This is a genomic window from Castellaniella denitrificans (genome assembly GCF_042653765.1).
Classification (GTDB): Bacteria; Pseudomonadota; Gammaproteobacteria; order Burkholderiales; family Burkholderiaceae_B; genus Castellaniella; species Castellaniella denitrificans.
The window spans coordinates 1-50,382 of record NZ_JBHSEZ010000007.1 but is presented as its reverse complement, the minus strand read 5'-3'; the positions used below and the strand labels follow the sequence as shown (position 1 = coordinate 50,382).

The window sequence follows — 50,382 nt, the reverse complement described above, 5'->3', positions numbered from 1 at the left end:
GGGGGGGGGGGCGTGCTGGCAACGCCGGCGCTCCGTCCGTCCTGATCGCATTCGGCAAGGACAATGCCGACATCCTCGCCGCCTGCGGGCTGGCTGGCGCGTTCGTGCGCCTTGGTGGGGGTGCGGCATGACCGAAGCCGTCAAGCGCGTGCTCGACCCCTGCTGCGGTAGCCGCATGTTTTGGTTCGACCGCCAGCATCCCGACGTGGTGTATGGCGACCGCCGCCACGAAACCCTTACTGTCACCGACCGTTCGCATGGCCGGGCCGACGGCCAGCGCACCCTCCACATCGAGCCGGACGTGTTGCTCGACTTTCGTGACTTGCCGTACCCGGATGGCTCCTTCAGCCTCGTGGTGTTCGACCCGCCGCACCTGGTTCGCGCTGGCCCGAAAAGCTGGCTGGCTGCCAAGTACGGGAAGCTGGGGCCGGAGTGGCGTGACGACTTGCGCGCCGGATTCGCCGAGTGCTTCCGGGTGCTCGCCGACAACGGAACGCTGATTTTCAAGTGGAACGAAACCCAGGTGAAGGTGGGCGACATCCTCGCCCTGACCGAGGTTGCGCCGCTGTTCGGCCATCCGACGGGCCGCAAGGGCCTGACGCACTGGATCGTCTTTATGAAGCCCCTTTCTGCTGGCGCAGAAGGCAGCGGGGGGGGGGCTTGATGATTGTCCATGTCATCAGCGTGTCCGGCGGAAAGGACAGCGCGGCAACCCTGCTGATCGCCTTGGAGCGGTTCGGGAGGCATCGCGTCATCCCCATTTTCTGCGACACCGGAAACGAGCACGAAGAGGTCTATGCCTACCTCGATTACCTCGAATCCGCCCTCGACATCAAGATCGTTCGCCTGCGCGCCAGCTTCGACGCAGAGATTGACGCCAAGCGCATATTCGTGGCCCGCGACCAGCGCACGCGCCGCGAATATGACACCGCGCCGGTGTTCGACGCCGCCGGGAACCCAGTGCCGAAGCGCGACGGGCGCGGGAACATCATCATGCGCAAGGTTCGCCGCAACGGCCAGGAAGTCATCGAGCCGGTGCAGAAGACCCGCAAGGTAGGTGGCGGCCGCCGCGTCCGCTGGACGAACAAGGCCAAGCGCCGGGCAATGGCCGCCATGCGCCCGACCGGCAATCCCTTCCTTGACCTGTGCATCTGGAAGGGGCGCTTCCCCAGCCGCATGGCCCAGTTCTGCACGGAAGAGCTGAAGCGCAACATGGCCGTGGCTTTCCAGCTTGACCTCGCCGATTCCGGCAAGACTGTGGTGAGCTGGCAGGGCGTGCGCCGCGATGAAAGCCTGAATCGGCGCAACGCCAAGCTGTTCGAGCGCATCGGCCCCGGCATGTACGCCTACCGGCCCATCGTGGAATGGACGGCGGCGCAGGTGTTCGAGTTCTGCGGCTCGCGCAACCTTCGTCCCAACCCCCTCTATCTGCAAGGCATGGGTCGTGTCGGTTGTATGCCCTGCATCAACGCGAACAAGGAAGAGGTGCGCCAGATCGCAGCCCGCTTCCCGGAGCACATCGAACGCATCGCGGAGTGGGAACGCATCGTCGGGGATTGCAGCAAGCGTGGCTTCAGCACCCTCATGGCAGATGCCCACGATGCCAAAGACCTCCGGAAGATTTTCGCTGACCTGAACATCTGGGCACGCGTCGAATGGTCACGCACGTCGCGCGGTGGGCGTCAGCTTGACATGCTGGCCGACCTCATCGAGCCGACGGCCTGCGCGTCCGCGTATGGCCTATGTGACCAGTGGCAGGCCCCTGGACAACAACAAGAAGCGAGGGCCGCCTGATGGCTGCGATTGACTGGTTCCGCCTGTGGCACGACATGCCCAACGACCCGAAATGGCGCACCGTTGCGCGCGCTTCGGGGCAGCCTATTTCCCTCGTCCTGTCGGTTGCCCTGCACCTGATGGTAGATGCGTCACGCAATGTCACGCGCGGTCACGTCACTGTCACGGCTGAAGATGTGGCAAGCGCGCTCGACGTGACGGACGATGCCATCGAGGCGATTTTCAAGGCCATGCAGGGCCGGGTGATGGATGGTGATCGCCTGACCGGCTGGGAAAAGCGCCAACCCAAGCGGGAGGACGCGGGCAATCCTGAAACTGGTGCGAAGTCCGCTGCTGAGAGGAAACGCGAGCAGCGCGAGCGCGAAAAGCAGGCCCAAGAGGCCGATGGGAAGGGCGCAGATAGTGCCGGTCACGAAGCGTCACGCGATGTCACGCTAGATACAGATAAAGATACAGATAAAGAGAAGAAAAACCAAAAGACAGAAGGCGCTGCCGCGCCTGCGTCTCCCGTCTCTGGGCCTGACGGCCAAGGGCTGCCTGCTGCCGAATCCGACAAGGCTGAAGGCGCTGACCCTGCTACTGCGCCTGCACCCGCTACGGAAGCTGGCAAGGGCGGCGACAAGTTGCCGAAGGCGATGGGCGTGCGCGAGCTGGTTGCCGAGGGCGTGGAGCGCAAGCACGCCGAGGACTGGCTGAAGGTGCGCACCGCGAAGCGCGCCCCCTTGACGCAAACCGCCTGGGATGACGTGAAGGCCGAGGCCGCCAAGGCTGGCATCACCCCCGCCGACGCCGTGCGCGTGTCCGCGACGAACTCGTGGCAAGGCTTCCGGGCGACCTGGTACGCCAAGCAGGGCCAAGAGGGTAGCGCCGCGCGCGGCCCGGCGGCGACCGGCACCCACGGCGGCTACGAGAACCGCAACTACGGCCAAGGAGGCGCACTGTGACTGCCACGACCGCTAAACCCGTCCATTCCGGCTTCCATACCCCGCCGCTGACCCGCGACGACACCTGCGCGACGCACGGCCCGTTCGAGGCGCGCTGCTTCCTGGGCAATGCCTGGACGGCCTGCCCGACCTGCGCAGCCGAAGAGAAGGCCCGCGAGCAGGCCGAGGCTGACGCCAAGGTGCGCGCCGATGCGGTGGCCCGCTGGCAGCGCAAGATCGGCGAGGCCGGCATCCCCGAGCGGTTCCGCGAGCGCCGCCTTGCCACCTACGCGGCGAAACTGCCCGGCCAGAAGCGCGCGCTGGACTTCGCCACTACCTACGCCGCCCAGTTCGGCGAGATCCGCAAGACGGGCCGCTCCGCGCTGTTCATCGGCCTGCCCGGCACCGGCAAGACGCACCTGGCCGTCGGCATCGGCCTGGAAGTCATGGAGCACCACGGCGCCGCCGTGCTCTTCACCACGGTCATGCGCGCGGTGCGCCGCGTCAAGGACACCTGGGGGCGCGACAGCCGGGAGAGTGAGAGCGAAGCCATTGCCGCGCTGGTGTTCCCCGACCTGCTGATCCTCGATGAGGTGGGCGTGCAGTTCGGCTCCGACACCGAAAAATTGCTGCTGTTCGACATCCTGAACGAACGGTACGAGCGCCGGCGTCCGACGATTCTCATGTCGAACCTGGCCCTGGATGACGCCGAAGAGGGCGGGCGCGTGGTGCCGGGCATCAAGTCCTACCTGGGCGAGCGGGTGTTCGACCGCCTGCGCGAGGACGGCGGCCAGTCCGTCGTCTTCGACTGGCCCAGCCACCGGAAGGGGGGCGACCATGCCTAAGCCCGGCGAGCAGCACCACAAGGCCCGGCTGTCCGACGCCAAGGTGCGCGAAATGCGCGCCATGTACCACGGCTGGCAGGCTGGCGCCGCGCGCACCGCAAGGGCTACGGCGTGTTGGGCCGCATCTTCGGATGCAGCCCCTGGACGGCGCGCGACATCGTGACCTACCGCACGCGGATTGGAGCCTGACCATGAGCGACGTGGTTCTGGTGAAGACCCTCAACGGCGCGCTGGCGCCGGCGGACGCGGAGGCCGCCGCCTTCGTCGAAAAGCTGAAGGCCGGCCAGGGCGTGCGCGCAACTGTGCGCAAGGCGCGCAACGTCAAGTTCCACCGCAAGGCGTTCGCCCTGTTCAAGCTGGCCTTCGAGGTCTGGGAGCCGGTCACGCCCCTGGAATACAAGGGTCTGCCCGTCGCCAAGGACTTCGAGCGGTTCCGCAAGGACATGACCATCCTGGCCGGGTTCTACAAGCCGGTCTACAACGTGCGCGGCGAGCTGCGGCTGGAAGCCGAAAGCCTGTCCTTTTCCAGCATGGACGATGAGCAGTTCGAGCAGGTGTTCCGCGCCGTGCTCACCGTGGTCTGGGATCGCGTGCTGAAGGCTGCCGGCTATGCCAGCGAGGAAGAGGTAGAGCGCGTTGTCAATGAGCTGATGAGGTTCGACCAATGAAGCGCGCCGCGACCGCCGCCGAGAAGCGCCATATGGGCCGCGTCGCCGCCTTGGGCTGCATCCTCTGCGATCACCTTGGCCTGGGCGCCACGCCGGCGCAGGTGCATCACATCCGCGAGGGGCAGGGTGCCAGCCAGCGTGCCAGTAACTTCCTGACCGTGCCCCTGTGCCCGGAGCACCACCAGGGCAACACCGGCCTGCACGGGCTGGGCACCAGCGCCTTCGAGCGCACCTACCGACTGTCCGAGCTGGACTTGCTCGCCATGACCATCGAACGACTGGGGGACGGATGCCGGTAAATGCCGACGACACCGTGAAGTGCATCGACTGCGGCCACTACCGGATGAAGGATGCCGGGCAGATGGGCCGCCTGGGCTTCGGCCTCTGCGCCATGAGCCCCAGCACGTCGTCCTTCCCGTCGTCGGTGTATCCCCGCCAGTGCGCGCAGTTCCGCCTGGCCGACGAGAAGACCCTGGGCGCGCGCCGCGCGTGGCTGGAAAAACGCGGGGAGGCTTCCTGATGGCCGCGAATACCTTGCGCTGGACGGAAGAGCAGCTTGCCGCACACCAGAAGCGCACGGCGGAACCCGCCCGCGCCGGAGTGACCGAAGGCGGGCAGGCCGTCGCGCTCCCCGTGTCCACGGGCGCCCTGCGCGAGCCCGACATGAACAAGACCGAGGCCGAGTACGCCCAGATGCTGGAAGCCCGCCGCGTGAGCGGGGAAATCCTGTGGTGGGCCTACGAAGCCATGACCCTGAAGCTGGCGGACAACACGCGCTACACGCCGGACTTCCTGGTGATGCTGGCCGACGGGGCCTTGGAGGTGCATGAAACGAAGGGCGGATTCATCCGCGAAGACGGGTGGCTGAAATTGAAGGTGGCCGCCGGCATGTTCCCGTTCCGGTTCTTCCTCTGCCAAAAGCAGGCGAAGAAGGCGGGCGGCGGCTGGACTATCAGGAGGGTGTAACGATGGCAACAGAGAAGAAAACCATGTCCCTGACCACGCGCCAAGAGCAGGCGGCGGCGGTCAAGACCATCGGTGCCCGGATGCGCGCGGCGCGGGAACTGTGCAACCTGTCCCAGAGTGCGGCAGCGCGTCGTCTTGGGTATGCGAACCCCTCGAAGCTGTCGAAGGTGGAGCTGGCGACGGATACCAACAGCGTGCCCCTGTGGCTCATCGTGCGCGCAGCGCGCGTGTATGAGGTGTCCGTGGACTTCCTCTTCGGCGCTACCGACGACTGGGAGGTGGGCGCCCGGATGACCCAAGAGCGGGAAGTGTCCGCCTGGATGTTCGACACCTTCGACAAGCTGCGCCAGCGGGACATGGAAACCCTCAAGCGTCTGCATGACCGGGTGCAGACCCTGACCGATGCCGTGGCCGTCATGCTGGCCGCGTCCGAGGATGCCAGCGTCGCCCTGGCCCGGTTCGCCGAGCTCAACCCCGCGTTCGAGGAAATGCGCGCCGGCTCCCGGCTGGTGTCCGCCGTGGAGCGCGCCAGCGATTCCGCCAAGGCGGCGAAGACCAAGATGGAGCGGTTCCGCATGGAGTGTGCCGTCGCCGCCCCGCAGACCCATCAATTGAGCCTGGCGCTCTGACCTTGAAGAAGACGAGATCCGTATGGCTGCACCCCCGAAGCTCTCCCCGCAGAAGTGGACTGCTGTTCGCGCCAAGTGGGAGAACGACCCCCGCGACGGCTACACCTGGCTGGTGGCCGAAATGGAACTGCCCGTCTCCGCGCCTGCCGTGCGCAAGCGCGCGACCGCCGACGGCTGGCTGAAGAAGTCCCCGCTGCACCTGCCGGGCGAGAAACCTACGCCCGAAACCATCGAAACCAAAGCAAAGACCGGCAAGAGCGGGAAGCCGAAGGCAAAGGTTTCTGGCCGCATGGTTTCCGAGAAGGGCGAAACCATCGCCGGAGAAACCATCGAAACCTTGCCGGCTACGACCATGCAGGCCGTGGAGCGCGACCCGGACGAGTTCGGAGTGTTCGCCGACCTGACCGACCAGCAAGAAATCTTCGTGCGCGAATACCTTGTGGATTGGAACGCATCGGCAGCGGCAATCAGGGCCGGATACAGCCCCAAGAGCGCGATGACGCAGGGCTGGCAGCTTCTGCAAAATCCGAAGGTGAGCCAGGCCATCGTCACCCTCGCCACGGCCCGCGCCCGCCGGCTGGGAATCGACGGCGACGAACTCATGCGCCTGTGGGCCGCCATCGTCACGTTCGACGCGAACGAAATCTCCCAGCTTCGCCGGGTCTGTTGCCCGTACTGCTGGGGCGAGGGCCATGCCCGGCAATACACCCCGTCCGGCCTGGAAGAGGCCAAGAAGAAGCACGACCGGGAGCGCGCCCGCCGGAAGAAGGCGGACAGTGCCGACGACATCGGCGAGTTCCCTGACTACACCGACGCTTGGTATGACAAGCGCAAGGCCCCGCACGAGGACTGCCCGGAGTGCCACGGCCACGGCATCGAGGAAGTGTTCTTCAACGACACCCGCAACCTGTCGCCGGCGGCGCGCCTCGTCTATTGCGGCGTCAAGGTGGGCAAGGAGGGCATCGAGGTATTGATGCTGTCCAAAGAGAAGGCGATGGACAACCTGGCGCGCGCGCTGGGCCTGTTCAAGGAGAAGGATGTCGAGGTCAATATCAACATGGTGTCGGGCGAAGACCTCTACCGCATCTACGAGGACAAGATGCACCAGGCGCGCACGCGGCAGGCGGCGGTGCTGTCCGAGCGCGGCCTGATCGAGGATGCCACGCCGGCGGGCGGCGGTGAGGACGGGCAGCCGCTGCAAGAGCCGGAATCCACGGGCAGCTAGGCGCATCATGGCGGCCAAGAAGAGGAACCGGAACCTGCTGGAAGACCCGCGCTACGCGGAGTTCGTGGAGCGGTATCACGCCGACCCGCTGCGCTTCGCCGTGGAGGTGACGGGCTTCATGCCCAGCGCCGACCAGATGGATTTGTTCCAGGCCATCACGCCGGAGAATGCCAAGGTGTCCGTGGTGTCCGGCACCGGCACCGGCAAGACGGCCAGCTTCGCGCGCATCGCGCTCTGGCACTTGCTCTGCTTCCCTGTGGCGGTCTATGACGGCAAGGTGGAGGTGGGCAGCAACACCTACATCGGCGCGCCGTTCATCCAGCAGGTTGCCGACGGCATCTGGAAGGAAATGCAGGATGCCCGCATCGCCATCGCCAACGGGCCGCACGCCTGGCTGAACGACTTTTTCACCATCACGAAGACCCGCGTGCATGTGAATGGGTTCGCCGAGCAGTGGTTCATCACCCAGATCGCAATGAAGAAGGGCGAGGCCATCGGGGTAGCGGGTAAGCACCGCTACTGGCAGCTCATCATCATCGACGAAGCAGCCGGCGTGTCCGACGACCACTTCGACGTGATCGACGGCACCCAGACCCAGGGCGGGAACCGCACGCTCATGGCGTCGCAGGGGGCGCGCAACGCTGGGCGCTTCTACGATTCGCACCACACGCTGAAGCGCGAGAACGGGGGAAGCTGGCACGCGCTGCGCTTCAATTCCGAGCTGTCGCCCTTCGTCACGACCCAATGGCTGCGCGAGCGGGCGAACGAGAGCGGCGGGCGCAGTTCCGTCGAATACCAGATCCGCGTGCTGGGCCTGTTCGCCCAAAGCAGCAGCAATGTCCTTCTGACCCGCGCCGACATCGAGGCCGCCTTCGAGCCGCGCAAGCTGATCGCCGACGACGAACCCTTCGGCCTGGTGGTGCTGTCCGACGTGGCCTTGGGCGAGTACCGCGACGATTCGGTTGCCATCGTCGCCAAGATCATCGGCGACACCGACCACGGGCCGGACGCGCGCCGCGTGGAATACATCGAAATCCCCATCGCGGCCAACGACAAGAACGAAATCGACCTGGCCGGCGACCTGGTGAATCTGGTGGGCAAGCTGTCCAACGCCACGCTGTACGTGGATGCTGGCGGCGTCGGCGCGACCGTGTGCAAGCTGATCGAGCGTTCCGGCGCCACGGTGGTTCGGGTGAATTGGGGCATCCCTTGCTTCAAGAACGAATACAAGAGCCGGTTCTACAACCTGCGCGCGTGCGCGATGGTGCGCTTCCGTGATGCCGTCCGGCAGGGCCGCGTGGTGCTGCCGCAGGGCATTTCCAAGAAGCTGCGCGAGAAGATCATCGACCAGGGCTCCCGGCTGCCGTACCACTTCAGCGAGGCCGGCGGCCTGCGCTACGTGATGATGTCCAAGGAGGACATGCGGCGCGAGGGCATCAAGTCCCCTGACTTGATCGACGCCATGAGCTTTGCATACCTCGAAGGCGCTACCTACATGGTGAGCGACAGCGCCGGGGAATTGACCAACAGCCTGACCGACGAGGTATCGAAGAAGGCCGCCGAAATGTTCGCCGACGTGTAGGAGAAACCCGATGATGAAGGACGCAATTACCCGCATCTTTGCCGTGGCCGTCACTGGCCTGGCCGTGTCTATGGCCGTCGTGAGCGCATGGCAGCGCGCCGGCGCGGAGGTGGATAGATGGCTGCTGGCCGGGCTGTCGTCCGTGATCGTGCTGGCCGTGCATCTGCTTCCCGCGCTGCTAGGCCGCTTCTCCCGGCTGGTGGTCTGGCCGGTCTGGTGCCTTTGCTTCCTGGCCGCGCTCTGGGGGCATATCTGGTTCTTCGCCAATGCCAGCCACGGCGCCGCCGAGGGCCGGGCCGCGTCATCCGCCAAGGCCAGCGCCATGCAGGAGCAGCGCGCCGCCATCGAGGCCGAGCTTTCCCAGAACAAGGCCCGCTCCGCCGCGACCGTGGCGGGCATCCTCGCCGGCACGAAAGACCCCCAGCGCCGCGTCGCGCTGGAAATCGAGCTGGCCCAGGGCAAGAGGGCGAACGACCTGCGCGCCCGGCTGACCGCGCTGACCGACCAGGAAGCCGCCGGGGCCGAGGTGGATCCCGTGGTGGCGCGCGTGACCGCCGTGACCGGCCTGCCCATCGAGGCTTTGAATACGTGGTCTGGTGTGGTGATCGCCATGCTGCTTGAGGTGCTGGGCTCCCTGCTGTGGGTGGCGGCGCTGGCCGGGCAGACCGTCGCGCGGCACGGCCAGCCGGACGACGCCGACATGGTGGAACGGCTCTACGCGGCGCTGGAAAACAGCGAAATCAGCCCGACCGCCGAGGACGTTTGCAAGTTCATCGGCGGCTGCAACCACGATACCGCCCACCGCCTGCTGCGCGGCCTTGAGGTGAGGATGAAGACCAGGTAGCCCGCAAGAACGGGAAAAAGCGACCCTGCCCGGCGACGCCCGCGACCTACCATCAGGCGAGTGAAGAAAGGGGGCTCCCCATGCAAACCAACGTCATCACCTACAACCTGAAAGAGCGGGGCCGGCAGTATCGCGGCAAGGAGCGGCATTTCAACATCCGCGCCATCGTCGCCGCCATCAACGGCCCGTCCTGCCAAGAGCGCATGCGCAACCGCGACATGCAGGGCTACTACGGCCATTGGCCGCGCATCAAGTTCGGCCTGAACCCTGCCGAGGGCGGACTGGAAGGCGGCAAGCCGTCCATCGTCGAACCGGCCCTCGTGACCACGCTACTGCGCGCGCACGACGACGGCACCATCGAGCATCAGGCCGAGTTCCTTGATACCGATTCCGGCCAAGTGGCCGCGAAGCTGTACGCCAGCCGCACCGGCGGCTTTTCGTCCGCCATCGACCAGACCCGGCCCGAGTTCTTCGGCTTCGACTACGTGCTGGAACCGAACTACAGCACGAACCGGGGCTACACCTTGGACGACGTGCGCGACATGACGCTGGACGACATCGAGGCCGCCATCTACGACGAGCAGTTGCGCGGCATGGCCCATCTGCTGGACGCCGCGAATAGCGAGCGCGAGCGGGCCTGCGAGGTGATCGAGCGGTTGAGCGCCGAGAACGAGCAGCTTCTGTCCATGCTGGCCGCCAAGGGCATCGACGCGGGTGTGGCGCTGGACGCCGCCGGGATTGCCCCGCTGGTGCTGGCCGGTGGCGTGAGCGAGCGCATGGCGCGCGACATGGCCGCCTTCCATAGCGCCGGCGCGCTGCCGCGTTTCGTGGAGCCGAAGCAGGAAGAGCCGCCCGCCGACCCGCTGTATGGCCGGCTCATCGGCAAGTTCACCCGCTGATAGGCCGCGCCCATGCTCCAACCCGTCAAGGAAGCCTTCGGCCTGTTCATGGGCCGTTTCTACGCGACCCTCGTCCCGACCACGAAGCCGCTGGAAAGCTACGTCACGCGCGGGGTGGCAAAGAGCATCGCCTGGGCGCCGTCCCGCATGATCGACGCTGCCGAGGACATGCTTTCCCTCTGGATGCGCAGCGACATCCACGACGCTCCCACGCGCCCGCCTGACATGCCCGCCATCCTCGTTGCGCTGGCGAAGGACTACACCCCGACGGGGCGCGACTACACCCGCCAGGTGGCCGACCGGGAAATGGTCATCATCCCCACCGACCCGAAGGAGCGCATGTTCGGCCTGCGCGCCGTGGCTGGCGACATCCGGGCGCAGATCGTCATCTTCGCCACGGACGAACCAACCGCGCATTCGCTGGCCGCGCAATTCGGCCTGTTCCTCGATGCCACACCGAACCGCCGATTCACGGCGCGCTACGCCTTCGCCAGCCAGCCGATGGACTGGCCCGTGCAGGTGGAGCTTCCCGACGTGCCAGCCATGAACATCCCGACCGAGGCCAAGAACCTGACGGTACTCGCCATCGACATCACCCTGCGCGCGGAAATCCCGCTCTTCGACGCTCCCAAGGCTGGCGAACCGAACGACGGCAAGGGCACGCCGGGCGACGCTGCGGATCCTGCCGGCTACCCCGTGGTGCAGCAAATCGGCATCACCAGCCGCGAAGCCGGGCCGAACGGCGGCGCGACCGACATCCGACCCTACGGCGTGTCCGCGCCTGACGCCGGCGGCGAAGGGGGCGGGGCATGATCCAGATTCAGGCGACCTTCACCGGCTACGGCGGCCAGCCGTGCAGCCTGTTTTCAGCCTACGACACCGACGCCCGCGTGCTGGTGGTGAGCGCCGAGGCCGGATACCGCGCCGACCGCCGCGAGGGTTGCACCATCCTGACCAACGTGCCGGACATTACCCGCGACAAGCTCTTCACCGATGCCGACCTGCTGCCTGCCATCGCCGCCTTCCAGTCCCTGAAGAACGGCGTGGCGGCGGACGGAAAGGCCCCGCGCCTGGTGTTCGGCGACCGGGCAAACCGGGCGAACCCCAGCAATGCCATCGAGCAGGACGGCATCGAAACCAGCGGCCCCAAGTACCGCATCAACGCCAGCGTGACGTGCGCGCAGGTGGCCGCGCTGGCGACCTGCCTGTACGCCTTGCGCTCCGACACGGTGGAAAGCACCGTCCGCATGGCTGAATCCTTCCGGCACCTGGCCGGGGGCGGCATCCTGACCATCTGAAAGGCCCGGCCATGCTCGACCAAGACACCCGCGCCGCCAAGTCCTTCTACCGCGAAGTCCGCAAGTTCGCGGAGAGCGTCAAGCCCTGGGACACTACGGCCATCTACTACGAGACGAAGCCGGACGAAGCCCTCGACCTGACGCTGGTTTCCCAGCGCGTCTATGGCCGCCGCGACGAATACCTGACGGTCATGGCCGCCGCCGGCCTGGACAGCATCGACCAGCCGCTTCCCCAGAAGCGCATCGTGCTCCCGAACGAGGGCCAGCTCATCGCCATCAAGCGCCGCGTCGGGTTTGAATCCATCGCCGACCTGCGCGAAGCTGGTGCGCCGTCCTGGGCGGGGGCGTAGGCATGGCGACCAAGAAGCCCACGGGCCGATCCAGTGGTGGTTCCAGCCCCAGCGGCTGGCTGCCCAAGCTGCGCGGCTCCGCGACCGACCAGAAGGCCCGCGCCGCCGAAGATGCCGCCCAGCGCCGCGCCGCCGGCGAATCTCCCAAGTCCGTCATCCTCAACGCCAAGGACGTGCAGGGCGAGTACGACGCCCACCGGATGCTGATGACGACGATGGGCGGGAATGTGCGCCCCCTGACGCATGACGACCTGGCGCAGTTCCGCCACAACGTCCGTGTCGCCCAGGGCCGCTACAAGGGCGGCATCCGCGCCCGGCAGGTGCTTGACCTGTCCCTGCCCGATGACCGCGCGCGCGCCAATGCGGAGATTCGCACCGCCGTCCCGGTGGCCGCCTACGGGAGCAAGGTGCGGTTTATGACCAACGCCGGGCCGAACTCCGACGTGTCGCACCACCACGTCATCGTCGATTTTCTGTCCTACGCCTCCGCCGCCTCCGGTGCGCGCGGGGATGGTAAGAAGTCGGCGGCGTGGATGCGCAAGGAACCGCTGCGCATCGAGTGCGACTGCGGGCGCTGGCGCTACTGGTTCCGATACATCGCCACCATCGGCAAGTTCAACGCCGGGCGCGACGAGACGGGCTACCCGAAGGTGCGCAACCCGAACCTGCACGGCGTCGCCTGCAAGCACATTCTGCGCGTCATGGCCGAGGTGGAATCCTCACCTTCCATCCAGAACTTCCTCGCCCGGCTGATCGACAAGGCCCGCGCCCAGGACAACAACCGCGTGAGCGTGCAGATGTCCCAGGAAGAGGCCGAAAAGCTGGCCGGGAAACCTGCCGCCCGCATCCGCGACGTGGAAGCCACCATGCGCCAGCGCCAGCGCGCACGGGAGCGCGCCGCGCTTGTCCGAGCCGCCAAGAAAGCAGCGCCCCCACCGCCGAAGAGGAAGGCGACCGCAACCCGCCGCGCCGTGCAGTCGTCGGCAAAGACCCTGGCCGCCCAGTTCGGCATGACGCCCGATCAGGTGATGAAGCTGCTGGCCCAGGCCCAACAGAATCAGAAGGGATAGAGCGATGCTCAACAACGTGCCCGAAGCAATCAACCGCATGGCCCGCAATGTCGTGGTCAATCACCCCAACGCCTTCAACATCCAGCTTTTCCGCAAGAGCGTCACGCGCTCCGGCGCCGGCGAGGAAACGGTGGATGGCAACCCGACGCTGGGCGGCCTGGCCGTGCTCAACACCGGCGACGAAGAGCAGTTCGAGTACGCCTACGTCGGCAACGGCTACGCCTTGCCGGCGGATCCCTTCGGGGCGTCGCCGATGATGGACAGGAAGGACGCGAACACGGGTGGCATCGACGAGTTCCGCTTCCTCATCGAACCGGAAGGCCCGTCGGGCAGCGCGGAGTGGTTCGACGTGCGCACCAACGACGTGATCTACGTGCTGCTGGGCGACGGCCCGAACCCGGCGCGCATCGCCTTCGAGGTCGTCGGCTACGAAACCACGTCCAACATCCCGCCATACACCACCCGGTATGTGACCAACCGCCGCGACGACCTGCACCTGCCCGCCGGGCCGGTGGAAGACATTGAAGACGGGGCGCCGGATGAACCCTGAACAGCTCCACATCATCCCGCTGGGCGACTTTCGGGAGCACGAGGTTAGCGATTCGTTCTGGTGTCGCCCGACATCCGACGAGGACGAGCCGGGCCTGTTCGTGCATCACGCGATGGACGGGCGCGAGCAATTCGAGAGCGGCGAAAGGCTCCCGTCGTAGCCCCCCCTTGGACGGGGTAGTAGAAAACCGGAAAAACCGCCTTTGGCGTGATTTTGCGGCCCGGAGAATGACCAGCAGTCGGCTACCAGTCGGCATTTCCTGTGTTTGAACTTCTCCGAAAGGACACGAAACCATGACCAAGCGCATCCAACAGGATTACTTCAAGCGCGAGACTGCCGAAGTATCCAATTTCATCACCTCCCTGAAGGACAATGCCGCCCCGAGCGGCACCTTCGATTCCGCCGCAGCCGCCGACTTCATGGCGACCGCGACGAGCCAAAGTTCGGGCGTCAAGATCCCCGAAACCCTGCAAGCCGTCCTCGACGACTGCAAGGATGAAGGCGAGAAGGAGCGCGTCACTCGCGCCATCCTCGACGGCGTGAAAATCTACGAAGAGCAGCACGGCATGACCGTCCCCGCTGACGTGGCCGAGCAGGCTCTGCACCTGGCCTACGCCACCACCAGCGAAGCCAAGCGCAAGTACGGCGCCGCGCTGGATTCGGCCTCGTCCGTCCATCACGACCAGGGTTCCATCCAGCCGAACCGCGCCGTGGTGTCCATCCTGACCACCTTCGCCGAAGCCATCCCGTTCGCGCACTACCTGCCGGCGGACATCGGCTCCAACGAAGCCAAGCTCGCCATCGTGAGCCACCAGGCCGGCAACACCTTCGGCGCCTACGCCCAGAACGACCTGCTGGACGGCACGCACTCCGGCGGCGCCTACGTCGGCGCGTCCCGCGTCCATACCACCACCCCGGCGACCGCTGACGGCACCGTGGGCGGCAAGCTGACCGTCGGTCAAGCCACCAGCGACACCTGCGACCAGGGCGCTACCGGCGTCAAGCTGCTGCGTGGCCGCTCGCAGGTGTATGTCAATGGCGTGCTTGCCGCCCAAGAGCCGATCAACAGCTCCGGCGCCGGCAACTCGCCGGTCAATGGCAGCATCACCATCGCGGGCACCACCTACGTGATCGGCGGCACCATCAACACCGACACCGGCGTGTATGCGCTGACCACGACCCCGAAGATGCCCGACACCATCCCCGTGACGGTGGAAGGCTTCATCGACTTCGAGCGTGACCCGAGCGTTACCCCCTCGATCATCACGTCCGTCAGCACCTTCCCGCTGTACGCGGCCCCGTGGCGCGTCATCACCCGTCAGAGCATCGACGGCCGCACCCAGATGGCGAACGAACTGAACCTGGATCCGTACAGCGAAAGCATCATCGCCATCCAGAACCAGTTTGCCAACGAGCGCCACTACAACGTGCTGGCGAAGGCCCGCCGTCTGGCCGCGAACAACCAGTCCACCTACAACTTCGACTGGGCGAACCGTTCGACGCAGCTCAAGCGCAACGACATCTGGCACGACTTCGGCGCGGCTCTCGCCAATGCGTCGCAGCAGATGGCCGTCGATACCATGAACCACGGTATCACCCACCTGTATGTCGGCAAGGACATCGCTTCGCAGTTCCTGACGCTCGCCAACGACATCTTCGAGCCGTCCGGTATCGCCGTCCGCCCCGGCATCTTCCGCGTGGGCCGCCTGTTCGGCCAGTACGAGGTGTACTACACCCCGAAGGAAGTGGCCGAAACCGCCAACAGCGGCAACATCCTCTGCGTGGGCCGTGCTACCGACGTGGCGCGCAACCCCATCGTCCTGGGCGATGCCGTTCCCCCGACCGTCAAGCCCCTGCTGGCCGGCGATGACCTGCGCGAAGGCGCCGGCTTCTACGCCCGCAACTTCACGGCGGTCAATCCGCACGGCCCGTCTTCGCTGGGCTGCGCCACCATCAACGTGACCAACCTGCGCTAATCGCCCAGGCCGGAAAGGAGCACCAACATGACCAAGATCGTCAAGCTGGGCGCTCCTTCCCTCACGGGGAAGGACGCCAACCAACTGGTGGCCGAGGCTTTCGCCGACGCCAAGTACCCGCTCACCATCACGGTGAAGAACCACATGCCGCGCGACGTGGTTTTCCCCGAGGTGCCGGGCCTGTTCCTGAAGCACGTCGCCAACGACAAGGAAAGCGCGAAGACCGTCAAGGTTGCCTCGCACGACCTGTTCCAGCGCGTGGCTTCGAGCATCGAGCAGATCGCCGAGCTCAACCGCTACAAGCTGGCCGTGACCATTTCCGACGGCGCTATCCCGGCTGAAACCGATGGCGATGCCAGCGGTGAAGGTGCCGGCGGCACGGGTTCGGGCGAAGGCACGGGCGCCGGCGGCGAGGGCGGCGAAACCATCGTCAAGAAGCCGTCCGAAGGTCTGTCCTACGACCAACTCAAGGACGCACTGAAGGCCAAGGGCATCGAGTTCCAGGCCAATGCCAAGAAGGCCGACCTGGCCGCGCTGCTGGACGCCGCTCCTGTCGCCCCCGAGGGTGACAAGACCGCCGACCCTGTTGCGCCGACCGGCGATGCCAGCGGTGAAGGTGCCGGCGCTGCCGGTCAAGAAAACGGCGCTGCCGACGGCCAACAAGCCACCGGCGCGTAATAGAAGGGAGAGGCCATGAGTACCGCTTTCGTGCGACAACTCGGTGCGGAATCCGGCGTTCAGCTCAACCCGCTGCGCGACAACTCCGAGATTCCCGCCGGTGATAACTCCGACCAGGTGTTCGGGATCATGATGCGGGCCACTCGTGGCCGTATCGACAAGCCGTTCGCCGTGGATCGCGGCAACGTGTTCAAGAAGCTGGGCAACGGCGAGCAGGTGCGCTTGTCCGCGCTCAACGAGGCGTGGGTGCATGTCGTGGAAGCCCTGAACAAGGGCGCTTACCAGGCCATCATCCAGCGTCTTTCCACGACCTCCGCCGCCATCAAGTGGCTGGTGGTGGCCGTCGAAATGACCGCCGGCGACCCGGCAGCCGAGCCGCCCGTGGCTCCGGCCCCGACGGGCGACTTCACCTACACGGTGATGACCGAGGACGCCTTCGAGGAACTGGAAACCCCGTTCCTGTTCGCCGTCAAGCACCTGGAATGCCACAACGACGGCATCCAGATCGAGTTCCGTGCCGAATCCGTGCAGGACGCTGGCCTGGATGTCGCCAACGACAAGCTCACGCTGCGCCTGCGCGACAAGGACGACAACCTGCTGTACGAGTTCTACGGCTCGCTGAAGTCCGATTCCAAGGACGACTACGGCAACTCGAACTACCTGCCGGACGTGGCCCAGGGCCAGACCGATGCCGTCGAATTGCAGACCGGCGTGCTGGGCGCTGCCGCCGTCATCGCCGCCGGCTCCGAAGCCTACGGCTACGACACCAACGGGCGCCAGCAATGGGCGAAGTCCGGCGTGCAGGTGTGCTTCTCCGAAGGCGGCACGGCCTACACCACGCAGGACTACATGGGCGCGCGTGAAAAGCTGCAATACACGCAGTTCGATTACGCCTATATCTCGTCCGGCGGCACGCAGGCCCCGGCGCTGCTGGCCCAGCTCGCGCAACTGGCGTTCGACACGAACCGCCAGCTCCGCTTCGACATCCCCGGCAACCTGTCGGTGGAAGCGGCCATCGCGTTCGTCAATCAGCTCAACATGGGCGCCAGCCAGACCGCGCACCTGATGCACGCCTTCTGGGCTCCGCTGAAGTCCGACGACCCGACGGGCGTGAATCCCAACGGCTACTTCGGCACGGCGACGCTGAACATCGCCTACGCCTGCGGTCGTAACGCCCAGGTGAATGCCAAGGGCTTCGCGCCGAAGAACTACCCGATTGCGGGCCGCGAATGGGCCATCCAGCGCGTGAAGATTACGCAGACCGTCAAGCTGCGCGACCAGGACTTGAACGCGCTCGCGCGCGCCAAGATCAACCCGGTGGTGTACGAAACCTACACCGGCGGCGGGCGCTACGTCTTCCGCGATTCGCTGACCTGCGCGCTGGTCGAATCCAGCCTCAAGAAGCTGATCGCGGTGGCCGACATGAGCACCAGCATCGACGAGGCCGTGACGCGCGCTGCGAAGGACAACCTGCAACTGCCGATGGATATGTCGGTGAAGAAGACCAAGGACTTCCTGCAAACCCTCTTCGAGGGTGCGGAGGCGTCCAAGTGGATCGTGCCTTCCAGCGAGCCGGAAATGGGCGGCAAGGCGTTCGTGTATGACGTGCGGCCCAATGAAATGCGGCCCTACGAAGACATGGATGTGACCTACGCCCTGCGCTACGACGGCACGAACCGCCGCACCTTCGTAACGCAGACCTTGAGCAAGTAACCGCCACCCGCAAACCGTATAGAGGAAAGGAAGCAAAACCATGAACGTGACTGAAATGCTGCGTGGCGCGCTCAAGCGCCCGGATCCCGCTGCCAAGAAGACGCTGGACAGCGCCGACGACAAGGAGCCGAAGCTGTCCGGCGCCGACGACTACACCATCGCCGACATTTCCGTGTCGGCTGTGGCCGCCGTCCAGCAATGGGCAGAAACCGACGACCTGGACGATGGCGAAAGCTACGCCGACCGCCTGATGGCTCTCTTCGTGGGTATCGCCGATGCCAACAAGGACGGCGACATCACCGAAGACGAGCAGGGCGTCCTGCAAGTGGCGCTCAACACCGCCTGGGACTACCTCGTGAAGTGCGGCGTGTCCGAAGAGGACGCCGGCGCGCTGCTGAACGACTGGGACGGCGAGGCCGCCGACCGCGTGCGCGACCTGGTGGCATCCGTGCTGCCCGATGGCGAAGACGGCGCCGGCGATGACATCGACGCCTTCGTGTTCTCCGACGACGACCAAGAGCCTGCGCTGGACGCTGCCTACCGCAAGAAGGTGGTCATCCGTGGCGGGAAGAAGGTGCGCATCAACAAGCGTATCTCCGGCCACGTCCGCCTGTCTGCCAAGCAGAAGGTGGCGATCCGCAAGGCGCGCATGAAGAGCCATTCCGCCGGGGCGATGATGCGCCGCATGAAGTCCATGCGCATCCGCCAGCGCGCGGGCCTGAAGTAAGAAGTTCTCCTTGCCATGATGGGGCCTTGGGCGCTGCTGCGAGAGCGGTAGCGCCATTTTTATTCTATGCCGAACGTACCTATTCCTGGTTCCGTGCCCAGCCTTACCGCTCCGTCCCTTGGGTCTGTGTGGGATGGGCTTTCGCCGCACCTGATCGCTAGCTTCTATGAGGTTGCGAAGACGGGCGAGGATTCTTGGGGGCAAATCACCGACAAGACTGATCCCATTGTCGTCAGGGGGCCGCTGGTCGAATCCAACCTCGAAGCCGTGCTGAACTGGCAGAGCCCGTTCGAGCAGGCCGGGCCGGAATCGAAGGCCCCGGCGCTGTTCGCCATGCTTCAGTCCGGCGCGCTTCAGCCCATCGTCGATTCCCTGAACCCGTTCGCTAACAAGAAAACCTCCGCATCGGATCCTCAATCACAACAGCAGGCGGAGACGTTCCTCAAGCAGTTCGAGGGGCGTACTGGCATCACGAAGCTGAACAGCACGCAGGTGTTCAACGGAATGCCGCCGGTGAAGATTACGGTCACAGTCTTGTTCCGGGCCTGGCGCGATGCCGCAAGCGAGGTCGAAGCTCCGTTCAACAAGTTGATGGAGTGGGCCTTGCCCATCGAACTTGCCAAGGACGGTTCCTTGCTATCGCGTGCCGCTGAAACAGTGAGGGGGACGATGGGCTATGTCGAAGCCTTGCTTCCGTCGAAGTCGCCCACGCGGATTGCCATGAAATACAAGGGCCGCCTTTATTCCCCGCTGGTCATCGAATCCATCGGTATGCCGATGAGCTCTCCCGTGGATGCAAACGGCAAGTACGTCGAACTTCTCGTGCCGATGACCCTATGCACGCTTACCGCTCTTGACCGCGCCGACTGGGCGAAGGTCATCAAATAGGAGCCACAATGATCTACTTCCCACCACTTCGCACGCGCCGCCTGACGCTGCAACTGCGCGAACTGTCCATCGGCGATTCGCTGGCCCTGGCCGCCATGCCCGGCCACATGGAAGAAGCCAGCACCACGGCCTTCCTGCGCGCTGCCGTCGATGCGTCGAAGGGTGGCGTCGATGACCCGGCCCGCTGGACGGTGCAGGAGCGCATCCTGGCCGTCTGCCACTACCTTTCCGCCACGACCGAGGACGGCCCCGACTTCTCGCTGGGCGCGGGGCGCTACTCGGACTACCTGCAAGGCGAAGCCGACATCCAGACTTCGGTGCAGGCCGTCGAGGTGGGCGAGGTCGGCGGCGACACCTGGCACGTCCGACACCTCACCGGCGCGATGGCTGAATCCATCGAGCGCATGGTAGGCGAGGTCGAGGGCCTTTCTGGCCGTCTGCACTGGTTGTTCGGCGCGATGGCTGCGCAACTACTGCGCACCGGCGAGGAAGCGCCGGAGGCCGCCGACGGCGAGGGCGCATTCGACGAATACCTGCTGTCGCGCGTGCGCGTGCTGAAGGGCTACCCGGACAGCGACTTCACGCGGCTGATGGGCTTGTACCTGGAAGGCCGCGACAAGCTGCACCACTTCTTCAAGCTGGAATTTACCGAGGACGGCATCGTGGCTATGCCGAAAGGAGGGGCGGCAAGCAACTTGCCTCCGGCCCGATTTCCGGTTCATTCCTGTCTCTCCCGAATGGCGCGCGAGTTGGTCGGAAAACCTGATGGGGACGGCATCTAGCCTCACCCTATATTCATCCACATCACTGAACGAAGCCTTGGCGATGCAGCCCAGCGTCGCTAAACGGTTCTTCGAGGGTAAGCCCTTCGAGGACTGGAAGAAAGGAAAGGAAGCCGAGTTGAAAACGCAAGCCGCAACCGTTGATCGCCTGAACACCGTGATTCGCTCCATTGGCAATCTCGGGAAGGTGCTTGCCCGTCGGAGGATGTAAGGATGCTGGACGGACTTCCACCCGAACAGAAAGCAGGCGGCATTGCCGGCCTGGCGCTGCTGGGCTTCACGATCCTTCGATGGATTGGCCTTCGCGTCAGCAAGGATGCTGTGACCCTCAAGGCCGACGCCTCTGACCGCGACGCCTTCACCCGCTTGCAGAAGCGCGTGGAGGACTTGGACGAACGCCTTGCCGAGGTCGAGGCGGCGCGAAACCACATCTTCGGCTTCGTCACGAAGTGCATGGCATACATCAGTCGTTGCGAGTGCGATGGCGTAGAGCCGCCGACGCGCGAAGAGTTGCAGCGCGACTACTACGACCTGATCCAGGGCATGACGGACAAATTCAAGAAGGGTGGCTGATATGGCGATGCCTGAATCCAAACGACTTATTCCCGCCGACTTCCAGAAAGCCGCGCTGCTGCTGTCCGTGCCCGTGGCGGCGGTGAAGGCCGTCACCGAAGTAGAAAGCCGTGGCTCCGGCTTCTTCGACGATGGCCGCCCCGTCATCCTGTTCGAGCGGCACATCATGTACCGCCGCCTGAAGGACGCCATCGGCCCGCAACTGACCGAAACCTACGCCAAGAGCCACCCCGGCGTCGTCAATGCGACGCCCGGCGGATACCGTGGCGGCGTCGCCGAGTGTGACCGCCTGGACGAGGCGGCGAAGATTCACCGGGCCTGCGCGCTGGAATCGGCGAGCTGGGGTCTGTTCCAGATCATGGGCTTCCACTGGCAACTGCTGGGCTACGGCTCCGTGCAGGAGTTCATCAATGCCATGTACCGGGACGAGGCCGCACAACTGGACGCCTTCGTGCGTTTCGTGAAAGCGAACCCGGCCATCTGGTCGGCGCTGAAGGCGCAGGACTGGGCGAAGTTCGCCAAGAACTACAACGGCCCGAACTACGCGGCCAACAAGTACGACACCAAGATGGCCGCTGCCTTCGAGCGGCACGACACGGAACTTGCCTGACGGCAGAAAGGGGCATGATATGTCGCTCAAGGATCTCATCACCGACTACGACGGCGAGACGCTGGAAACGGGGCGGGTTGCCGCCATTGTCGGCATCGCCGCGTTCATCGTCCTGGCTGCGTGGGGCGTGATCGCCCAGGGCAAGGACTTCGACATGCAGGCGTTCGGCATCGGCTTCGGCTCCCTCGTCGGTGGCCTGGGCGTGTATCTCATGGGCGACAAGAGCAAGCCCAAGGAGCACGCGCCGGGAGGCGAGGCGCAATGAACCCGCTCAATCCCTTGCTCTGGAAGGCGCTGGGCGTCATTGCCATGATCGCCGTGGGTATCGGGCTTGGCTACAAGGCCACGTCCGCCTACTACTCGCCCAAGGTGGCCGCCCTGGAAACGAAGCTGAAGGCGGCCAACGACCGCGCCGATTCCTTCGAGCAGTCCTACAACGCCGTTGCCGTTGCCGCGCAGAAGCAGAACGACGAGCTCACGAAGCTGGTTGCGCAGGCCGCCGAGCGCGAGCAGCAGGCCAAGGCCGCCGCCGACAAGGCGAAGACCGAATCCGCCGGCTACCAGGCGCAGGCCGCGAGCATCTTGCAGTCCCAGCCGCCCGCCGGTGCCAACGAGTGCGCCGCCGCGTCCGCCGCGTTCGATGCCGAACTGAAGACCGAGCGAGGGAAGCCATGAAGACCATCATCCTGACCATTGCCCTTGCTGCGCTGGCCGGCCTCGCCGGGTGCGCCGCGCCCGCGCAGCGCGCGCCCGACGTGCAGCAGGTTCTTGTCCCTGTTCCTGTCCCGTGCAAGGTATCCGCGCCGACGAAGCCGGCCTACGCCGTCGAGGCGCTTCCGCTGGGTTCCACCGTCTTCCGCCAGATGGCGGCCCTGCGCGCAGAGCGCAAGCAGCGACAGGGCTACGAGGCCGAGCTGGAAGCGGCCATTCTGGCCTGCCAGTAGGCGGAAAACTGCGCCGGGTGCCGGGCAGGGCGTGCCATACAGTGCCTATGTACGTCTCCATCCCCTACGAAAGGACAACGACATGACCGTTTCTACTTCTGCCCTTTTGAAGGGGCACTACGACGCGACCCGCGCTCTGGGCGCGAAGGCCATTTCCAGCGACTTCTCTCTGGAAATCGAAGGCTTCGAGCAAAGCTGGCTCAAGTGCAAGCAGTTCCCGTGGCCGCAAACCGCGCCCGCCGGCGAAATCGAAGTGCCGATGCCGCTTGGCTCCATGATGTATCAGGCCCAGCAAATCAAGATCGCCCACCAGGGCCAAATCTCCCTGCTGGAAGACGTGGCCGGCAGCGTCGATCAGATGCTGGTGAATCTCATCGCCAAGGGCGGCTACTTCAACGCCAAGGTGTACGAGGGCACGCCGCAGCAGTACCTGCGCGTCAAGCGCATCGTCGATTGCTTCATTCAAGTGGATGACCCCGACCGCGACTGGGAGAACCGCTCTCAGGTGCTGATGATTACCGGCACGGCGTTCTTCCACTACTTCGGCGAAACCACCGCCGGCAACTCGAACGACTACCGCTAATGACGACGCTCTCCGCGCTGGCTACGCAGTTCGCCACGCAAGAGCGCCCCGCCGGCAATCTGCTGGACGAGGATACGGTACTTGCGCAGGCAATGGCGGCCACCCGGTTCTATGCCGGGTACGCCGTCATCCGCGCGCGAGAGAACGCCGACCCGGTGCCGGCCATCGACGGCGACCTGGAAATCACCGACCCCGAATGGGCACTGATTCGACCCCTGTTCCTGCTGTACGTCGAGCGTGAGACGGCCTTGCAGCTCGAAGCCTCGCGCGGCATGGGCGTCGATCCGTTTGGGCGCAGCGCCAGCGAGATTGCCGGCGACATCGCCCAGACCGAAGCGGAAATGCCGCATAGGGCATTCTTCCAACCCATCCTGACGGTGTAGCCGTGATCGTGACCTTCGTCGACGGTAAGCAGCTTCGCGGCGACCTCATCAAGTCCGCCACGCTACGCTCCGACCTTTCCCCTATTCCCCTGACGCTGGAAGCCGAGATCCGGGCCGGCGATGATGGGCTGGACAAGCGGCTGGCCGAGGGCCAGGTGCTGAACGTCGGCGGCGACGCACTGCGCATCGTCAAATCCAAGCGCATCGCCGGGCGTTCTTCCCAGGGGCAGCGCGACATGGAGGCGTACAGCGTGACCGCGCTGCTGGATGCCTGCCAGGGCGCAGCCTACGTGCGCCAGCGCGCCATCATCAAAGAGAACGCCTCGCTGGCCGCCATCTATCGGGCCGCCGGCGCGACCATCAAGGGCGTGGATGCCGACTTCCCCGTGCCGCGCTTCTACTGCCCCGTGGGCGACACCCCGACCTTCCACATCGCCCGCGTGCTTCAGGAAGAGGGCGGCGCGGTGCGCTGGAAGAACGGCAAGCTGCAATTCGTCCGGCTGGGCGACCTGTTCAAGCAGGCCACGGTGCTGACCCTGCCCGACAACACCAGCGAGGACGTGGAAAGCGGCTTCCTCGAACGGCATACCGTGCCCTGGTTCTTTTCGCTGGCCGCGTCCGGCGCGGCGGTGTTCGGCAACCGCGACAAGCCGCGCGCGGTGCGCTACTCCCCATTCAAGGATGCCCAACGCCTGCGCAACATGACGCGCTGCCTGGTGCATCGCAAGACCTCGCGGACGACCATGCGCGGGAACGTCGTGGCCGGCGACTTGATCGCCTACGCCGGCGGCGCGAAGCTGGCCGTCATCACGGCGGCTCATGTCTTCGGCAGCGGCACGGACGACGGCGGCCAGCAGGAAGCCTATACCCGGCTCTGGGTGGGGAGCCTCGAAGAATGAAGGCGGGCGAAACCTACGGCTTCTGGCCGGGCCGCTACCCCGCCATCGTGCGCGGCTACGATGCCACCGCGCGCATGTGCCGCGTGGAGATTCCTGGCCTGACCGACGGCGGCGACGTGCTGCCGCTGGCCGAGATCGAGTATTCCCTGGGCGACAAGTCGCGCGCCGGCGCGAACGCTACCGAGGTCGAAATCACGGCGGGCGATACCGTCTGGGTGGCGTTCATCGGCGGTGACGCGCGTTACCCCATCATCACCGGCTACCGGAACCCGCAGGCGGGAAATTCGACGGGCTGGCGGCGCTGGCACCATGCCAACATGGAGTTGCTTGCCGATGCGCTGATGAACCTGATTGCCCAGGGTGACGTGCTCATCAAGTCCGGTTCCCATGTGACGGTGCAGGCCCCTTCGGCCACGGTGCAGGCAGACGATACGCACGTCACCGGAAACCTCACCGTGGATGGCGCCATCGTCGGCAAGGGCGGCCTGGCCGTTTCCGGCGGCTCTGGCGTTTCGGTCGAGGGCAACATCGGCGTGCAGGGCAACATCGACGCATCCGGCACCATCATGGACGGCGGCGGCAACAGCAACCACCATCCGCATTGAAAGGAAACACCATGAAGAACCTGCTTTTCAGCTTTGAAGACCTGTCGGCCAAGGACAAGGCCGCCAAGCAGGCCGTTCGCTACTTCTCGCGCGCCGGCGCGAACGTGGTGCAGCAGGACGTGCCGACCACCGTGAAGCGTTCGTCCGGTATCACCTACCGGGAAATGACGCTGACCTTCGCCGATTCCCAGCAAGTGGTGCTGCGCATCAAGCAGTCCGGCGACATCTTCCAGGTGCTGGTGAATGGCAAGGTGCTCCCCATCAAGAACCAGGACGACCATGTAAAGGCCATCGCCGAAATCGTGCAGGCGATGGACGCGGGGCGCGTGAAATTCCAGAAGGTGCTCGCCGCCGCGAAGGTGAAGCCTCCCGTCGGGATCCGCACCGCCGCGCCGAAGATGGAGCAGGTGCTGACCCAGAAGCGCGATGCGCTGAAGGAATCCATCGCTTCCGTGCGCGACCAGATCGCCAGCCTCGCGCCCGCCGCCTGATGCCATGAGCAGCAGTCCCGCGCCGCAGTCGCCGCCGAAAGCACCTGCCAAGCGGCTGCGCGCGATGGCCGACGAAATGGCCGACATCGCCGCCGAGCTGGACTACTTCGGCGGCCTCTCCAAGAAGTCGAAAGCTGGCCGCGACCTGGCCGACATCTGCATCACCATCCATCAGCTTGCCGCCGACATTGAGGCGGAAAACCACCCGAAATAACGGGCAACGCGGGCCATACCATGCCTGCATGTCCCATACCCCTCTCCACCTCATCGAGCGCGCCGCCCACGAGGGCGCATTCGGCCAAAACCTGACGCCTGAACCGTCGGAAGCCCAGTGCCGCGCCGGCAACTACAAGGTGGGGCGGGTGAGCCTGTACGGCCTGAATCTTGCCATCGAGCAGCCGCGCGGAAGCACGCGCTCCGGCGTGGATGAAAAGACTGGCAAGGCGTGGTCTAGCCGCATGGCGGCGCACTACGGCTACATCGGCGGCACAACCGGCGCGGACGGCGACGGCGTGGATTGCTTCATCGGCCCGCTACCCGAATCGGAGCGGGCCTACGTCATCAACCAGAACATCGGCGGCCAGTTCGACGAGCACAAAGTCATGCTCGCCTTTCCCGACCTGGCATCGGCGCGCGCCGCCTACTTGAACAGCTACGAACGCGGCTGGGACGGGCTGGAAAGCATCGTCCCGGCCTCTCTTTCTCAACTCAAGTGGTGGCTGGACAACGGCGACCTGAAGAGCCCGCTTCGGGCCGACACCCTACCCAAGGAAGGACTTGACACCATGAAGAAAACTCACTGGAACACCGACGCGCTGCCCTACGACACCACCTTGGACAAGGTGCTGTACGACATCCGGCGCTCCGACAGCGGCGAGGGCCTTCTTCTGGATGCCGTGACCGCCCAGGAAATCATCGACGACGCCGATGGCGCACTGGCCTTCGACGCGCTGGTGACGCCCTACGCCAAGCTGGAACGCCGGATGGAACTGCTGCGCGGCATCATGGAGCGCACCGGCGACAAGGTGAAGCCAATCGCCCTGCAAGTCACCGACCCGTTCAAGCAGCGCGGCGTCGCCAACGTGGCGGCCATTTTCGAGCTGTCCGACGGCCAGACCGTGACCATCTTCTTCCACAACCCCGACGTGACGCCGAACAAGATGGCCCCGGCGGACGAGGTTATCTCGTGGAAATGGCTGCTGAACAAGAAGGACATCACCATCGTCGTCGCGCCGGAGCGCGGCGCCGACCTGAACATCCGCGAGGTGGCGCGCCGCATCATGCGCCTGGCCGAGAAGAACAGCGAGGCGTTCCAGCGCGTGAATGCCACGCGCGCGGCCCGGATGCAGAACATCCAGACCCTGAAGGACGAAATCACCACCCTGGAAACCGAACTGGCGACCGCCCAGCACGAGCTCGAAGTGGCGAAGGTGGCCGCCGAGGGCAAGCCGGAGTTCGACCCGACCACGCCCGAGGGCTACGCCAAGGTGCGCGGCGACGAAGCCCTGCAACTCTACTGGCAAGACCGCCTCGACGCCTTCTTCCAAGGCCGCATCGTTGCCGTCCGAAATGCCCTGCGCGCGCTGGGCTGGGAGGGGCGCGAGCCGAGCGACACCCGCCTCTACAAAGGCGAAGCCGAAGTGCAGCCGACCTTTACGCACGTCGGCGCGGGCCGCAACGTCGCCGGCTGGGCCATGAACGGTATCGACGACGACCTGACCAAGACCCCGGAGGACTACGCTGCCCAGGTGGATGCGGCGGCGATGGCCGAAGTGGCGCGCCGCGTGCAGGCCGCGAAGGAGGCGCAGCAGAAACCCGACATCACCTATCGCAACAGCGCCGACGGCCTCTTCACGTCGTTCTTCCCGAGCACGCCGGAAGGCGAAAAGGCGTGGAACACTATCAACGCCACGCCGGGCGCTGAAGGCGGCAAGGTGCTGGCCGCCCATGCCGCACCGACCATCGCGCAACTGCGCGAGGCCGGCTACACCGTGGCCGAGGACACCAGCCCGGCGACGACGCCCGAAGAGGACGAAGCCCTGCTGAAGGAGCTTGGCGGGGACGAAGCTGCTGCCGAGCAGGCCAAGAAGTCGGCCAAGTGGTGGGAGGGCTCTTTCGGCGAGAAATACGTCGCCGTGTACCTGCTTGGCAATTCTCGCGGCAACGACTACCTGACCCTGACCGAGCAGGGCAGCACCTACTTGGCCCACGTCAAGGATGGCACCCTGGGCCGCGAGCGGGTAGGCACGCCCGCCGAAATCGTGGAATGGCTGCGTTCCGATGTGTTCGTCGGGATGGGCGACGCCTTCGCCGGGAAGTCCCTGACCGTGGATGACGTGCGCGCCAAGCTCAAGCTGGTCAAGGGCGAGGACATCCTTTTCGGCAAGTCCGCCGGCCAGCAGGACGACGCCAAGAAGCTGATCGACGCCTACGTGCAGTCGTTCGGCGCCGCCGCCGCAGTGCTCAATGCCGCCGTCGCGGCGGTGAATTGGGACGGCATCATCGACACCCAGACCATGCGCACCGAGCTCGACAAGCTGGGCGTCGCGTCGCGCACCGGCCAGTACGACATCATCGGCAAGGCTTCGCAGGCGCTGGAAGCCGGCGGCATCAAGACCTGGGACGAGCGCCTTTCCAGCCTGCGCGAAGATCCCGGCTTTGCCGCGTGGAGCACCGCCCTGGACGCCGCTGCTTCCGCGCGCGACCGGATTCAGTCCATCGCCAAGGAACGCCTGATCGCCAAGGGCACGTCGGAAGTCGCCGCGCTGACCCCTGAAACGCCGCTCGCTGACGTAGCCGCTGCTGTCTTCCACAAGGCCGGCATCGACACCGGCAGCCAGACCCCGCAAATCGTCGCCGCCATCGAGGCGAAGGACGCCGCGCTGGCGTGGAGCATCTTGAGCAATCTCGACAACAAGTCCAGCGCCGAGATTTTCGAGCGCGCCACGGGCATCAAGCTGGCGAAGACCCAGCGCGACCGCCGCCCGCAGATCGACGAATGGGCGGGCATCACCGCCGAGAAGCGCGCCGAACTGGAGGCGCAGCGCAGCGAGGCCCAAGAGGCCAAGCGCCGCGACGACAACCTGAAGTGGGCATGGAACGGGCTGACCTCCATCAGCGTGCGTACGACCGACGGCACCGTGAGCAACGGTCAGGACTTCGTGAAATCGCTCTTCGAGCAGGGCTTCGGCGAAGTGGTGGCACGCAAGCGCGGCGCCGCGACCTCGTACTACGTGCGCAAGGGCGACCGCATCACGGGCCTGAAGAGCAAGAACTTCAACGGCTTCCTGAAGGCCGCGCTGGCCTTCGGCGGGCTGCGCCAGGCGCTGGAATCGCTGGGCGTGGCCGAACCGCAGTCCGAGAAGACCGACGCCGAGAAAATCGCCGCCGTCGATGAAGCCTACCGCTTCACCAGCGCCACCGACGAGTTCAAGCTCTGGCTGTCGGAATCCGTGCTGAAGGGCGACTACTCGCCGTTCGTGACCGCGAAGGGCATGGATGAGGCCGCCAAGCGCCACGGCGCGGAAATCGAGTGGGGCGAGTTCGCCGGCGCTGCGATGGATTCCGTCCATACCATCGCCGGTGAGCAATTTGACGGCGGCGAGTTCGACACGCTGCGCGCCATGAAGAAGAACCCCAAGATCGAGGACGGCGATGTGCCGTCCAAGGCGTCCCGAGATTCGCTGGTGGAGCGCGGCTACATCGAGCGCCGTGACGGCTACAACTGGCTGACGAACGAGGGCCGGGATCTTGTCGCGTCGCTCGACGACACCGGCCACGCCGTCGCTGCCCTGCAACAGGCGCTGGATGTGGCGAAGAACAACGAGCCCATCAACCGCACCGAGGGCAACACCGAGCAAGCCGACCTCGAAGCCGAAGTAGCGGCCAGCATCGAGGAAGCCATCGCCATCCTGACCGAGGGCGACTATGAGCCGGACGAAGCCGAAGTCGGCGCCACGTTCGACGTGGAGACGGCCTTGGACAGCGCCGCCGGCTTCGAGGTGGAAACCGAGGTGCGCGCCATCGCGGCTACCAAGTCCCTGCTCAACGACTTCGGCACCTTCCTAGCGTCGGATGCGAAGTTCGCCGCCGCGCTGGATAGCGCGCGTGAAATCTCCACTTTCGATAGCGCCATCGTACCGCTGCGCTCCGTGATGTCCTTCGGCGCATCGCTCTCCGGCGTGGAAATGACCACGGATGAAACCGAGCGCATGAGCACCTTCGCGCGCGACGCACGCGCAATCAGCGACCGCCTGACCGGGCGCGCTGCCGCAACGCCGGAGAAGTCGCCCGTGCTGGATGGCGTGGATGACGACGGCTACGTGGGCAAGGTCAAGAAGGGCGACCAGGTGCTGGGCCGCATCGACATCGGCGACGACGGCAAGGCGATGGTCTATGTCGGCAAGGCCGGCGACGAGCGCGTGAAGGGCAGCGAAGGCCGTCCGTTCATGTATTCCGAGGACGACGCGCCGGAAATGGTGGAAGCCCTGTTTGCCGCGGAGGAAGCGCCCGCTGCCGCGCAGGCCGAAGCCTTTGTCGGCCCGGCGAAAGACCGCATGGACGCGCTCAAAGTGCTGACCGACACCGGCATGAATCGCTGGATGTCGGAAGGTCAGAACAAGGCCGTGATCGCCGGGCTCATGGGCGAGGAATGGCAGTTCTTCGCGGACAAGATGAAGGAGCTGGCCGGCGTCATCGCCGCCATGCCGAAGACCTACGACCAGAACGGCAAGGGCGACGAGGCCGTGGCCCACCTGCACTACTTCCGTGGCGCTGGCGACTGGTACATCACCGAGAAGGACATGGAGGGCGCCGGCACCGAGCAGGCGTTCGGCCTGGCCGACCTGTACGGCGATGGCGGCGAGCTGGGCTACATCAGCATCTACGAACTCACGGAGGCCGGCGTGGAACTGGACTTTCACTTCAATCCCAAGACCATCGGGCAAATCCGGGGCAAGACCGCCGCCGAAGAGCAGCCCCAGCAGGCCGCAGCCCCGGAAGCGACGCCTGCCGCCGCTGCACCTGCCAGCGATACCGCCCAGGCCCTGCGCACCTTCGCCGCCGCCACCAACAATGAGCTCTACGACCCCGACTACAACGGCGGTGAATGGATGATCGAGGCGGTGGAGACGCAGGAAAGCATCGCCGACTTCGTGGCTGCGTCCGCCAACTACCAGGAATCGACCGCGCCGAAGTTCGGCGAGATTGCCGGGTTCAAGTTCGTGGCCTTCTCGAAGGTGCAGGTGCGCAAGGGCGACCAGCGCCGCGAACTGTCCGTGGTGGACTTCGGCTACGCGCGCTTCACGCTCAATACCGACCTGACCAACTTCAGCTACGAGGTCTGGGACGGCACCTATCCCGACAAGACGGCGGCGGCTGACCAGAAGGAGGTTGATCGCGCCCTGTTCCAGTCTGTCATCGACGGCACGGTGCCCGACATTCTGGCCCCTGACCTCGCCGACACGCTGGAAGCCGCCTTCAACCGCAACCAGGACGACCCCGCGCTTGTGACCCTGTTCGAGCAAGCCGTGGCCGCCTACCAGAACGCCATGCTGGCCGCTACCGCCAACCTCTCCTGAAGGGAAGAAAGACATGCTGAACCGTATCGCCTTCGATAGCGCCGTGGGAAAAGGTGGCGTGCTGGCACGGCTGAAACTGGTGGGCGAGCTCGCCCGCGTCAAGGCGGGTCTGAAGGATGCCGACAACGCGCTTGCGCGCCTGAAGCTGGCCGCGCGCGCGAACCAGATCCGCGTCGAACTGGGCGCGGCCCAAACGGCCTCGGTGGGGGGGCGCTACCGCCCAGGCTGAAACTGCCGCGCCGACGGATGCCGCCGCCGGCGATGATGCTCCGCCCGCACCGCGCAACCAGACGGCCCAGTATTACGAGTTCGACCCGAACCGCAAGCCTGCCCAGCGCAAGAAGGACAACACCGAGGCGATGGCTCTGCTTCGTCGCATCGACACTGGCGAAGTGGATGCGGCGCGCCTGACGTCGGAAGAAAAGCTGGTTCTGGCGAAGTATTCCGGCACCGGTGGCGCGCTCATCGGCGCCGACGGCAAGAAGGGCAGCGCCTACGAGTATTACACCCCCAAGCCCATCGCCGAAGGCGTCTGGGAGCTCATGGGAGAGCTGGGCTTCTCCGGCGGCAAGGTGCTTGACCCGTGCGCTGGCGTGGGCGTCTTCGGCGCGACTGCGCCCCTGTCCGCCGCTATCGACGCGGTGGAGCTGAATGAAACGTCGGGCCGCATCAACGGCCTGGTGAATGATGGCCCCGGCTACACCGCGACGGTTTCCCCGTTCGAGAAGGTGGCCGCAGCCACGCCGGACGAGCAGTACGACGCGGTAGTGACGAATGTCCCCTTTGGCGGCGTCGCTGACCGTGGCGGGAACCAATTGCTGGACAGCCGCTACCAGAAGGAGCCGCTGCAAAACTACTTCATCCTGCGCTCGCTGGAAAAGCTGAAGCCGGGCGGTCTGGCCGTGTTCATCACGCCGCCGCGCTGCGTCTCCGGCAAGGGCGGCAAGGAAGAAGAGCTGCGCGTCAAGTCCAGCTACGTCGCGGAGTTCCTGGGGGCCTACCGGCTCCCCAATGCCGTGTTCGGCACGGCTAGCGCGGACACCATGACGGACGTGATCGCGTTCCGAAAATACAGCCGCGACACCCTGGACAAAATCGCCGAGCTGCGCGAGCAGTCCCCCAAGGTGCTGATCGAGACGAACGTGCAGTGGCAGCCCTTCATCGAGGGCCGCTACTTCGACGGCGAGGGCAAGCGGTTCGTGTTGGGCGAGTTCGTGCCCAAAGACCCGGCCAAGTTCCGCGATGTGGATCGCGTCATCACCAAGGCCCCCATCAGCGAAATCGCGCGGATGCTCAAACGCTTCCCTGATTCGCGCGTGAATTGGGACGTGCTGGGCGAGGCTGAAACCACGCCCATCATCTACCGCGACGGCGACACCATCACCCAGGCTGGGCAGACCCTGCAAATGCAGGATGGCCGCTGGGTTCCAATGGCGCGCAGCGAGGACAGCGCCAGCATGGCTGACATGGTGGGCAAGCTGAAGAGCCCCTACGATGCCTTCGAGGCCGCTATCACCTGGCCGGACGCCGAGAAGTGCGTCAATTACATGGTGGAAACCTCGCAGTCGCTGGACATTCCCGACTGGCTGCGCGGCGCGATGGCCGAGATTCGCCGCCTGAAGACCGATGCTGACCGCGCCCAGTTCTGGAACGCCGGCATCGTCGGCATGGCCGCCGCCCAGGTGCTTCAAGAGCGCCTGGGCGAGGAAACCGGCGTCAATTTCTTGGCCGAGTATCCGGCCCTGTCCGACGCCATGCAGCGCGTCGCCGGCGTCGCCAAGAAGCGCCCGTCGGCGCTGGGCGGGAAGTTGCGCGACGGCCTGCTGACCATCGGCAACCACTACCAGAAGAAGACCGGATTTTCGGCAGTCTGGCGCGGCGACGTGCAGCAGGCAGCCCCGAGCGTCGAAACCACGGCGGATTCCACCTTCGAGGGCTTGCGCTGCTCGACCAGCGCGCCACCTTCTACAGCTTCATCCAGACCCAGGCCGCCAAGGCCAAGGACGCCATCGCCCAGTTCAACGGCAAGAAGTTCATCGAGGAACGCCCCCGGCCCGGCCCCATGACAGACGAGAAGGCCATTGTCGGGCACCGCACCATCAAGGACACCGCCGGCCAGGAAACCGAACTGCTGAAAATTCAAGTGCAGGCCAAGGTCATCGACGGAAACCGCGTGGTGATCGACACCATCGACCCCGACACGCAGAGCGCCTTCGAGGCCATCGCCGAAAAGCTGGGCCTCGACCTCGACGTTTCCGTGCCGCCGAAGCTGGCCGCCATGCTCGAAAACTTCCAGCACGAGCAGGCCAGCCCGCGCGGCATCGACGAAAGCGGTGCTACGGCGTCCATCGTCAAGCAAATCGTGTTCTGCGACATTCTCCCGCTGCACAACAAGATCAAGCGCCTGCTGACCCGTCGCGCCGGTATCCCCTCCGCTGCCATCGCCGTCATCACGGGCCGCACGAACAACTCGCCCGACGAGATTCTTGCGGTGCAGGACGGCTTCAACGCCGGCGGCGATGACAACAAGTACCAGACCGTCATCGCCAACGAGAAGGCCGAGGTGGGTATCAACCTTCAGAAGGGCACGCAGGCAATCCACCACCTGACCATCGGCTGGACGCCGGATAGCCTGGAACAGCGCAACGGGCGCGGTGTGCGCCAGGGCAACAAGACCCAGCGCGTGAGCCTCTACTACTACGACGCCGACGGCACCTTCGACACCAGCAAGCGTTCGATGGTGAACAAGAAGGCGGACTGGATCGGCCAGGTCATGGACGTGAATGGCTCCGGCAGCGTGGCTGTCACCGGCGGCCTGTCGAAGGAGCAGATGGAAGCCCTGATCGACGTGGTGGGCGACGCCGATGCTATGCGCCGGATGCAGGAAACCATCGCGGTCAAGGAAGCCCAGGCGCGCGCGGCCAATAACCGCGACCGCCAGATGATTAACCTGGACACCATCCGCAAGCAAAACGCCTTCCTGAACGACAACAAGAGCGCGGACAGCTTCATCATCCGCAAGGTCATCGGCCTCTGGAAGCTGGAACGGCAGGCCGCGACCCTGCGCGACCGCATCAGCAACCCGAAGGCTACGGCTACCGCCGTCGCCAAGAACGAAAGCCTGTTGGCCGAGCTGACCGCCAGCATGGGCGGCCTGCGCCGGCAGATCGAGGAATCGGCGACCCTGTTCCGTACCGAGTGGCGCGCCGGCGGCCAGGTGAGGGAAGCGGCCACGCTGGACGCCTTCTTCTCCGCGTTGCGCAGCAACCCGAGGAAGCAGAAGGACGACGACATCGAATCCATGCTGCTGGGCCACACCTACCCGGCGTTCGCCATCGAGGCGACCGAGGGCGGCCCCATCACCAACGAATGGCAGGCCGAAGTGGATATGGCCCAGTCCATGATCGCGGAATCCAAGGCCAACTTCGCACGCCAGGCCGAGGAATCCGGCGGCTACCCGGCGAGCGTAGCCGAGGACATCGCCGCCGGCAACGGCATCATCTACAACGGGAAGCCGCTGCTGGACGGCACCTTCGTCCGCGTGAAGGGCGGGCTGGCCGTGCTGTCCCTGGTCAAGGGCGTCCCGCGCGCCTTCGGGCGGACGCTCAACGGCCAGCCGCTGGCGGCCAATACCCAGGACGTTCTCGCCGGCGAGTGGGTCTATCGCGGCACCGCCGACTACGATGCCTGCATCACCGACGCCGCCAAAATCGAGGACAAGGTGAATAGCGGCGGCACCATCGAGAACGGCTTCAACGAGGTCGTGCCCGAGGTGGCGCAGCGCCGCAAGACCGAGGCACTGGTAGCGTATGCCACGCATTCGTACATGCTGCCGCAGCCATTCTTCCCCTACGTCATTCCCCCGCGCGATGCCAGCAAGACCACGGTCATGCAGCGCATCTTCGACAGCCAGAAGGCCATCATCAGATCGTTCGACGAGGCTGGAAATTTCGTGGTGCCCAGCGATGCGGCAGTGGAGCGCATCGGCGGTGGAGCCTATGGCAACAGCGCCGACAAGCACCGCGCCGCGATGCGCGAGTTCGCCACGGCCAACGGGTTGAAGATGACCATCGCGGACTTCGACAACTTCGATATGTGGGTGCAGAACGAGATCGAGAGCAATGTCTCGCTGGATGCCCTGAAGGCCGCGCTGACCGGGGAGAGCGAGCCGGAAATCATCGAGCAGGCTTCCGCCTTCATGCGCGCGGCGGCGCCGTGGTTCGACTGGCAGGCGAAGGATCCGGCCAGCGACTATCTGCCGTACCAGTTCAAGCGCGCCATCGAGGAAGCCGTGCGCAAGGTGGTGACGGGCGGCCAGCCCAAGGGCGACCTGCCGAACGACGTGGTGGGCATCAAGGGCAACACCCGCGCCTGGAAGGAAACCATCAAGCAGTGCGCCGGCGTGGCCGGGAGCGGCAAATTCAAGTGGGATGGAGACGCCCTGACGTGGAACGTGTATCGTTCGACGTGGGAATACCTCATCAAGACCTACCCGAAGGCGCAGGAGCAATTGGAGCTCGCCCCCGCCACCCGTGAAATCTGAAGGGAAACATCATGGCCTACACCGAATACAAGTTCGACAAGGACACCATCAAGGCTCTGGTGACGGAGCGCGCGGCTGGACTGCGCGCGAACCGGGGTTTCTCGAACCTTCTGGGCTTCGGGCTGAGCGTGGTGGCGGAGCGGTTGCAGAAAGACCCGCGCCGCTACCGTGACTATGGCCCGTACTGGTGGGCGCTGAAGGACGAGCTGAAGGCGGGCGGGTTCGAGCTGGGCGACCAGAGCGACCCGCTCATCAAGCGGGCCTACCAGGGCGAAAGCGGCGAGGAAACCCTCATCATGGCCGACGAGTTCCGCACGGCCTACCTGGCGTCGAACATCATCTACAGCAACCAATTCCTGCTCGACGCCAACAGCCCGGACTTCTACACCCTGTTCGACAAGGACATGGAGTTTCCGACGCAGTAACCCTTCTCATGGCGCGGCGGTTGCCCGCCATTGCGCGTCCTTTATCGTGAGGCGGAAAACGGGCCGATAGTGGCACGGCGGGGCATCCTACCCTTGCCGCATGGCCGATATTTCCAACACCCCCGTTCCGCCCAAGCCCGGCTTCCTGGCCCGGCTTGGCCTGTCCCGCAAGCGGTGGGCATCGTCGCACATCGCGCCGGCGCAGCAAATCACGGCTTCCGATGCCTTCATGTACGGGGCCGGAACGACCACCATTGCATCGCTTCTGGGTTCCGGCAGCAAGGGGGCGCGGGCGCGGCAAATCATCTACGAAAAGTGGTCGATGATGGAGGGCGACCCCATCATTTCGACGGCTCTCATGCTGCTGGTCACTTCGGCCCTTGGTGGGCACGAAACCAATGGCGACCTCGTTTTCGTCGAAAAGAAGTCCGAGACGAAGAAGGACAAGCGTCTTTCCGCCATCGTCGATGACATCGCCGCCGAGCTGGCGCCGCTCTTCAACAAGACGGCCTTTCAGGCGGCTTACATCGGCGGCGCATTCGGGGATTCCTACGCGCGCCTCTACACGAACTCGCGCGGCGTGGTGGACATCCACATGGACGAAACCATCCGCCCACCGATGGTGCAGCCATTCGAGCGCGGCAGCCGCACGGTGGGTTTCGCCGTCTATACCGGCGAGCGAGGCTTCGAGCGGCTTGACGTTTCGCAGATGGCCCGCTTGAAGATGCCGCGCGTCCAGTGGGTGCCGCAGTACGGTGTCGTCGAAAAGGCGGTGCGCCTGGCAATCTCCGAGGACGACATCGACAGCCTGCCCATCATGCCAAGCATGGTCGGCGGCTCTCTGCTCTACAGCGCCGAAGGGCCTTACGACAATCTCACGGCATCCCTGCTGGGCTTGGTCGGGCAGAGGTGGATGGATTCGATTGACGAGCAGATGGTGGCGGTCAATCTGGAATCCATGAACCTCGATCAGCAACAGCGGTTCGTCGAATCGGTCAAGGCTATGCTCATGGCGTCGAAAGCCTACGCCGAGCAGGCCGTGAAAACTGGCCGCCCGGTCATGGAGCGGATCCGCCACATCATCCCGGTTTTCAACGAAAAGCAGCTTTCCACAGTGGGGCCGGCGAACGGCGGCGCACCTGGCCGCGCTGCGACCATCAGCATCGAGGACGTGATGCTGCACGCCCGGATGCTGGCCGGCGCGCTGGGCGTCGATTTGTCCATGCTGGGTTTCGCTGATCAGCTTTCCGGCGGGCTTGGCGAGGGCGGCTTCTTCCGCGTGTCCGCGCAGGCCGCCGAGCGCGCGCGCATCATCCGCGTGGCGCTGTCCGACTTCTTCAACCACGTCATCGACATCCACACCATGCGACGCTACGGCGTGGTGTTCGACCCCAAGGAGCGCCCCTGGACGATCAACTTCTTCGGGTCTATTTCGGCCCTGGAAGCCGAGAAGCAGCGCACGCGCTCTGATTCGATGAACGCGGGGATGCTGCTGGCCCAGGCCATGCAGATGATGAAGGAGCTGGGCGCGAGCAAGGAGGTGATGACCGAATTCCTCGTGAAGACCATGATGCTTGACGAAGACCAGGCCAAGCTCTACGCCAGCGTCGTCGATGCTAAACCGCCCGAGGACGATGGCGGCATGGGCGGCGGCGGGTTCGGTGGCATGAGGGGCTAACCCATGTCCCTCTACAACAACATCGCGGAGAGCCTTTCCAGTAACGGCCTGTTCGGTTCAATCAAGTCGGGCCTGAACTCCGTGCTGGGCAGCGCCGGCAGCGCGGCGTCCGATGCCCTGGGCGGCGGAAAGTTGGCGAAGACCGTAACCAGCATGGGCCAGAGCATGGCGTCGAATGCCGCCATGAACCTGGTCAATAAGTACGTGCCACTTCAGGCCCAGCGCATTATTAACGTGGGCGGTGGTGCCCTGGGCGATGTCCTGCAAGGCAACTGGGAAGACGCCGGGATGCGCCTGCTGGATTCCGGCCTGCTGAACGATCTACTGCCTGGTATGGGCGGCGTTGCCTCGCAGACCATGTATTGGGGCTCGCCCACGCCGTTGTTCGGCGGCATCAGCCCGACCGAGGCGCGCAACATCTACGACGACATGCGCGGCCAGAAACTGGCGAAGAAGAACCTCTGGCTGATCGAGGTTTCGAGCCGCCTCAACGGCGATATGTCGCAGCGGTTCAACCTTTTCGCAACCGAGGTCGAATACGAGCCTTTCATCATCGCCGGCGAGAAGCGCCGCGTCGGCGGTGCCGTCATCGACGCCGTGCAGGGCGCGGAGCCGGTGGAACTGCGCCTGACGACCATCGACGACCAGCAAGGCACGCTCAAGCGGTGGTTTGCGGCGCACCACGGCGCGGCGGCCCCGCGCGACGGCACGGTAGGCGTGCCGGACAGCTACGCCATCACCATCAAGGTAGTCCATGCCTTCATCACCCGTGGCAGCAACCGGGGCGGATATGAGGACATCGGCATGTTCCGTCCGGCCAACATGGCATTGAGCCTGTCCCGCCGCGAGGACGGGCTGGAAGAGGTGCAGATGTCCTTCTCCCAACTCGACACCTTTATGAGACCGTAGCATGGCGCTCAAGCACGACGCACAAGGCTTCCTGACCGGCGACCCCATCGACATCGGGCGCGCACTCAAGGTCTGGGACGACATCCACGACGACGTGCGCGCTATCCGGCGCGCGCTGACCAGCGGCGCATCCGGCGGGCCTGCACGGCCTGGCCGCGCCGACAAGACCGGCAACGAGGTGGCGCGCCCGATGGCGCCCGCCCCGAGCACTCCCCGCAGTTCCAGCCAGATCCCGGCGCTGCTGCGCAAGACCGCCACGCCGCAGACCGGCGGGGCCAGCGCCAGCGCAATCCGCCGCGATGCCCAGGCCGTAGAGGTTGCCGGGCAGGCGGTGGCCGCCGTGCGCGCGGCCAGCCAGGCCACGCAGCGCGCCATCGCCAAGCCGGTATCGCGCGACGGGCGCGGGCGCTTCGTGCGTGGCGATGGGCGCAGCGGCTCTGGTGCGCCCGGTTCTGGGGGTGGAAATGGTGGCGGCGGTGGTGGCGGAGACGGAGAAGAAACCGGCGCGCTGCGCGGCGTCGCCGACCGCATCGCTGGGGCCATCAGGGAATCCGGCAGCGGCATGGAGGAAGCCGACCCCGCCGTAAAGGCCATGAACGAGGTGGCGCGCCCGATGGCGCGCGGCTACGAACTGCTGACCGGCGGCAGCCGCGAGAAGCGGCAGGAAGGCTGGTTGCGCCGCATTTGGACTTCGCTGACCGGCTTCCGCAAGGACGAGACGACCTTCAATAAGGCGGCCAACAAGAGCCTGAAGAACATCGAGGAAAAACCGGACGACGGCGCGAAGGGTGGGTCTGGCCTTCTGGGCGGCCTGTTCGGCGGCCTTGGCCGCGTGCTGACGCGCATCCCGGTTGTGGGTGGCCTGCTGGGTGCAGGCGGTGGCTTGCTCAAGGGCGCGGGCCGCCTGCTGGGCTTCGGGGGCAAAGAAGCTGCCGCAGCCAGTGGAGCCGCGAAAGAAGCCGGTCTTCTGGGCAAGGCCGGCGGCCTGCTGAAGGAGGGCGGCGCGCTCTCCAAGATGGGCGGGCTGCTGAAGCGCGTCCCGATTCTGGGGGCACTGCTGGCCGGCGCGGGCGCAGCAGCGGACGTGTATTCGTCGGAATCCGATGACACCCTGTCACGGCGCGAGAAGGACAAGAAGACCGGGGCTGCCGTCGGCGGGTTCGCCGGCTCGATGGCTGGCATGGCCGCTGGTGCGGCTGGCGGCGCGGCGCTGGGCACGCTAATCTTCCCCGGTATCGGCACGGCCATTGGCGGCGCTATCGGCGGCGCCGTGGGCATGTTCCTGGGCGACGACGCCGGGAAGATTCTCGGGGACACCGTAGGCGGCTGGGTCAATGACCTGCGCGCCGCCGACATCCCCAGCATGATCGGCAACGCCTGGAACGAGGTCAAAGTCACGGCGCTGGGCACCTTCGACTGGGTGAAGTCCGGCTGGGATTCGGTGGTGGGCTCCTTGCAAAAGGGCTGGGACGCCACCATGACTGCGTTCGCCGCCGTGGGCGACACCATCAAGAAAGCCTGGGGCGGCTTCGTCGATACCGCGAAGGCTGGCTGGGAATCCGTGTCCGGCGCGTTCGCGTCGGCCTACGAAGGGCTGAAGTCCCTGCCCGGTATCGGCCCAGCCATCAAGGCCGCCGAGGCTGGCGCGCGCAAGATCGCCGAGGTGGCAGGCGCGGTGAAGGATGGTGCCGTCGAACTGGGTGGCAAGGCTGCCGATGCTGTCCAGTCCGGCGCGAGTACCGCATGGAACGCTACGAAGAACGCCGCCGGCAGCGCGTGGAGCGGCACCAAGGACTTCGCCGCCAGCATGGTGCCGCAGGGCCTGAAAGACCGCATCGCGGCGCGGCGCGCGATGGAAACCGGAGCCGACTACAAGCAGGGCAACATAGCCGGGCTGGACGACGCCCACACGCGCGCGCTGGTGGCTTCCACCGCCGCAACCGAAAGCGCCGGCGGCAAGCTCGACGTGGTGAATTCCGCCGGTTACATGGGCCGCTACCAGGCCGGCGCAGGCTGGCTGGCGGATGCGGGCCTCATCAAGGGCGGCAGCTCGGCGGTGCAGGCCGCCATGAAGGCCGACGGCTTCAGTAACGAATATAAGTGGGGCCAGGCCGGCGGCATGTCGAAGTTCCTGAAGAACGCCGATAACTGGAACGGCGGCATGAGCTACGACAAGTACCTGGGCAGCGCCGATGCCCAGGACGCCGCCTTCAAGACCAACTCCGACAAGTCCTACGCCCGTCTGCTGGCGCGCGGCGTCATCAAGGAGGGCATGAGCCAGGACGAAATCGCCGGGATACTGAAGGCCCGCCACATCGCCGGCGAGGGCGGCGCGGCGCAGGCTGCGCGCGGCGAATCCGGCCCATCCGACGCCAACGGCACGTCGGCCCTGAAATACAAGAACGACCTGGCCGCCGGCAACATCTACGCCAAGGCGTTCGCCGGCCCAGATGGCGCTCCGGCGACACCCGCTGCGCCCGCGCGCCCGTCCATCGCATCGGTGGCTGCGCCCGCCGCGCCGGTGGTGGCAAGCGCCAGCGCGCCGGTGGTGCCGTCGGCGCCCAGCGTGCCGTCCGTGCCCGAGGCCCCGCCGGTGACGGTGCCGATGGCGTCCAACGATTCTGGCAAGCCCATCCAGGTATCCATGCCGTCGCCGGACGTGGGCCAGGACGTGCGCGACCGGGGTATCGCCCACGTCGCCACGGGCGGATTGAGCGCATAGCGAGCCCGGCCCGGAAAAAACCGTGATTCCTGTAGTTGCCAGCACCGCACACTTTGGGTATGGCGACGATCACGGGAAAAGACATTCAGGAAATGGTGCGGCACTGGCTGAACACGCCGGTGGAGGGCTATTTGGGCTCCGGCTACGGCCAGGACGCCAAGGCCCTGCTGCAACTGCCGCAGGCTGACGGTGCGCCCGAAGCCTTCCTCGAAAAGATGCGCCAGGACATCCCGGCGCTTCAGGCTCTTCCCCCCGGTTCGCTGAACCTCTACGCCGTGCGCACACCCCCGGACAGGGTTGATCTGTTCGTGGATGTGGCCGGCGTGGCAATTCAAGTGCCAGGGGCATAGAGTATGTACACCAAGGCAGACTTCCAGAAGAAAATCGCCGACACCATCGGCAACTACCAGTCCATCGCGCCGCTGTACCAGGCGGGCGACCCGCGCACCCTGCAACACCTGGACGCGATGGCGACCATGCTGGCGATGTTTTCCGCCCAAGTGGAAACCGCCCAGGCCGAACCCTACGACAAGGTGCGCGATTCGACCGTGCTTGCCGACGCGGCCATGCGCGGCATCATCCGTAGCGGCACGCCGGCGCGCGTGCGCATCCGCGCCATCAACGGCGGAACCGAGGACTTCACCGTGGAATCGGCGCGCACGCTGCTGGATTCGTCCGGCCTGCTGTACCGCGCGGAAACCCCCATCACCATCCCACCGGGCGGCGAGGCTACCTTCGAGGCCAGCCAGCTTCGCGCCGTGACGATCACGCACACGGTTTCCGGCAGCGAGCCGTTCTATGCCGTGCCTGTGCCGGCGGCGGACGACGACGCCTTCCTGTGCTCCATCGCCGTGAGCGACGCCCAGGGCGAGTACGCCTACCGCAATCGCTATGTGAATACCGAGGCCGACGAGCGCGTGTTCCACGTCGAAGCCGACGACCGCCAGCAGGTCTATGTCCGATTCGGCTTCAGCGGCGTGGTGGGCGTGCAGCCGGCGGACGGGGCCGAAATCACCCTGACCACCTACTACACCAACGGCGCTGTGAGCCCGGCCTTCGGCAGCCCGTTCTCGTTCGAGTACCTTGGTTCGCCGCTGGAAGCCGTCGTGGAGCTCAAGATGGACGCGCTCTTGCAGCCCGGCCAAAACCCCATGCCCATGTCGGTGCTGCGCGACCTCGCGCGCTACCCGTCGGTCTATGACGACAACGCGGTGTTCCTGGGCGAGTTCGGGTTTCTGGTACGCAAGAAGTTCCCGAACCTGCAATTCCTCTCGATCTGGAACGAAACCGAGGAAGAGCAGGCGCGCGGCGCGAGCCTCGACAACATCAACGCCCTGTTCGTGGCCTGCCTGTCCGAAGAGGGCGGCGAAGCCGTGCTCGAAGAATCGGATCCCGCTGTGCCCGTGGCGCCGGTGAAAATCGCCGAGGATGACCTGACCGAGACGCAGCGCACCATTCGCGCCGCGATTCTGGCCGCCGACAACAGCTACCGGGTCTATTTCTTCACGCCGGTGCGCTCGAAGATCGCCATGTCCGTGAGCGCGCGCGTGAGCACGTCCTACGTTGCTTCCGACGTGCGCCAGAAAATCATCGAGGCCGCGCTGGGCGAGTTCGGCCAGGCCGCCGCCGCGTCGCGCCGTGGGCGCAATCGCCCGCTCTACAAGCGCGTGTATGAACTGCTGCGCCAGAAGGTGGCGGCGCTGGCAAGCGGCGATTCCGACCTGACCGTGAACATCGTGGAACCGCCGTCTCTGGCCGCACGCCCTGAAATGTGGCGCTACGTGTCCGCCGACAGCCTGGCCGTGACCGTCGAAACGGCAAACATCGTCACGCCCACCTGGGGCGGGTGATCGCCATGTCCTTTGACTTCTCGAATGCCCAGCTCCCGCGCCTGCTGCCGCTGGAAAACAGCTATGCCGAAAACGATGTCGAAGATGACCTGAAGCGGCTCTTCCTCGACCTCTTCAACGACATGCTGGCCCCGGATGTCTTCGACGTGAATGTGTCGGGCGCTGCGCACCTGGGTTCGTTCGACTTGGTGCGCAAGGCCGTCAACACCGACGGCCTGGTGCTGCTGCAAGGCGACCGCGAAGAGGCGGCCACGCGCTACCTGTATCGGGCATGGAAGTCGGGCGACGTGCAGGGGCGCGGCCTGCACTTCCTGAAGACCTACCTGCAAATGCTCTTCCCGAACCAGTGCGAGATTGAGCAGCTTTGGCAGGACAAGGACTATCCGTATCCCACCGCGCTCTACACCTCGAAGCCGAGCTTCGCGTGGTGGCTGCACCAGGTCGGCGAGCCGGGCCTGAAGCTGGACGGCACCTGGGGCCTGGGCCGGCGCATCGAGGATGCTGACGAAAGCCGCAAGGACAGGGTGGTGGATACGAGCGGCATGTTCCTGACCAGCCGCATCATGATCTCGCTGGGCTTCGACGTGGATACCCAGTCCGTCGCCAAGCTCATCCAGATTATCAAGGACGTGATTCCGGCGCGCCTCGTTCCGGTATTCCGCTTCTGGCTGAACGAATCGTTCCTGCTGACCATCCTCGCGTCCTACAAGTTCTGGATGCGGAAGGACATGCTGGCGCGCTACCCGTGGTGCGGGCGCGTCATCACCGATGAACCATCCGGGCGCTGGAAGCTGGGCATCGACGGCGAGCTCCCGCGCCTGCCGCAGCCGTTCGGCACCTTCAAGCTGGGCCACAAGTACGGCCAGAAGTCGAACTGGCACCTGCACAACTGCCGCGTCACTGGCGCGCAGCGCGTGACCATCACCGCCGAGGCCCCGGCCTGGCGCGTCGAAACCCTACCGCTGGAAGAGTTCGAGTACGTCACCCCGCCGCCACCCACGAAGCTCTACCACCACACGCGCCGCCTCGATGGCGGCTGGACGGTGGGTAGCGGCCTGCACATCGGCGCATTCCTCCTCGACGGCTCGCACCGGCTCACCACTCGGAAAATGACCGAATACCCGCGCTTCGGTCAATTCAAAATCCGCAACTACCAGCAGCCCGTCCTGCTGCCGACCTCTCCCGCGCGCCTGACGCTCTCCGGCGCATGGAAGCTGGGCGGCCCCAGGAACGCGGAATTTGAGTTCTACAAGATCGAAGGAGCGTGACCGTGCCCGAAGCCGTAGTCGCCGATAGCTACCGCCGCCGCGTCGCCGCCCACATGGCCGGCACTGGCGTACTCAAGCCCATCGCATTCATCGCCTACGGCGACGGTGGCCACAACCCCGACAACACCGCCAAGCCCGCCGACAGCGGCGCCGCCGGCCTCTACCACGAGGTCAAGCGCAAGCCCGTCACGGCCTTGGTTCAAGAAGACCTGTATTCCGCCACCGGGAAGGGCGTCGTCGAATCCGACGACCTCAATGCCGGCGCTCTCTCCGAGGCGGCCTTGCTCGACACCGACGGCAACCTTGTTTGCTGGAAAACCTTTGCGCCGAAGTACCTGGAGAACGGGGAAACCTATGGCGTCAATCTGAAGATGCGATTCTGAAAGGAGCTCCCCCCATGTCCCTGCCCAACCAAAACATCACGCCGATTCCGAACAACGAGCCGGATGCCGTCCCCTCGCTGTGGAACACGCGCTACCAGGAAATCGACGAGAACTTCGCCGCCCTCGACGAGCGCCAGGTAAGCGTCGAAGACGAGCTGAACGCCGCCAAGGGCGATGCGCCCACCTTCGCCGACAAGATGAACCAGGTGGCGCAGGCCGTCGCAGACCTGGGCGGCGACATCGGCGACTTGCAGGGCATGACCGCGCCCATGCTGGCGCGTGCGGTGCGCCTGGACTGGGACTATTCGGGCAACAACATCAGCCTTGAAATGTGGGCCGGCGAATACACGCTGACCGACACGCAGCCCATCGCCGTGACCTCTGCCGTCGCCGGCGACGATTCCATCGACGTGACCGACAGCAGCTTCTTCACGCCCGGCCAGAACTATGTCATCTACAACGCGACGCACGCCGAGCAGGTTCATGTCAATGCTGTGCTGAACGGCACCCGCATCCGCATTTCTGACCCGCTGGCAAACGCCTACGGCGGCGCCGGCGCGTTCCTCGCGCGCACCTCGTTTGCCGTCGCTAACGGCACCGCGCAGGCCAAGCCGGGCGCGGCCTACTTCTCCAAGCCCATCAATCTGGGCTTCGATGGCGTCAAGCGCGCCGTCGTAATCCGCCGCACGCCCACCGCATCCGTTGTGAACGTCGATTTTCTGATCGATGGCGACTGGGTGTCCGCGCCGCTGGCATGGACGCGCGAAGGCGGCAAAGTGCCGGCGGGCTACATCGACTGCGAGTACGAATTGCTCGTCAATGGCGACACCGCGCTGCGCGTGACCGTCGTGGGCGGCGCTGGCAATACCGAGATCCAGCACATCATTGGCCTGGGCTCCACCACGGGCCTGCGCGGCACGCACACGCCTCCGCTCAAGCCTGCCATGTCCAACCCCGTCGATGGCGCTGAAAACCTGACCGACCGCCCGACGCTGGGCCTGACCGGCTACGTTTCGCCCACCGATACGCCCGTGGGCGCCGTGCAATTCCAAGTCTCCGCCACCGCCGACTTCGCCGAGGTCATCATCGACAGCGGCACGCAGGTGGGCGGCCTGTCCTGGCAGGAAATCGGCCTGCGCCTGCAAACCAGCCATGACTACTTCGCCCGTGGCCGCGCGCGCGACGCCGAAGGCGCGTGGTCGCCGTGGTCTGACCCGGTTTCGTTCTCCACCGCCGCGTCGTTCGTGTATGTGCAGGCCCCGTCGAACGTTGGCCCGGCCAACAACCTGACCAACGTCGCCGACACGCCCACGCTGTCGTCCAGCGCCTTCGCGGTCTATGCGGGTGCGGACACCCAAGCGGCGGCCCAATGGCAAATCCGCGAGGCCAGCGCGTCCTACGACGCCTCCACCTACGACAGCGGCGAGGACGCCACGCACCTGACCTCGCTGACCGTTCCTGCCGGCCTGCTGAAGTCCTCGAACACGCAATACTTCTGGCGCGTCCGCCACAAGGGCGCAACCATCGGCTGGTCGGAATGGTCGGTGGAGACGAAGTTCACTACGAAAAAGATTTTCGGCACGGTGATCGGTATCGCTCTGGTTTCGACTGGCGCGACTTCCGGTTCGTGGGCACGCATCGACGAGGACGGCAACGCCAAGGCCACCGATGCCGCCTTCTTCAACGCCCACCCGACCTATGCCGGTATCGTCGATCAGACCCTGGACAGCCAGGCGATGGTGAAGGTGCCCGCCTTCTACATCAAGACCGGCATCGTGGCGTCCGGCGCCTACGTCGGAAAGAAGGCCATCTGGGTTTCGGACAAGAAGGAAACCGGCTTCGAGATTCACCCGGCTTTCAAGAACGCCGGCGCTGACCTGGCCCAGTATTGGGTCGGCAAGTATCAGGGCTCGAACGCCTCCGGCAACAAGCTGGCGTCCGTGGCTGCCGTCGGGCCGCTGGTTTCCATCGACTTCCCGACGATGCAGGCCCGCGCGAACGCGCGCAACACCGGGGGCGTTACGGGCTTCTCGCTGTGGAACATCTACCAACTCTCCGCCATCCAGATGCTGGCCCTCATCGAACTGGGCAACCCTGACGCCCAGACCTTGGTCGGCCAAGGCAACTCGAACAGTTCCGGCGCTACCAACGTCGATGCGTCGCCCACCTCGCAAGCCTCGTGGCGCGGCATTATCGGCCTCTGGTCGAACGTCTGGCAGATGGTCGATGGACTGCAAACCGACGCCAGCCTGAAATACAAAATCTGGGACAAACAGGGCAACAAGACCTACATCACCACGAACCAGGTGGCGCCGTCGGCTTCGGCCTCCTACCCGGTCACGATGTCCGTGGATGCCGGCGCGAACTACGACCTGTCGCAAGTGTTCCTGCCCGCCACCATCGACGCTTCGGCCTCGAACGGCACGTATGCGGACGCCTTCTGGTCGGCTGCGAACTGCGTCGCCTATCACGGCGGCAATTGGGGCTACGGCGCGTACGACGGGCTCTTCTGCCTGAACGTCAACAATCCCGCGTCGAACGTCAGCGCGTCTGTCGGCGGTCGCCTCGCAAAGGTGTAATGGGTCATGTGACCTGTGTCATGTAGCAGTTGGGCGAGCGCGCCAAGCGCGCCGCCCCTCTCAAGAAAGGAGCAGTAAATGCAAATCGAAAACGGGAATCTGGTGGTGGAAGTCGAAGGCTCCACCATGACCGTGCCGCTGCCCGAGGTGGCAACCGCCGCCAAGGTCAAAGCGTACCTCGTCCCCGAGGCGTACCGCCCCGGTCGCCTGTTCATTTCGGTCACGGTTCCCGGCCAGCCGGAAGACGTGCCGGCGTGCAGTCAGGATCTGGTCGAACTGCTGGGCGAGGACATCCTCGAAGCCAGCGACGCGGCCATCCTGAACGCGGCGAAGGCGGCCAAGCTGACCGAAATCAACGCCGAGTGCCAGAAGGCGGTGGCCGCGCTGGCTGCCTACTACCCTGACAGCGAAGTGCAGTCCTGGCCCCAGCAGGTCAAGGAAGCCACGGCGCTGGCCGCCGACGCCGGCGCGGACGCTCCGCTGCTGACCGCCATCGCCACGGCGCGCGGCCTGCCGGTCGCGGAGCTCGCCTCGCGCGTGCTCGACAAGATGAACGCCTACGCGGCGGCCTCCGGCGTGCTCATTGGTCGGCGTCAGGCCGCCGAAGATGCCATCGGCGCCACCGCGTCCCTGGAAGACCTGTCCGCCATTTCCTGGTAACGGGCGGGCGCAAGGTGAAGCAGTATTGCGCCCGAATCGCCCTGCTGCTGGGCTCCATGCTGATGACGCTGGCGGGCAACATGCTGGCGCTGGTGTCGGCTATCGGTGGAAGTGATCGCGCTTTCCGGGTGGCCGTCTCCAACGACCAGACCTTGAACGCCGCGCTTGCCGGCAGCGAGGATGAAACCATCAGTAGCCGGGCCGGGAAGGCCGCTCGCTCTGGAAAGCGGTGGGGGTGCATCCTGTGCAAACTGCTCGACGCCTTCGACGCCCAGCACTGCCAGAAAAACATCGAAGAGGATGAAGGGGAAAGGCTGACTTGAAAAACGACGCATACCTGAAGCTCATCACCAAGTTGGAAGAGCTCGATGCCTACACGCATACCGTGCTGCATCAGTTCCCGAAGCTGGAAAGGCACTTGCTTTGCGCGGAAATGCGGGCGGCCATGAATAAGGTATGCCGCCTGGCCGTCGTGGCGTGGAAGCGCCGACAGAAGGCTTCGTCGCTTTTCGACTTGGACGTGGAAATCGAGGTGTTCCGGCACTTCATCCGCAAGGCCCATCGCCTCGAATACATCAACACGCATCGCCTGGAAGTCTGGATGAAACACACGAACGAAATTGGCCGCATGGTCGGCGCGTGGATCAAGCACGAAGGAGCCGCCATGTCGTAGAGCACCACCCCGGTTTTTGAACGGGCAAGGGCTTATAACGGCGGCAATTGGGACAACGGCGCGAACGACGGGCTCTTCTGCCTGAACGTCAACAATCCCGCGTCGAACGTCAACACGAATATCGGCGGTCGCCTCGCAAACGAATAGTGCCAGAAGGCGCGCGGCCCACGGGCCGCCGTCCAGTGCATATCCTTTGGGGCCTTTGTCCTGACCATGTTGTCGAAGATGAACAGGGCGCTGCGGCCAGTAGCCGGGAAACCGGCGGACGTGGCAGCACCCGACCACACTGAATAGGAAGACATGCCGCGCACTGTGAATGGTCTTTGGGACGAACTCACCTCCTTTGAAAATCTGCACCTGGCCTACATGGGCGCCCGCGATGGAAAGCGGTATCGCAACGAGGTAATGCAGTTCGCGGTAGAGGCTGAAGAGCACCTCTTCAACATCCAGAATCACATGCTCTGGAAGACTTGGAAGCCCGGCCCGCAACGCGAGTTCGTGGTGCGCGAGCCCAAGCTACGCCTGATTCAGGCGCCACCGTTTCAAGATCGCGTCGTCCATCATGCCCTTGTGCAGGTGGTGGAGCCGCACTTCGAGCGCCGCTTCATTTTCGACAGCTACGCTTGCCGCGAGGGCAAGGGAACCCAGCGCGCCGTCATGCGCGTGCAGCACTTCTTGCGCGTGGCGAAGCGGAACTGGGGCGACGGCATCTACGTGGTGAAGGCGGACATCAGCAAGTATTTCGCCAGCATCCAGCATCACATCCTCATGGACGAGGTGGAGCGCGTCATTGCGGATCCCGACGTGCTCTGGCTCTGGCGGCAAATCATCAGCGGCTACGGCCACGAGGCCGGGCTGGGCCTACCCGTCGGCGCGCTGACCAGCCAGCTCGGGGCTAACGTCCTGCTGAACCGCCTCGATCACATCGCCAAGGACGATATGGGCCTGCGCTTCTACGTGCGGTACATGGACGACTTCGTGGCGGTGGTGAAGGACAAGGCCGAAGCGCAGCGCGTGCTACAGGCCCTTGGAAAGGTCGTCAATGCCCTGGGCCTCTCGCTCAACCCGAAGACGGCGATTCACCCGTGGCAGCGCGGCGTGGACTTTTGCGGCTACCGCATCTGGCCGACGCACATCCTCCCACGCAAGCGCAACATCAAGCGCGCCCGCGCGGACTTTCTCCAGCTTATGACCCAGTATTTCGCCGGCGAAGTCGATCTGCCCGACGTGCGCCAGCGCGTGATGTCGTTCCTCGCCTATGCGAAGCACTGCCAGGCTCACCGCACCGTCGAAGGCGTGCTCGGCGACTTGGTGCTGGTGCCCGGCCTGCGCGACATCCCCGCCAAGCTGGCGCTGGGCGGCTGAAGGATGCGCCAAAGCAGGGGAGCAGGTATCATGATCGCTTGCCGCCCACCTGCTTTTTAGGCTGCATTGTTGAACATGGTATTTTTCATGGTATTGGAACTTGTGCCACAACTGAGAGCCGCGTAAATGCTGGCTATGTTCCTCTTGTTGATAATTGAGTGGGAGTGATCCCGCGTCTGGCAATGACTGGCATATAAAAGCACTAAACACCCCTGAAGCCCGCGTAAATGCGGGCTTTTTTGCGTCTGCGTCT

General features: G+C 65.3%; 54 protein-coding genes. All 54 read left to right on the top strand.

Annotated elements, in window-relative coordinates:
* The first annotated feature begins 127 nt into the window (after positions 1-127).
* The 54 genes from ACFO27_RS10070 to ACFO27_RS09805 all read left to right on the top strand — a co-directional run bounded on the left by ACFO27_RS10070 (position 128) and on the right by ACFO27_RS09805 (position 50,129).
* A complete protein-coding gene (locus ACFO27_RS10070; RefSeq protein ID WP_376817209.1) occupies positions 128-664 on the top strand; it encodes a class I SAM-dependent methyltransferase in 537 nt (178 codons plus the stop codon).
* Positions 664-1,794: a phosphoadenosine phosphosulfate reductase domain-containing protein gene (locus ACFO27_RS10065; protein ID WP_376817208.1), complete on the top strand. Its 1,131-nt coding sequence runs from the start codon at positions 664-666 to the stop codon at positions 1,792-1,794. Before ACFO27_RS10070 ends, ACFO27_RS10065 begins: the two co-directional genes overlap by 1 nt.
* Entirely contained in the window at positions 1,794-2,738 is a 945-nt protein-coding gene (locus tag ACFO27_RS10060; protein WP_376817207.1) for a hypothetical protein, read from the top strand. The genes ACFO27_RS10065 and ACFO27_RS10060 overlap by 1 nt, the downstream gene beginning before the upstream one ends.
* Complete coding sequence (locus ACFO27_RS10055; protein ID WP_376817206.1) at positions 2,735-3,562, top strand: ATP-binding protein; 828 nt, start codon at positions 2,735-2,737, stop codon at positions 3,560-3,562. The genes ACFO27_RS10060 and ACFO27_RS10055 overlap by 4 nt, the downstream gene beginning before the upstream one ends.
* Positions 3,563-3,753: 191 nt before the next feature.
* On the top strand, positions 3,754-4,230 hold the full coding sequence (locus ACFO27_RS10050; protein WP_376817205.1) for a DUF1367 family protein: 477 nt from the start codon (positions 3,754-3,756) through the stop codon (positions 4,228-4,230).
* A complete protein-coding gene (locus ACFO27_RS10045) occupies positions 4,227-4,529 on the top strand; it encodes a Ref family recombination enhancement nuclease (RefSeq protein ID WP_241120562.1) in 303 nt (100 codons plus the stop codon). The genes ACFO27_RS10050 and ACFO27_RS10045 overlap by 4 nt, the downstream gene beginning before the upstream one ends.
* The gene (locus ACFO27_RS10040; protein ID WP_150585987.1) at positions 4,520-4,750 is read left to right on the top strand and encodes a hypothetical protein; all 231 of its coding nucleotides are present in this window, start codon (positions 4,520-4,522) and stop codon (positions 4,748-4,750) included. Before ACFO27_RS10045 ends, ACFO27_RS10040 begins: the two co-directional genes overlap by 10 nt.
* A complete protein-coding gene (locus ACFO27_RS10035; protein ID WP_376817204.1) occupies positions 4,750-5,196 on the top strand; it encodes a PDDEXK family nuclease in 447 nt (148 codons plus the stop codon). The genes ACFO27_RS10040 and ACFO27_RS10035 overlap by 1 nt, the downstream gene beginning before the upstream one ends.
* Positions 5,197-5,198: 2 nt before the next feature.
* On the top strand, positions 5,199-5,825 hold the full coding sequence (locus ACFO27_RS10030; RefSeq protein ID WP_058379141.1) for a helix-turn-helix domain-containing protein: 627 nt from the start codon (positions 5,199-5,201) through the stop codon (positions 5,823-5,825).
* A 22-nt stretch (positions 5,826-5,847) separates the two neighbouring features.
* Positions 5,848-7,050, top strand: coding sequence for a terminase small subunit (locus ACFO27_RS10025; RefSeq protein ID WP_058379140.1), 1,203 nt, complete (start codon positions 5,848-5,850; stop codon positions 7,048-7,050).
* A gap of 7 nt (positions 7,051-7,057) precedes the next feature.
* On the top strand, positions 7,058-8,632 hold the full coding sequence (locus ACFO27_RS10020) for a hypothetical protein (RefSeq protein ID WP_058379139.1): 1,575 nt from the start codon (positions 7,058-7,060) through the stop codon (positions 8,630-8,632).
* A 10-nt stretch (positions 8,633-8,642) separates the two neighbouring features.
* Positions 8,643-9,476 (top strand): hypothetical protein, encoded by an 834-nt coding sequence (locus ACFO27_RS10015; RefSeq protein ID WP_058379138.1) that lies wholly within the window; start codon positions 8,643-8,645, stop codon positions 9,474-9,476.
* 80 nt (positions 9,477-9,556) lie between these two features.
* A complete protein-coding gene (locus ACFO27_RS10010; RefSeq protein ID WP_376817203.1) occupies positions 9,557-10,375 on the top strand; it encodes a hypothetical protein in 819 nt (272 codons plus the stop codon).
* Between the two features lie 12 nt (positions 10,376-10,387).
* Positions 10,388-11,188: a hypothetical protein gene (locus tag ACFO27_RS10005; RefSeq protein ID WP_064675090.1), complete on the top strand. Its 801-nt coding sequence runs from the start codon at positions 10,388-10,390 to the stop codon at positions 11,186-11,188.
* Positions 11,185-11,673, top strand: a complete 489-nt coding sequence (locus ACFO27_RS10000) for a hypothetical protein (RefSeq protein ID WP_376817202.1) — start codon at positions 11,185-11,187, stop codon at positions 11,671-11,673. The genes ACFO27_RS10005 and ACFO27_RS10000 overlap by 4 nt, the downstream gene beginning before the upstream one ends.
* Before the next feature lie 11 nt (positions 11,674-11,684).
* Entirely contained in the window at positions 11,685-12,023 is a 339-nt protein-coding gene (locus tag ACFO27_RS09995; protein WP_058379135.1) for a hypothetical protein, read from the top strand.
* Between the two features lie 2 nt (positions 12,024-12,025).
* A complete protein-coding gene (locus ACFO27_RS09990) occupies positions 12,026-13,093 on the top strand; it encodes a hypothetical protein (protein WP_058379134.1) in 1,068 nt (355 codons plus the stop codon).
* Between the two features lie 4 nt (positions 13,094-13,097).
* Positions 13,098-13,643 (top strand): hypothetical protein, encoded by a 546-nt coding sequence (locus tag ACFO27_RS09985; protein WP_058379133.1) that lies wholly within the window; start codon positions 13,098-13,100, stop codon positions 13,641-13,643.
* Entirely contained in the window at positions 13,633-13,803 is a 171-nt protein-coding gene (locus ACFO27_RS09980; RefSeq protein ID WP_376817201.1) for a hypothetical protein, read from the top strand. The genes ACFO27_RS09985 and ACFO27_RS09980 overlap by 11 nt, the downstream gene beginning before the upstream one ends.
* A gap of 133 nt (positions 13,804-13,936) precedes the next feature.
* On the top strand, positions 13,937-15,619 hold the full coding sequence (locus ACFO27_RS09975) for a hypothetical protein (RefSeq protein ID WP_058379132.1): 1,683 nt from the start codon (positions 13,937-13,939) through the stop codon (positions 15,617-15,619).
* A gap of 27 nt (positions 15,620-15,646) precedes the next feature.
* Positions 15,647-16,297, top strand: a complete 651-nt coding sequence (locus tag ACFO27_RS09970; protein ID WP_058379131.1) for a HeH/LEM domain-containing protein — start codon at positions 15,647-15,649, stop codon at positions 16,295-16,297.
* Positions 16,298-16,312: 15 nt separating this feature from the next.
* Positions 16,313-18,010 (top strand): hypothetical protein, encoded by a 1,698-nt coding sequence (locus ACFO27_RS09965; RefSeq protein WP_058379130.1) that lies wholly within the window; start codon positions 16,313-16,315, stop codon positions 18,008-18,010.
* A 40-nt stretch (positions 18,011-18,050) separates the two neighbouring features.
* Complete coding sequence (locus tag ACFO27_RS09960; protein WP_058379129.1) at positions 18,051-18,737, top strand: hypothetical protein; 687 nt, start codon at positions 18,051-18,053, stop codon at positions 18,735-18,737.
* 66 nt (positions 18,738-18,803) lie between these two features.
* Positions 18,804-19,625: a hypothetical protein gene (locus tag ACFO27_RS09955; protein WP_376817200.1), complete on the top strand. Its 822-nt coding sequence runs from the start codon at positions 18,804-18,806 to the stop codon at positions 19,623-19,625.
* Positions 19,626-19,633: 8 nt separating this feature from the next.
* Positions 19,634-20,407, top strand: coding sequence for a hypothetical protein (locus ACFO27_RS09950; RefSeq protein WP_058379127.1), 774 nt, complete (start codon positions 19,634-19,636; stop codon positions 20,405-20,407).
* Positions 20,408-20,450: 43 nt separating this feature from the next.
* Entirely contained in the window at positions 20,451-20,618 is a 168-nt protein-coding gene (locus ACFO27_RS09945) for a hypothetical protein (protein ID WP_376817199.1), read from the top strand.
* 2 nt (positions 20,619-20,620) lie between these two features.
* Positions 20,621-20,980 carry a hypothetical protein gene (locus ACFO27_RS09940; protein ID WP_058379125.1) on the top strand — a complete coding sequence of 120 codons (360 nt, stop codon included), beginning with the start codon at positions 20,621-20,623 and terminating at the stop codon, positions 20,978-20,980.
* Positions 20,981-20,987: 7 nt separating this feature from the next.
* Positions 20,988-21,590 carry an N-acetylmuramidase family protein gene (locus tag ACFO27_RS09935; protein WP_376817198.1) on the top strand — a complete coding sequence of 201 codons (603 nt, stop codon included), beginning with the start codon at positions 20,988-20,990 and terminating at the stop codon, positions 21,588-21,590.
* A gap of 19 nt (positions 21,591-21,609) precedes the next feature.
* Positions 21,610-21,855, top strand: a complete 246-nt coding sequence (locus tag ACFO27_RS09930; RefSeq protein WP_058379123.1) for a hypothetical protein — start codon at positions 21,610-21,612, stop codon at positions 21,853-21,855.
* The gene (locus ACFO27_RS09925; protein WP_376817197.1) at positions 21,852-22,265 is read left to right on the top strand and encodes a hypothetical protein; all 414 of its coding nucleotides are present in this window, start codon (positions 21,852-21,854) and stop codon (positions 22,263-22,265) included. The genes ACFO27_RS09930 and ACFO27_RS09925 overlap by 4 nt, the downstream gene beginning before the upstream one ends.
* Positions 22,262-22,534: a hypothetical protein gene (locus ACFO27_RS09920; protein WP_376817196.1), complete on the top strand. Its 273-nt coding sequence runs from the start codon at positions 22,262-22,264 to the stop codon at positions 22,532-22,534. Before ACFO27_RS09925 ends, ACFO27_RS09920 begins: the two co-directional genes overlap by 4 nt.
* Before the next feature lie 82 nt (positions 22,535-22,616).
* On the top strand, positions 22,617-23,117 hold the full coding sequence (locus tag ACFO27_RS09915; protein ID WP_042115658.1) for a hypothetical protein: 501 nt from the start codon (positions 22,617-22,619) through the stop codon (positions 23,115-23,117).
* Positions 23,117-23,500, top strand: coding sequence for a hypothetical protein (locus tag ACFO27_RS09910; RefSeq protein ID WP_376817195.1), 384 nt, complete (start codon positions 23,117-23,119; stop codon positions 23,498-23,500). The genes ACFO27_RS09915 and ACFO27_RS09910 overlap by 1 nt, the downstream gene beginning before the upstream one ends.
* 2 nt (positions 23,501-23,502) lie before the next feature.
* Positions 23,503-24,399, top strand: coding sequence for a hypothetical protein (locus ACFO27_RS09905; RefSeq protein ID WP_376817194.1), 897 nt, complete (start codon positions 23,503-23,505; stop codon positions 24,397-24,399).
* Positions 24,396-25,004: a hypothetical protein gene (locus tag ACFO27_RS09900; protein ID WP_376817193.1), complete on the top strand. Its 609-nt coding sequence runs from the start codon at positions 24,396-24,398 to the stop codon at positions 25,002-25,004. The genes ACFO27_RS09905 and ACFO27_RS09900 overlap by 4 nt, the downstream gene beginning before the upstream one ends.
* Before the next feature lie 11 nt (positions 25,005-25,015).
* Positions 25,016-25,495, top strand: a complete 480-nt coding sequence (locus ACFO27_RS09895) for a defense against restriction DarA-related protein (protein WP_150585973.1) — start codon at positions 25,016-25,018, stop codon at positions 25,493-25,495.
* Between the two features lie 4 nt (positions 25,496-25,499).
* A complete protein-coding gene (locus tag ACFO27_RS09890) occupies positions 25,500-25,709 on the top strand; it encodes a hypothetical protein (RefSeq protein ID WP_150585972.1) in 210 nt (69 codons plus the stop codon).
* A 28-nt stretch (positions 25,710-25,737) separates the two neighbouring features.
* On the top strand, positions 25,738-31,074 hold the full coding sequence (locus ACFO27_RS09885) for a defense against restriction DarA-related protein (protein WP_376817192.1): 5,337 nt from the start codon (positions 25,738-25,740) through the stop codon (positions 31,072-31,074).
* A gap of 13 nt (positions 31,075-31,087) precedes the next feature.
* Positions 31,088-31,303 (top strand): hypothetical protein, encoded by a 216-nt coding sequence (locus ACFO27_RS09880; protein WP_376817191.1) that lies wholly within the window; start codon positions 31,088-31,090, stop codon positions 31,301-31,303.
* A gap of 130 nt (positions 31,304-31,433) precedes the next feature.
* Positions 31,434-33,140 (top strand): N-6 DNA methylase, encoded by a 1,707-nt coding sequence (locus ACFO27_RS09875; protein WP_376817190.1) that lies wholly within the window; start codon positions 31,434-31,436, stop codon positions 33,138-33,140.
* The gene (locus ACFO27_RS09870) at positions 33,137-35,617 is read left to right on the top strand and encodes a hypothetical protein (RefSeq protein ID WP_376817189.1); all 2,481 of its coding nucleotides are present in this window, start codon (positions 33,137-33,139) and stop codon (positions 35,615-35,617) included. The genes ACFO27_RS09875 and ACFO27_RS09870 overlap by 4 nt, the downstream gene beginning before the upstream one ends.
* Positions 35,618-35,628: 11 nt before the next feature.
* Positions 35,629-36,042: a hypothetical protein gene (locus tag ACFO27_RS09865; protein ID WP_058379112.1), complete on the top strand. Its 414-nt coding sequence runs from the start codon at positions 35,629-35,631 to the stop codon at positions 36,040-36,042.
* 100 nt (positions 36,043-36,142) lie between these two features.
* Positions 36,143-37,720 (top strand): hypothetical protein, encoded by a 1,578-nt coding sequence (locus ACFO27_RS09860; RefSeq protein WP_150585969.1) that lies wholly within the window; start codon positions 36,143-36,145, stop codon positions 37,718-37,720.
* 3 nt (positions 37,721-37,723) lie between these two features.
* Complete coding sequence (locus tag ACFO27_RS09855; protein ID WP_058379110.1) at positions 37,724-38,629, top strand: hypothetical protein; 906 nt, start codon at positions 37,724-37,726, stop codon at positions 38,627-38,629.
* A gap of 1 nt (position 38,630) precedes the next feature.
* The gene (locus tag ACFO27_RS09850) at positions 38,631-41,351 is read left to right on the top strand and encodes a hypothetical protein (protein ID WP_218918963.1); all 2,721 of its coding nucleotides are present in this window, start codon (positions 38,631-38,633) and stop codon (positions 41,349-41,351) included.
* 59 nt (positions 41,352-41,410) lie between these two features.
* Positions 41,411-41,701, top strand: coding sequence for a hypothetical protein (locus ACFO27_RS09845; protein ID WP_058379109.1), 291 nt, complete (start codon positions 41,411-41,413; stop codon positions 41,699-41,701).
* Positions 41,702-41,704: 3 nt separating this feature from the next.
* Positions 41,705-43,201, top strand: a complete 1,497-nt coding sequence (locus tag ACFO27_RS09840) for a hypothetical protein (protein WP_058379108.1) — start codon at positions 41,705-41,707, stop codon at positions 43,199-43,201.
* Between the two features lie 5 nt (positions 43,202-43,206).
* Entirely contained in the window at positions 43,207-44,469 is a 1,263-nt protein-coding gene (locus ACFO27_RS09835) for a hypothetical protein (RefSeq protein WP_157125796.1), read from the top strand.
* 2 nt (positions 44,470-44,471) lie between these two features.
* Positions 44,472-44,852, top strand: a complete 381-nt coding sequence (locus ACFO27_RS09830; RefSeq protein WP_064675089.1) for a hypothetical protein — start codon at positions 44,472-44,474, stop codon at positions 44,850-44,852.
* Between the two features lie 14 nt (positions 44,853-44,866).
* Complete coding sequence (locus tag ACFO27_RS09825; RefSeq protein ID WP_376817188.1) at positions 44,867-47,431, top strand: hypothetical protein; 2,565 nt, start codon at positions 44,867-44,869, stop codon at positions 47,429-47,431.
* 78 nt (positions 47,432-47,509) lie between these two features.
* Positions 47,510-48,091: a hypothetical protein gene (locus tag ACFO27_RS09820; RefSeq protein WP_376817187.1), complete on the top strand. Its 582-nt coding sequence runs from the start codon at positions 47,510-47,512 to the stop codon at positions 48,089-48,091.
* Between the two features lie 56 nt (positions 48,092-48,147).
* Positions 48,148-48,414: a hypothetical protein gene (locus ACFO27_RS09815; RefSeq protein WP_376817186.1), complete on the top strand. Its 267-nt coding sequence runs from the start codon at positions 48,148-48,150 to the stop codon at positions 48,412-48,414.
* A complete protein-coding gene (avd, locus tag ACFO27_RS09810; RefSeq protein ID WP_058379103.1) occupies positions 48,411-48,764 on the top strand; it encodes a diversity-generating retroelement protein Avd in 354 nt (117 codons plus the stop codon). Before ACFO27_RS09815 ends, avd begins: the two co-directional genes overlap by 4 nt.
* Before the next feature lie 300 nt (positions 48,765-49,064).
* Positions 49,065-50,129, top strand: coding sequence for a reverse transcriptase domain-containing protein (locus tag ACFO27_RS09805; RefSeq protein WP_376817185.1), 1,065 nt, complete (start codon positions 49,065-49,067; stop codon positions 50,127-50,129).
* Positions 50,130-50,382: the final 253 nt, after the last annotated feature.

Coding starts and splice junctions, on each gene's coding strand:
- ACFO27_RS09920 (WP_376817196.1), top strand. CDS start 22,262: ATGAAGACCATCATCCTGACCATTGCCCTTGCTGCGCTGGCCGGCCTC.
- ACFO27_RS10065 (WP_376817208.1), top strand. CDS start 664: ATGATTGTCCATGTCATCAGCGTGTCCGGCGGAAAGGACAGCGCGGCA.
- ACFO27_RS09910 (WP_376817195.1), top strand. CDS start 23,117: ATGACGACGCTCTCCGCGCTGGCTACGCAGTTCGCCACGCAAGAGCGC.
- ACFO27_RS09925 (WP_376817197.1), top strand. CDS start 21,852: ATGAACCCGCTCAATCCCTTGCTCTGGAAGGCGCTGGGCGTCATTGCC.
- ACFO27_RS09815 (WP_376817186.1), top strand. CDS start 48,148: ATGCTGATGACGCTGGCGGGCAACATGCTGGCGCTGGTGTCGGCTATC.
- ACFO27_RS10040 (WP_150585987.1), top strand. CDS start 4,520: ATGCCGGTAAATGCCGACGACACCGTGAAGTGCATCGACTGCGGCCAC.
- ACFO27_RS09960 (WP_058379129.1), top strand. CDS start 18,051: ATGAACGTGACTGAAATGCTGCGTGGCGCGCTCAAGCGCCCGGATCCC.
- ACFO27_RS09885 (WP_376817192.1), top strand. CDS start 25,738: ATGTCCCATACCCCTCTCCACCTCATCGAGCGCGCCGCCCACGAGGGC.
- ACFO27_RS10050 (WP_376817205.1), top strand. CDS start 3,754: ATGAGCGACGTGGTTCTGGTGAAGACCCTCAACGGCGCGCTGGCGCCG.
- ACFO27_RS09835 (WP_157125796.1), top strand. CDS start 43,207: ATGTCCTTTGACTTCTCGAATGCCCAGCTCCCGCGCCTGCTGCCGCTG.
- ACFO27_RS09965 (WP_058379130.1), top strand. CDS start 16,313: ATGAGTACCGCTTTCGTGCGACAACTCGGTGCGGAATCCGGCGTTCAG.
- ACFO27_RS09945 (WP_376817199.1), top strand. CDS start 20,451: ATGCAGCCCAGCGTCGCTAAACGGTTCTTCGAGGGTAAGCCCTTCGAG.
- ACFO27_RS09890 (WP_150585972.1), top strand. CDS start 25,500: ATGAGCAGCAGTCCCGCGCCGCAGTCGCCGCCGAAAGCACCTGCCAAG.
- ACFO27_RS09870 (WP_376817189.1), top strand. CDS start 33,137: ATGACAGACGAGAAGGCCATTGTCGGGCACCGCACCATCAAGGACACC.
- ACFO27_RS10045 (WP_241120562.1), top strand. CDS start 4,227: ATGAAGCGCGCCGCGACCGCCGCCGAGAAGCGCCATATGGGCCGCGTC.
- ACFO27_RS09980 (WP_376817201.1), top strand. CDS start 13,633: ATGAACCCTGAACAGCTCCACATCATCCCGCTGGGCGACTTTCGGGAG.
- ACFO27_RS09935 (WP_376817198.1), top strand. CDS start 20,988: ATGCCTGAATCCAAACGACTTATTCCCGCCGACTTCCAGAAAGCCGCG.
- ACFO27_RS10010 (WP_376817203.1), top strand. CDS start 9,557: ATGCAAACCAACGTCATCACCTACAACCTGAAAGAGCGGGGCCGGCAG.
- ACFO27_RS09900 (WP_376817193.1), top strand. CDS start 24,396: ATGAAGGCGGGCGAAACCTACGGCTTCTGGCCGGGCCGCTACCCCGCC.
- ACFO27_RS10025 (WP_058379140.1), top strand. CDS start 5,848: ATGGCTGCACCCCCGAAGCTCTCCCCGCAGAAGTGGACTGCTGTTCGC.
- ACFO27_RS09995 (WP_058379135.1), top strand. CDS start 11,685: ATGCTCGACCAAGACACCCGCGCCGCCAAGTCCTTCTACCGCGAAGTC.
- ACFO27_RS10060 (WP_376817207.1), top strand. CDS start 1,794: ATGGCTGCGATTGACTGGTTCCGCCTGTGGCACGACATGCCCAACGAC.
- ACFO27_RS09990 (WP_058379134.1), top strand. CDS start 12,026: ATGGCGACCAAGAAGCCCACGGGCCGATCCAGTGGTGGTTCCAGCCCC.
- ACFO27_RS09955 (WP_376817200.1), top strand. CDS start 18,804: ATGCCGAACGTACCTATTCCTGGTTCCGTGCCCAGCCTTACCGCTCCG.
- ACFO27_RS09865 (WP_058379112.1), top strand. CDS start 35,629: ATGGCCTACACCGAATACAAGTTCGACAAGGACACCATCAAGGCTCTG.
- ACFO27_RS09820 (WP_376817187.1), top strand. CDS start 47,510: ATGCAAATCGAAAACGGGAATCTGGTGGTGGAAGTCGAAGGCTCCACC.
- ACFO27_RS09860 (WP_150585969.1), top strand. CDS start 36,143: ATGGCCGATATTTCCAACACCCCCGTTCCGCCCAAGCCCGGCTTCCTG.
- ACFO27_RS10035 (WP_376817204.1), top strand. CDS start 4,750: ATGGCCGCGAATACCTTGCGCTGGACGGAAGAGCAGCTTGCCGCACAC.
- ACFO27_RS09975 (WP_058379132.1), top strand. CDS start 13,937: ATGACCAAGCGCATCCAACAGGATTACTTCAAGCGCGAGACTGCCGAA.
- ACFO27_RS09895 (WP_150585973.1), top strand. CDS start 25,016: ATGAAGAACCTGCTTTTCAGCTTTGAAGACCTGTCGGCCAAGGACAAG.
- ACFO27_RS10000 (WP_376817202.1), top strand. CDS start 11,185: ATGATCCAGATTCAGGCGACCTTCACCGGCTACGGCGGCCAGCCGTGC.
- ACFO27_RS09850 (WP_218918963.1), top strand. CDS start 38,631: ATGGCGCTCAAGCACGACGCACAAGGCTTCCTGACCGGCGACCCCATC.
- ACFO27_RS09825 (WP_376817188.1), top strand. CDS start 44,867: ATGTCCCTGCCCAACCAAAACATCACGCCGATTCCGAACAACGAGCCG.
- ACFO27_RS10070 (WP_376817209.1), top strand. CDS start 128: ATGACCGAAGCCGTCAAGCGCGTGCTCGACCCCTGCTGCGGTAGCCGC.
- ACFO27_RS09970 (WP_058379131.1), top strand. CDS start 15,647: ATGACCAAGATCGTCAAGCTGGGCGCTCCTTCCCTCACGGGGAAGGAC.
- ACFO27_RS09915 (WP_042115658.1), top strand. CDS start 22,617: ATGACCGTTTCTACTTCTGCCCTTTTGAAGGGGCACTACGACGCGACC.
- ACFO27_RS09880 (WP_376817191.1), top strand. CDS start 31,088: ATGCTGAACCGTATCGCCTTCGATAGCGCCGTGGGAAAAGGTGGCGTG.
- ACFO27_RS10030 (WP_058379141.1), top strand. CDS start 5,199: ATGGCAACAGAGAAGAAAACCATGTCCCTGACCACGCGCCAAGAGCAG.
- ACFO27_RS09875 (WP_376817190.1), top strand. CDS start 31,434: ATGGCTCTGCTTCGTCGCATCGACACTGGCGAAGTGGATGCGGCGCGC.
- ACFO27_RS09840 (WP_058379108.1), top strand. CDS start 41,705: ATGTACACCAAGGCAGACTTCCAGAAGAAAATCGCCGACACCATCGGC.
- ACFO27_RS09855 (WP_058379110.1), top strand. CDS start 37,724: ATGTCCCTCTACAACAACATCGCGGAGAGCCTTTCCAGTAACGGCCTG.
- ACFO27_RS10005 (WP_064675090.1), top strand. CDS start 10,388: ATGCTCCAACCCGTCAAGGAAGCCTTCGGCCTGTTCATGGGCCGTTTC.
- ACFO27_RS09950 (WP_058379127.1), top strand. CDS start 19,634: ATGATCTACTTCCCACCACTTCGCACGCGCCGCCTGACGCTGCAACTG.
- ACFO27_RS09805 (WP_376817185.1), top strand. CDS start 49,065: ATGCCGCGCACTGTGAATGGTCTTTGGGACGAACTCACCTCCTTTGAA.
- ACFO27_RS09930 (WP_058379123.1), top strand. CDS start 21,610: ATGTCGCTCAAGGATCTCATCACCGACTACGACGGCGAGACGCTGGAA.
- ACFO27_RS10015 (WP_058379138.1), top strand. CDS start 8,643: ATGATGAAGGACGCAATTACCCGCATCTTTGCCGTGGCCGTCACTGGC.
- ACFO27_RS09940 (WP_058379125.1), top strand. CDS start 20,621: ATGCTGGACGGACTTCCACCCGAACAGAAAGCAGGCGGCATTGCCGGC.
- ACFO27_RS09985 (WP_058379133.1), top strand. CDS start 13,098: ATGCTCAACAACGTGCCCGAAGCAATCAACCGCATGGCCCGCAATGTC.
- ACFO27_RS10020 (WP_058379139.1), top strand. CDS start 7,058: ATGGCGGCCAAGAAGAGGAACCGGAACCTGCTGGAAGACCCGCGCTAC.
- ACFO27_RS09845 (WP_058379109.1), top strand. CDS start 41,411: ATGGCGACGATCACGGGAAAAGACATTCAGGAAATGGTGCGGCACTGG.